Origin of the sequence: Phaeobacter sp. JH20_08 (assembly GCF_048056635.1) — a bacterium.
GTDB lineage: Bacteria > Pseudomonadota > Alphaproteobacteria > Rhodobacterales > Rhodobacteraceae > Phaeobacter > Phaeobacter bryozoorum.
Window position 1 is genome coordinate 1 of sequence record NZ_JAYMVV010000007.1, and the last position, 56,308, is coordinate 56,308.

53 protein-coding genes (1 of these 53 cut by a window edge) are annotated in these 56,308 nt (G+C 62.7%); 28 read left to right on the plus strand and 25 right to left on the minus strand.

Annotated features, from left to right (window positions below; all coding sequences use genetic code 11):
- The first annotated feature begins 57 nt into the window (after positions 1-57).
- A complete protein-coding gene (locus tag VWY75_RS07995) occupies positions 58-342 on the plus strand; it encodes a DUF6966 domain-containing protein (RefSeq protein ID WP_416537437.1) in 285 nt (94 codons plus the stop codon).
- Positions 343-1,068: 726 nt separating this feature from the next.
- Here the strand turns inward: VWY75_RS07995 and VWY75_RS08000 are convergent.
- Positions 1,069-1,380 carry an ETC complex I subunit gene (locus VWY75_RS08000; protein ID WP_340547279.1) on the minus strand — a complete coding sequence of 104 codons (312 nt, stop codon included), beginning with the start codon at positions 1,378-1,380 and terminating at the stop codon, positions 1,069-1,071.
- A 228-nt stretch (positions 1,381-1,608) separates the two neighbouring features.
- Between VWY75_RS08000 and uvrB the strand changes: the two genes are divergently transcribed.
- Positions 1,609-3,807 (plus strand): excinuclease ABC subunit UvrB, encoded by a 2,199-nt coding sequence (gene uvrB / locus VWY75_RS08005; protein WP_340547280.1) that lies wholly within the window; start codon positions 1,609-1,611, stop codon positions 3,805-3,807.
- A gap of 125 nt (positions 3,808-3,932) precedes the next feature.
- Here uvrB and VWY75_RS08010 read toward each other — a convergent pair whose 3' ends face one another.
- Positions 3,933-4,238 carry a hypothetical protein gene (locus VWY75_RS08010; protein WP_340547281.1) on the minus strand — a complete coding sequence of 102 codons (306 nt, stop codon included), beginning with the start codon at positions 4,236-4,238 and terminating at the stop codon, positions 3,933-3,935.
- A 149-nt stretch (positions 4,239-4,387) separates the two neighbouring features.
- Here VWY75_RS08010 and VWY75_RS08015 point away from each other — a divergent pair, with 149 nt between their 5' ends.
- Positions 4,388-4,573, plus strand: a complete 186-nt coding sequence (locus tag VWY75_RS08015; protein WP_340547282.1) for a PLD nuclease N-terminal domain-containing protein — start codon at positions 4,388-4,390, stop codon at positions 4,571-4,573.
- A 154-nt stretch (positions 4,574-4,727) separates the two neighbouring features.
- Here the strand turns inward: VWY75_RS08015 and VWY75_RS08020 are convergent, their stop codons facing one another.
- The 3 genes from VWY75_RS08020 to VWY75_RS08030 all read right to left on the minus strand — a co-directional run bounded on the left by VWY75_RS08020 (position 4,728) and on the right by VWY75_RS08030 (position 5,927).
- A complete protein-coding gene (locus tag VWY75_RS08020) occupies positions 4,728-4,994 on the minus strand; it encodes a zf-TFIIB domain-containing protein (RefSeq protein WP_416537581.1) in 267 nt (88 codons plus the stop codon).
- 107 nt (positions 4,995-5,101) lie between these two features.
- Positions 5,102-5,509 (minus strand): universal stress protein, encoded by a 408-nt coding sequence (locus VWY75_RS08025; RefSeq protein WP_416537438.1) that lies wholly within the window; start codon positions 5,507-5,509, stop codon positions 5,102-5,104.
- A gap of 100 nt (positions 5,510-5,609) precedes the next feature.
- Entirely contained in the window at positions 5,610-5,927 is a 318-nt protein-coding gene (locus tag VWY75_RS08030) for an antibiotic biosynthesis monooxygenase family protein (RefSeq protein ID WP_061049879.1), read from the minus strand.
- A gap of 146 nt (positions 5,928-6,073) precedes the next feature.
- On the opposite strand from VWY75_RS08030, the gene VWY75_RS08035 reads away from it, so the two are divergent.
- Positions 6,074-6,802, plus strand: a complete 729-nt coding sequence (locus tag VWY75_RS08035; RefSeq protein ID WP_340547284.1) for a hypothetical protein — start codon at positions 6,074-6,076, stop codon at positions 6,800-6,802.
- A 16-nt stretch (positions 6,803-6,818) separates the two neighbouring features.
- On the opposite strand, the gene VWY75_RS08040 is transcribed toward VWY75_RS08035, so the two are convergent.
- The 3 genes from VWY75_RS08040 to VWY75_RS08050 form a co-directional block, all read right to left on the minus strand.
- Complete coding sequence (locus tag VWY75_RS08040; protein WP_416537439.1) at positions 6,819-9,104, minus strand: glycosyl hydrolase family 28-related protein; 2,286 nt, start codon at positions 9,102-9,104, stop codon at positions 6,819-6,821.
- A gap of 135 nt (positions 9,105-9,239) precedes the next feature.
- Positions 9,240-9,653: a DUF4864 domain-containing protein gene (locus VWY75_RS08045; protein ID WP_416537440.1), complete on the minus strand. Its 414-nt coding sequence runs from the start codon at positions 9,651-9,653 to the stop codon at positions 9,240-9,242.
- A gap of 147 nt (positions 9,654-9,800) precedes the next feature.
- On the minus strand, positions 9,801-11,444 hold the full coding sequence (locus VWY75_RS08050) for a lysine--tRNA ligase (protein ID WP_416536710.1): 1,644 nt from the start codon (positions 11,442-11,444) through the stop codon (positions 9,801-9,803).
- Positions 11,445-11,877: 433 nt separating this feature from the next.
- On the opposite strand from VWY75_RS08050, the gene VWY75_RS08055 reads away from it, so the two are divergent.
- Positions 11,878-12,300 carry a tellurite resistance TerB family protein gene (locus VWY75_RS08055; protein ID WP_416536709.1) on the plus strand — a complete coding sequence of 141 codons (423 nt, stop codon included), beginning with the start codon at positions 11,878-11,880 and terminating at the stop codon, positions 12,298-12,300.
- A 148-nt stretch (positions 12,301-12,448) separates the two neighbouring features.
- Here the strand turns inward: VWY75_RS08055 and VWY75_RS08060 are convergent, their stop codons facing one another.
- Entirely contained in the window at positions 12,449-12,991 is a 543-nt protein-coding gene (locus VWY75_RS08060) for a winged helix-turn-helix transcriptional regulator (protein ID WP_416537441.1), read from the minus strand.
- Positions 12,992-13,030: 39 nt separating this feature from the next.
- Here VWY75_RS08060 and VWY75_RS08065 point away from each other — a divergent pair, with 39 nt between their 5' ends.
- Complete coding sequence (locus VWY75_RS08065) at positions 13,031-13,405, plus strand: VOC family protein (protein WP_416536707.1); 375 nt, start codon at positions 13,031-13,033, stop codon at positions 13,403-13,405.
- A gap of 87 nt (positions 13,406-13,492) precedes the next feature.
- Here the strand turns inward: VWY75_RS08065 and dacB are convergent, their stop codons facing one another.
- Positions 13,493-14,977 carry a D-alanyl-D-alanine carboxypeptidase/D-alanyl-D-alanine-endopeptidase gene (gene dacB / locus VWY75_RS08070; RefSeq protein WP_416537442.1) on the minus strand — a complete coding sequence of 495 codons (1,485 nt, stop codon included), beginning with the start codon at positions 14,975-14,977 and terminating at the stop codon, positions 13,493-13,495.
- 153 nt (positions 14,978-15,130) lie between these two features.
- On the opposite strand from dacB, the gene VWY75_RS08075 reads away from it, so the two are divergent.
- Complete coding sequence (locus VWY75_RS08075; protein ID WP_416536719.1) at positions 15,131-15,937, plus strand: DMT family transporter; 807 nt, start codon at positions 15,131-15,133, stop codon at positions 15,935-15,937.
- On the opposite strand, the gene VWY75_RS08080 is transcribed toward VWY75_RS08075, so the two are convergent.
- Positions 15,917-16,531, minus strand: a complete 615-nt coding sequence (locus VWY75_RS08080; protein WP_416536705.1) for a nicotinate-nucleotide adenylyltransferase — start codon at positions 16,529-16,531, stop codon at positions 15,917-15,919. The two genes, VWY75_RS08075 and VWY75_RS08080, sit on opposite strands and share 21 nt — an antisense overlap.
- 210 nt (positions 16,532-16,741) lie before the next feature.
- On the opposite strand from VWY75_RS08080, the gene ettA reads away from it, so the two are divergent.
- The 4 genes from ettA to VWY75_RS08100 all read left to right on the plus strand — a co-directional run bounded on the left by ettA (position 16,742) and on the right by VWY75_RS08100 (position 19,745).
- On the plus strand, positions 16,742-18,397 hold the full coding sequence (ettA, locus tag VWY75_RS08085) for an energy-dependent translational throttle protein EttA (protein WP_416537443.1): 1,656 nt from the start codon (positions 16,742-16,744) through the stop codon (positions 18,395-18,397).
- Between the two features lie 263 nt (positions 18,398-18,660).
- Complete coding sequence (locus tag VWY75_RS08090) at positions 18,661-18,912, plus strand: hypothetical protein (protein WP_416537444.1); 252 nt, start codon at positions 18,661-18,663, stop codon at positions 18,910-18,912.
- Between the two features lie 199 nt (positions 18,913-19,111).
- A complete protein-coding gene (locus VWY75_RS08095; RefSeq protein ID WP_416537445.1) occupies positions 19,112-19,312 on the plus strand; it encodes a hypothetical protein in 201 nt (66 codons plus the stop codon).
- A gap of 214 nt (positions 19,313-19,526) precedes the next feature.
- A complete protein-coding gene (locus tag VWY75_RS08100) occupies positions 19,527-19,745 on the plus strand; it encodes a hypothetical protein (RefSeq protein WP_340547295.1) in 219 nt (72 codons plus the stop codon).
- Between the two features lie 76 nt (positions 19,746-19,821).
- Here VWY75_RS08100 and trxC read toward each other — a convergent pair whose 3' ends face one another.
- Both trxC and VWY75_RS08110 read right to left on the minus strand, forming a co-directional pair.
- Positions 19,822-20,247, minus strand: coding sequence for a thioredoxin TrxC (gene trxC / locus VWY75_RS08105; RefSeq protein ID WP_340547296.1), 426 nt, complete (start codon positions 20,245-20,247; stop codon positions 19,822-19,824).
- A 115-nt stretch (positions 20,248-20,362) separates the two neighbouring features.
- Positions 20,363-21,574, minus strand: a complete 1,212-nt coding sequence (locus tag VWY75_RS08110; RefSeq protein WP_416537446.1) for a hypothetical protein — start codon at positions 21,572-21,574, stop codon at positions 20,363-20,365.
- A 442-nt stretch (positions 21,575-22,016) separates the two neighbouring features.
- Between VWY75_RS08110 and VWY75_RS08115 the strand changes: the two genes are divergently transcribed.
- On the plus strand, positions 22,017-22,568 hold the full coding sequence (locus VWY75_RS08115) for a L,D-transpeptidase (protein WP_340547298.1): 552 nt from the start codon (positions 22,017-22,019) through the stop codon (positions 22,566-22,568).
- Positions 22,569-22,863: 295 nt separating this feature from the next.
- The gene (locus VWY75_RS08120) at positions 22,864-23,070 is read left to right on the plus strand and encodes a cold-shock protein (protein ID WP_014875536.1); all 207 of its coding nucleotides are present in this window, start codon (positions 22,864-22,866) and stop codon (positions 23,068-23,070) included.
- A 111-nt stretch (positions 23,071-23,181) separates the two neighbouring features.
- Here the strand turns inward: VWY75_RS08120 and VWY75_RS08125 are convergent, their stop codons facing one another.
- Positions 23,182-23,823 (minus strand): arylesterase, encoded by a 642-nt coding sequence (locus tag VWY75_RS08125; RefSeq protein WP_416537447.1) that lies wholly within the window; start codon positions 23,821-23,823, stop codon positions 23,182-23,184.
- A 51-nt stretch (positions 23,824-23,874) separates the two neighbouring features.
- Here VWY75_RS08125 and VWY75_RS08130 point away from each other — a divergent pair, with 51 nt between their 5' ends.
- Positions 23,875-24,591 (plus strand): ABC transporter ATP-binding protein, encoded by a 717-nt coding sequence (locus VWY75_RS08130; RefSeq protein WP_340547300.1) that lies wholly within the window; start codon positions 23,875-23,877, stop codon positions 24,589-24,591.
- Positions 24,588-27,107, plus strand: coding sequence for an ABC transporter permease (locus tag VWY75_RS08135; protein ID WP_416537448.1), 2,520 nt, complete (start codon positions 24,588-24,590; stop codon positions 27,105-27,107). Before VWY75_RS08130 ends, VWY75_RS08135 begins: the two co-directional genes overlap by 4 nt.
- A 92-nt stretch (positions 27,108-27,199) precedes the next feature.
- Here VWY75_RS08135 and VWY75_RS08140 read toward each other — a convergent pair whose 3' ends face one another.
- Complete coding sequence (locus VWY75_RS08140; protein WP_416537449.1) at positions 27,200-27,664, minus strand: RrF2 family transcriptional regulator; 465 nt, start codon at positions 27,662-27,664, stop codon at positions 27,200-27,202.
- 231 nt (positions 27,665-27,895) lie between these two features.
- On the opposite strand from VWY75_RS08140, the gene VWY75_RS08145 reads away from it, so the two are divergent.
- Positions 27,896-28,483 (plus strand): gamma-glutamylcyclotransferase family protein, encoded by a 588-nt coding sequence (locus tag VWY75_RS08145; RefSeq protein WP_416537451.1) that lies wholly within the window; start codon positions 27,896-27,898, stop codon positions 28,481-28,483.
- Positions 28,480-29,703 (plus strand): DUF2254 domain-containing protein, encoded by a 1,224-nt coding sequence (locus VWY75_RS08150; RefSeq protein WP_416537452.1) that lies wholly within the window; start codon positions 28,480-28,482, stop codon positions 29,701-29,703. The genes VWY75_RS08145 and VWY75_RS08150 overlap by 4 nt, the downstream gene beginning before the upstream one ends.
- 264 nt (positions 29,704-29,967) lie before the next feature.
- On the opposite strand, the gene gltX is transcribed toward VWY75_RS08150, so the two are convergent.
- Positions 29,968-31,293, minus strand: coding sequence for a glutamate--tRNA ligase (gene gltX / locus VWY75_RS08155; protein WP_416537453.1), 1,326 nt, complete (start codon positions 31,291-31,293; stop codon positions 29,968-29,970).
- 194 nt (positions 31,294-31,487) lie between these two features.
- Between gltX and VWY75_RS08160 the strand changes: the two genes are divergently transcribed.
- Positions 31,488-33,005, plus strand: coding sequence for a diguanylate cyclase (locus VWY75_RS08160; RefSeq protein ID WP_340547306.1), 1,518 nt, complete (start codon positions 31,488-31,490; stop codon positions 33,003-33,005).
- 109 nt (positions 33,006-33,114) lie between these two features.
- On the opposite strand, the gene VWY75_RS08165 is transcribed toward VWY75_RS08160, so the two are convergent.
- Positions 33,115-34,773: an NAD+ synthase gene (locus tag VWY75_RS08165; RefSeq protein WP_416536693.1), complete on the minus strand. Its 1,659-nt coding sequence runs from the start codon at positions 34,771-34,773 to the stop codon at positions 33,115-33,117.
- Positions 34,774-34,943: 170 nt separating this feature from the next.
- On the opposite strand from VWY75_RS08165, the gene VWY75_RS08170 reads away from it, so the two are divergent.
- Both VWY75_RS08170 and VWY75_RS08175 read left to right on the plus strand, forming a co-directional pair.
- Positions 34,944-36,431: an MORN repeat-containing protein gene (locus VWY75_RS08170; RefSeq protein ID WP_340547308.1), complete on the plus strand. Its 1,488-nt coding sequence runs from the start codon at positions 34,944-34,946 to the stop codon at positions 36,429-36,431.
- Positions 36,432-36,808: 377 nt separating this feature from the next.
- On the plus strand, positions 36,809-38,380 hold the full coding sequence (locus tag VWY75_RS08175; RefSeq protein ID WP_340547309.1) for a 2-isopropylmalate synthase: 1,572 nt from the start codon (positions 36,809-36,811) through the stop codon (positions 38,378-38,380).
- An 88-nt stretch (positions 38,381-38,468) separates the two neighbouring features.
- Here VWY75_RS08175 and VWY75_RS08180 read toward each other — a convergent pair whose 3' ends face one another.
- Together VWY75_RS08180 and VWY75_RS08185 are read right to left on the minus strand one after the other, a co-directional pair.
- Positions 38,469-39,269, minus strand: a complete 801-nt coding sequence (locus tag VWY75_RS08180; protein ID WP_416537454.1) for a 23S rRNA (adenine(2030)-N(6))-methyltransferase RlmJ — start codon at positions 39,267-39,269, stop codon at positions 38,469-38,471.
- Positions 39,270-39,341: 72 nt separating this feature from the next.
- Complete coding sequence (locus VWY75_RS08185; RefSeq protein ID WP_416537455.1) at positions 39,342-40,412, minus strand: agmatine deiminase family protein; 1,071 nt, start codon at positions 40,410-40,412, stop codon at positions 39,342-39,344.
- 337 nt (positions 40,413-40,749) lie between these two features.
- On the opposite strand from VWY75_RS08185, the gene VWY75_RS08190 reads away from it, so the two are divergent.
- Genes VWY75_RS08190 through rodA form a run of 5 tightly spaced genes read left to right on the plus strand, consistent with a single transcriptional unit; the run spans position 40,750 to position 46,444 of the window.
- Entirely contained in the window at positions 40,750-41,796 is a 1,047-nt protein-coding gene (locus VWY75_RS08190) for a rod shape-determining protein (RefSeq protein ID WP_061049901.1), read from the plus strand.
- A 52-nt stretch (positions 41,797-41,848) separates the two neighbouring features.
- The gene (gene mreC, locus VWY75_RS08195) at positions 41,849-42,784 is read left to right on the plus strand and encodes a rod shape-determining protein MreC (RefSeq protein ID WP_340547312.1); all 936 of its coding nucleotides are present in this window, start codon (positions 41,849-41,851) and stop codon (positions 42,782-42,784) included.
- Positions 42,774-43,310, plus strand: a complete 537-nt coding sequence (locus VWY75_RS08200; protein WP_340547313.1) for a rod shape-determining protein MreD — start codon at positions 42,774-42,776, stop codon at positions 43,308-43,310. Before mreC ends, VWY75_RS08200 begins: the two co-directional genes overlap by 11 nt.
- A complete protein-coding gene (gene mrdA, locus VWY75_RS08205; RefSeq protein WP_416536690.1) occupies positions 43,310-45,259 on the plus strand; it encodes a penicillin-binding protein 2 in 1,950 nt (649 codons plus the stop codon). Before VWY75_RS08200 ends, mrdA begins: the two co-directional genes overlap by 1 nt.
- 45 nt (positions 45,260-45,304) lie before the next feature.
- Positions 45,305-46,444: a rod shape-determining protein RodA gene (gene rodA, locus VWY75_RS08210; protein WP_340547315.1), complete on the plus strand. Its 1,140-nt coding sequence runs from the start codon at positions 45,305-45,307 to the stop codon at positions 46,442-46,444.
- A 7-nt stretch (positions 46,445-46,451) separates the two neighbouring features.
- Here the strand turns inward: rodA and VWY75_RS08215 are convergent, their stop codons facing one another.
- A complete protein-coding gene (locus tag VWY75_RS08215) occupies positions 46,452-47,276 on the minus strand; it encodes a LysR family transcriptional regulator (RefSeq protein WP_416537456.1) in 825 nt (274 codons plus the stop codon).
- A gap of 92 nt (positions 47,277-47,368) precedes the next feature.
- On the opposite strand from VWY75_RS08215, the gene VWY75_RS08220 reads away from it, so the two are divergent.
- From VWY75_RS08220 to VWY75_RS08230, 3 genes are all read left to right on the plus strand, one after another.
- Positions 47,369-47,779: a VOC family protein gene (locus VWY75_RS08220; RefSeq protein ID WP_416537457.1), complete on the plus strand. Its 411-nt coding sequence runs from the start codon at positions 47,369-47,371 to the stop codon at positions 47,777-47,779.
- The gene (locus VWY75_RS08225; RefSeq protein ID WP_416537458.1) at positions 47,776-48,702 is read left to right on the plus strand and encodes a 2-hydroxyacid dehydrogenase; all 927 of its coding nucleotides are present in this window, start codon (positions 47,776-47,778) and stop codon (positions 48,700-48,702) included. The genes VWY75_RS08220 and VWY75_RS08225 overlap by 4 nt, the downstream gene beginning before the upstream one ends.
- Positions 48,703-49,283: 581 nt before the next feature.
- The gene (locus VWY75_RS08230; protein WP_416537459.1) at positions 49,284-50,969 is read left to right on the plus strand and encodes a tryptophan halogenase family protein; all 1,686 of its coding nucleotides are present in this window, start codon (positions 49,284-49,286) and stop codon (positions 50,967-50,969) included.
- Positions 50,970-51,077: 108 nt separating this feature from the next.
- Here the strand turns inward: VWY75_RS08230 and VWY75_RS08235 are convergent, their stop codons facing one another.
- The 5 genes from VWY75_RS08235 to dut form a co-directional block, all read right to left on the minus strand.
- Complete coding sequence (locus tag VWY75_RS08235; RefSeq protein WP_416537460.1) at positions 51,078-53,093, minus strand: M3 family metallopeptidase; 2,016 nt, start codon at positions 53,091-53,093, stop codon at positions 51,078-51,080.
- A gap of 96 nt (positions 53,094-53,189) precedes the next feature.
- Positions 53,190-54,023, minus strand: a complete 834-nt coding sequence (locus tag VWY75_RS08240; protein WP_416537461.1) for an amino acid ABC transporter permease — start codon at positions 54,021-54,023, stop codon at positions 53,190-53,192.
- Positions 54,024-54,088: 65 nt separating this feature from the next.
- Entirely contained in the window at positions 54,089-54,901 is an 813-nt protein-coding gene (locus tag VWY75_RS08245; RefSeq protein ID WP_416536684.1) for a transporter substrate-binding domain-containing protein, read from the minus strand.
- 49 nt (positions 54,902-54,950) lie between these two features.
- The gene (locus VWY75_RS08250) at positions 54,951-56,057 is read right to left on the minus strand and encodes a HesA/MoeB/ThiF family protein (protein ID WP_416537462.1); all 1,107 of its coding nucleotides are present in this window, start codon (positions 56,055-56,057) and stop codon (positions 54,951-54,953) included.
- Positions 56,057-56,308: the 3' portion of a dUTP diphosphatase gene (gene dut, locus VWY75_RS08255; protein ID WP_340547324.1), read on the minus strand. The gene runs 204 nt beyond the window's last position; 252 of the gene's 456 nt are visible here — the last part of the coding sequence; its start codon lies off the right edge, out of view — the gene reads right to left on this strand; its stop codon occupies positions 56,057-56,059. The genes VWY75_RS08250 and dut overlap by 1 nt, the downstream gene beginning before the upstream one ends.

Sequence of the window (56,308 nt, forward strand, 5' to 3'; positions counted from 1 at the left end):
ACTCTCTTCTGCTTGAAAGCCTTGCACGCCTGATTTCTTCGTGTGACATAGAAAGGTATGGGCCCAAAACCGCTTCATCCGGACGTACTTGAATTTATTTCCAGCCTGCGAAAGCTGGAAGCCATTCTTGCAGAGCACGATCAGGAGTTTTGGGCAGAGAAACTGTCACGAGTGCGCCAAGTCGCAGAAAAATCTGATGGTTACAGCGTACAATTATTTGAAGGATTATTTGGTGGCCTGGGAAGCTTAAGCGACTTGATCCTTGATGCTCCGGCTTCCGCCAACATCGAGCTTGCGGAAGAACGAACACGTGCATACGAGCTGGCGCAAGCATTGAAATAAACATCCCGGAACGACTGCTTCGACCGCCCAGCGGACGACGGCCGGTATTTGAGGGCTGCAGACGCGGCGAACGGCGGCTTCTACTAGTGCTCGTGCAGCGTCTGGCCGCTGCTAAACCACGACTTTGCAATGGTCACTATCTGCGCTTCGCGGTCCCCTTGGTGCCGACCTCAGCATCAGCCAAGGCTGCCACGTCTCTCAGCATGGCAACTATGGGGTCTGAAGGGATTTTTGCGCCTGCAACAGGCCGAAGCTGCGCCAAGCACGAATGTGTAAAGCAGCCCTTGGGTACGGCTCCGCCTCATAGAGGCGCTGAGCAATGAGGCTAACTGCAGACCAATCGTGCTTACTGCCGATCAGGAGCAGTCTGTCGCAAGAGAGGGTGCCGATGCTGACAAGGCATGGGTGTTACTGAGCCGCTTTACCAGATGATCTGCCGAAGCTTTGGTGTAAATCCTAAGCTTTGCTTGACGTTCACGACTGTGAATTGATCAGGTTTCGAACCCAAAAAGGCACCCACTGGGTCGACTTGTATCCTCAGAAAATTGCGTCTGCCGGGTCTTGTGGACCATCCGGCCGCAACTTGATCCCGATTTACAACTGCCGCCACAGCCACCCTAGAAGTAGACAGGGCACCCTGTGAGCACCCTACATGCTGATTGGAGCTCGACTTCGCAACATCCTTGCCCCAATTTCGAGACAACTTTGCCCCGATTTACACTGACCCTAGTGCGTCCAGGGGGCGCGGCGGTTGGTGGCGAAGTTTTCGCCGTAGCCGCCCGCCCGGATGTTGGCCTTGCGGGTCTTTGGTTCGGTCACGATGGCGTCGATGCCATTGGCCTCGGCGTATTCCAGCGCCGCTTCCTTGGTGTCGAACCGCAGGCGGACCTGGCTTTGGGTGTCATGTGAGGAGGTCCAGCCCATCAGCGGATCCACTTCCCGCGCGCTGGTGGGCACGAAATCCAGGACCCATTTGCGGGTCTTGGCCATACCGGAGGTCATGGCATTCTTGGCTGGCCGATAAATCCGCGCTCGCATGGGATATCTCCTCTCAGATCTCTGCCCCCTATATGCGCTGAACCCTGATCACGGGCAAGGTGGCAAATGCCGCAGATTGCACGGGTTTGGCAGGAAAAACCGGGATTTCCGCCCTCAGCGACCGGCATTTTGCGCCGCTGCGAAGCCATCGCCGGGCGCGGGGTGGAAAAAGCCCCTTGAATAAGAACAAAAACAGACCAATCTCTGCCCCTAGCAGGAGAGAGCCATATGCCATACGCCCATTCCGACAAATCCATGCCCATGATGGCCGACCGCGCGCCGCAGCAGCGTCCCAAGCTGGAAGGCGGGCGGAAATTTGTCATGCACACCGAGTTCGATCCGGCGGGCGACCAGCCCACCGCCATCAAGGAGCTCTCCGAAGGTGTGCTGGAGGGCGAGCGCAATCAGGTGCTGCTGGGCGCCACCGGCACCGGCAAGACCTTTACCATGGCGAAGGTGATCGAGGAGACCCAGCGCCCGGCCATTATCCTTGCCCCAAACAAGACGCTGGCAGCGCAATTATACGGCGAATTCAAAGGCTTCTTTCCCGAAAACTCGGTCGAATACTTCGTCTCCTTCTACGACTATTACCAGCCGGAGGCCTATGTCGCGCGCTCTGACACCTATATCGAGAAGGAAAGCCAGATCAACGAACAGATCGACCGGATGCGCCACTCAGCGACCCGTGCACTGCTGGAACGGGACGATGTGATCATCATCGCGTCGGTCTCCTGCATCTACGGTATCGGTTCGGTCGAGACCTATTCGGCGATGACGCAGGACCTGAAGGTCGGCGACGAATATGACCAGCGGCAGGTGATGGCCGATCTGGTTGCCCAGCAGTACAAGCGCAACGATCAGGCGTTTCAGCGCGGCTCCTTCCGGGTGCGCGGCGATTCGCTGGAGATTTTCCCGGCCCACCTTGAGGATCGCGCCTGGCGGCTGTCCTTCTTTGGCGAGGAGCTGGAAGGCATCACCGAGTTCGACCCGCTCACCGGGGAAAAGACCGGCAGCTTCGACCAGATCCGGGTCTATGCGAATTCGCATTACGTGACGCCGAAACCAACGCTGAAACAGGCGGTGATCTCGATCAAGGAAGAGCTGAAAATGCGGCTCGACCAGCTGGTTGGTGAGGGCAAGCTGCTGGAGGCGCAGCGGCTGGAACAGCGCACCAATTTTGACATTGAAATGCTGGAGGCCACCGGCCATTGCAACGGGATCGAGAATTATTCGCGCTATCTGACGGGCCGCGCACCGGGCGAGCCGCCGCCGACCCTGTTTGAATTCATTCCCGACAATGCCATTGTTTTTGCGGATGAATCCCATGTCTCCGTGCCGCAGATCGGCGGCATGTACAAAGGCGACCATAGGCGCAAATTCACCCTCGCGGAACATGGTTTCCGCCTGCCATCGTGCATGGACAACCGTCCCCTCAAATTCGAGGAATGGGACGCGATGCGCCCGCAGTCGGTGTTTGTTTCCGCCACGCCCTCGGCCTGGGAAATCGAACAGTCCGGCGGCGTCTTTGCCGAGCAGGTGATCCGCCCCACCGGCCTTCTGGATCCGCAGGTGGAGATCCGCCCGGTCTCGATGCAGGTGGATGATCTGCTGGACGAGGTGCGCCGTGTCACCGCCGATGGGTTCCGCACCCTTGTGACCACGCTGACCAAACGCATGGCCGAGGACCTGACCGAATACCTGCACGAACAGGGCATCAAGGTGCGCTACATGCACTCCGACATCGACACGCTGGAGCGGATCGAAATCCTGCGCGATCTGCGGCTTGGCGCTTTTGACGTGCTCATTGGCATCAACCTGTTGCGCGAAGGGCTGGATATTCCCGAATGCGGATTGGTCGCGATTCTCGATGCCGACAAGGAGGGTTTCCTGCGCTCGGAGACCTCGCTGATCCAGACCATTGGCCGCGCCGCGCGGAACGCCGAGGGCCGCGTCATCATGTATGCCGATCGGATTACCGGCTCGATGGAGCGCGCGCTTGGTGAGACCAACCGCCGCCGTGACAAGCAGATCGCCTATAACCTTGAACATGGCATCACGCCTGCGACGGTGAAAAAGAACGTCGAGGACGTGCTGGCCGGTCTTTATGCGGGCGATGTGGATATGAACCGCGTGACCGCAACCCTCGACAAACCGATGCACGGCGCCAATCTGGAGGCCCATCTGGCCGGGCTGCGCGAACAGATGCGCAAGGCGGCGGAGAACCTGGAGTTCGAGGAGGCAGCCCGGCTGCGCGACGAGGTCAAACGGCTGGAAGCGGTGGATCTGGCGATTTCCGACGATCCGCTGGCGCGGCAGTCCGCCGTCGAAGCCGCATCGGAGGCGGCGGTCAAATCACGGGGCCGGTCCACTGCGGGCAAGGCCGGGACACGGGCCTATCGCGGCAAATCGCAGAAGAAATTTTCATAGGTGCCCACCGTTGCGGCGCGGCCTCGGCCCGGTCCGCAGCACCGGCGACCGGATAGGGGTCCAAAACGAAAATACCCCCCGCAAATGCGGGGGGCAGTGAATGCCGGGTCACAGGCGGACTGGCATTAGTTGGATTCGGCGGCAACTTCGTCAGCAGCGTCTTCCGGCGGGGTCACTTTCAGACCGGGCACCGAGATTTCGGCTTCTTCCATGGTCACATCAACGTCGGGAACCTTTACGGTGGCGGTTTCCTCGGTGATGGAGACGGAACCGACTTCGGCATCAAATTTCGGCAGGTTGCCACCTTCGACGCTGACATCCACGTCAGGCAGGCTTGCCTCTTCGGTCTGGTCGACGTCGACCATGTAGATGCCGACCGCAATGGCGATTACAGCAACAATACCCATAATAATTCCGGTAGCGGTTTTCATAGCGTGGTTCCTTTCAGATTGCGATACATCTCAGTGATGGTTCGAGAAGCAAACAACCCACCTCACAAAAAGGTTCCCAAAAATTTTAGCGGAACCTTTCTGGCGTCTGAAAGGTTGAGCAGACAGAACAAAATTGATGGAGAGAGAAAATGGGTTACAGTCTTCTTGGTCTGCTTATTCTTATCGCTGACCTCTACGCGATCTACCAGGTCCTGACATCCGGCGCATCGACCGCAGCCAAGGTGATCTGGACCCTTGTCATCCTGGTCCTGCCGGTGATCGGCCTGATCGCATGGCTAATCGCAGGCCCACGCGGCAGCAAAGCACATATCTAACAGTGCGTTAGATAATGCCCCGGCAGCCAGATCATGGCGCCGGGGCATATTTTTATCTGCACTAACTGGTGCGGCAGGCTGCCCGCGCATCTCACCAGATAGCTATGAACAAACCGCCCTTATTTGCAAAAGGCGGTTTTCTGCATTTTTCAGATCAGAAATCAAACAGGTCCTCAAGAAAGCCACCCCGTTTTTTCTTGTAGCGTTTTTCCGAATAATTCCGGTCTGAATCGCGTTTTTCAGGGCGATAACTGTCCTGCTGCCGACTCTGCGGCTGCGGCGCTGGCTGGCTGGACCGTTCGATGATTTTATCCAATTCACCGCGATCAAGCCAAACACCCCGGCATTGCGGACAATAGTCGATTTCCACACCGGCCCGGTCGGTCATTACCAGCTGGGCGCCGTCAATTGGACATTGCATCGTTTTCTCCTCGCTAAACCTGATTGCAATCCAAGTGGGGTCGGCTGCCGCGCGGAACAAGCCTGTCGGCGAGGAATTGCTGGCCTCGCGTCAAAAAACCGCAAGTCTCAGCGCACGACATGCACCGCACAGGCCGCGTGGCGCACCACCTGCGTGGCGGTCGATCCCAGCAGCAGGTCCTGCATCCCCGGCCGGTGCGAGGCGATGATGATCAGGTCGGGTGCGTTCTGTTCGGCCCAGTCCAGAATCGAACGACCGGAATGGCCATCAATCAGCAGCCCGGTCGCGTTGGGCAATGTCTGGGCCAGGCCGTCCAGCTCCGCCTGAAGCGCCTTGCGGGTGCCCTCCAGATAATCGATCGGCATATAGGAAATCGCATAGGCCGGCACCTGTTCAACCACATGCAGAAGGGTGATCCGGGCCTCTGGCGTGGCCAGCAGCCCCGCCAGCTTTAGCGGGGCGCTCACATCTCGGTCGGGATCAAACGAAATCGGGACAAGAATATTATGATACATTTGCGGTCTCCTCTGTCTGCGGCACCCCCATCATGAGGCCGCGCCCACCGGCCTGCCTTGATCGAGATCAGCCGCGTACAACACGGAAACGCACCAGAGATCAAAAGGTTGCGGCAACCTCATACATCACCGGTTCAAAACTGCGACAAAGCTCGTTGATCTTGCGATTGCGGTTGCGCATCTCGGTGCTGCGCAGCATGGCCATAAAATCCTCCCGCCGCCGCCACTGCGAATAATTGGCGATCCGCGTCTGGGCGTCATTCACATGCAGCCCGGCAGAGATAAAGCCCGGCTGATGCGAAATGAACTCCGCATAGGCTTCGGTCAGGGCATCCAGCAGATCCTGACAGGTGCCCGGCGTCATCTCAAAGGTGGTGATCACGGTTTGGGTTTCGGTATTGGTCGCTATCGTCGGCATGGCTTCCTCCGTTGTCCATCTCCAGCCTACGCCGGTTTGAGGAAATCCGGCAGAGGTTTTTGCCCGCCCCGGCAGGATCGTCGATCCTTGTCCAATAGACGCATAAAAAGAGTGGTCAAAAATAAAATCAACTTTAAAGTGTTTTTATGCTGCACGGGTTCCTACGCTTACTGGCTGTCCTTGCCCTCTGCCTGATGCCGCTGGCCTCGGTTTCCGCCGGGGCGTGGTTGCAGCAGGAGGGTCAGGGGTTCAGCGCGACCAGCCTGACGCTGCGCCGCGACCTGGCCGCGCTGAAAGGGCTGAGCGAGGGGCAGCGCCTGCCGGCAGAGATCGGATTTTACGGGGAATTTGGCCTGCATCCGCGCTGGACCCTCGGCGCCGATCTGAATGTCAGCCGCGGCAGCTCCGCCCATGCGCTGCTGTTTCTGCGCCACCCCCTGCCCCGTCTGGGACAGGCAAATACCGCGGTGGAGCTGGCGCTGGGGGCCAATCAGAGCAGCGGGGTCTGGGCGCCGATGCAGCGGATCACCCTGTCCTATGGGCGCGGGTTCGACATCGCGCTGAAAGGCAGGCCGCTGTCGGGTTGGATCGCTCTGGATCTGGGTCATGAATGGCGCAGCAAGGGGCGGCAGCAGACCTGGAAACTGGATGCCACGCTGGGGCTGAACCGCCCCGGCAAGCTGGCGCCGCTGCTGCAGGTGGAAACCAGCAGGACAGCGGGCGCGCCGCTGTCCTTTTCCATCACCCCCAGCCTGCGGCTGCCACTGGCAAAGCGGTTCGGAAAGAGCGCGCCGGAGCTGGTGATCGGTCTCCAGCACAAGCGCGCCGAAACACGCGCGCTGGGGATCAAACTGGCGATCTGGCACCGGTTCTGACCCCCAGCGCTGCGGATCACCTGTCCACACGCACCGTTACCTGCACCGTGCCGCGCACCGCCTCCGGCCAGACCAGCTGGACCTGATCGCGACGGCTGCCGACGCGCAGCTTGGCATAGGGCATGGCATGGCGATCGGCGCCGCCGCCGAGCTCTACCGGGCCAATGGCGACGACGCTGTCGATGCCCCGTGCCTGACCGCGAAATGGCAGCGCATCTTGGGTGTCGACGGTCCAGGTCGTGGCCGCGCTGCCCTGCACATGTTCAATCCTGAGCGGGTTGGCCACCGCGGTTGAGACGTTGTGATAGGTGTTGCCCTCGTAGAAGATATCCCTGGTGCGGCTGAAATCGAGGTCGGAGAAGCTGGTATCGACCCGCTCTGCCCGGTCGATGGTGCCGTTGATGGAGCGGAATTTATTCCCCGACACGGTCATCCCGTTCAGAAAATGGCCGCTGCCATAAGGCTTTACCACGATGTAGCTGAACCAGGGGGCGACATCGCCGGACAGGAACACATTGTCGGTGATCGACAGGGCGCTGAAGGAGAAGCCGCTGGTGAAATCGGGGCGGGCATCGCGTTCATTGGTCCATTCGACAAAACAATTGTCGATGTAATTGTCCGACACGGTCGAGGCGCAATTGGTGCTGGTCAGGATCAGACCGGCGGTGCGGCTGCCATCGGCAACGGTATCGCCCTGAAAGAAGTGATTGCCGGTCACCGTCTGGTTCTGGCCACCCAGCAATGCGAAATGGCGGAACTTGGTGGCGCGATTGTTGCGCAGCTTGGCATCATTGGCGTTGACGTTCAGCGCGATGGATTGCCGGGCGCCGACATTCAGCGGCTCTTCATCGGACAGGAACTGGCAATTGTCGATCAGGATACCCTGACAGCCGGATCCGATGGAGGTGATGCCGCGGTTTCGTGGCCGCGAAATAAAGCAGTGGTCCAGGCTGAACACGGTGCCGGCCGGGGCCAGACGAATGCCGCTACAGCGCCCGTCGCACTGAATCTCGACCTCGGTCATGCCGAATTTACTGAGCGCGCTGAAGCCGCTGAAATCCAACATGTATTTGAAGTCGCGAAAGGTGTATTGCTGGGTGCCCACCGCATCATAAAGCGGCGCGGTCAGGGTCAGTTCGCCCGCGCCCACGTTCTTGTCCCGGACGTAGATTTCGCGCCCGACGCCGCTGCCTTCGACAAGCGCGCCAACGGGAATATTGGCGATATTGGCGACATTTGTCAGCTTGCGGGATGCGCTGGTGCTATAGGTTGCCTGAGCGGTGATGGTATCGGTGTCCCAGGCGGCATTGGCGGCAGCCTCCAGCTGGCCGTTGCGGATCACCCGGCGGGTCGCGTAGCTGGTCTTGTTGGGGACCGCCGCCTGCATATCGACGGGTCCGCGCAGGGTGACCTTGCGCCCGCACAGATCCAGCGATTCATGATCGGCATTGTTCAACAGCGCCTGAAACGCCTTCTTGAAGCCCAGTTCCTCATCCCCGAAAGCCGCGGCATAGCTGGGGAAATCGAAATTGCGGGTCAGCAGCAGCATCCGGCTGGTGGGCATGCGGACGGTGCCTTCAAACTGGACCTCATGGTTCATCGACACGGTGCTCCCGAGGTAGAATTCCCCCGCAGGGACCAGCACACGACGGCCGGCGGCCGCGGCATCAGCCGCCTCAAAGGCGGCAGTATTGTCGGTGCTACCATCACCGATTGCGCCATAGTCGGTCACATCCACCAGGCTGATCATATTGCGCAGGAAGACTCCGGTGACATCGCGTACCTCGATATCGTCGACCCGCACCACGCCGCCATTTGGCCCGATCAGATCCAGCCCCACATGGGCAAAGCGCCCCTCAAGCCCCCAGGCCATATCGACGCCATTGCGGCTGCCGGTGCCGATAATGGCCGATACCTCAACCACTTTTCCGTAGGTCGACAGGCTGGTGCCCGCCCCGGTCTCGACCACGCCGCCCAGATGACCGCCGCCCGACTGCCCGGCCCAGGCCGCGATGCGAACGGTTGGCAGGGCACCGCTGACCGCCTTTACCCGCGCGGTGACCTGCAAATAGCAGCCCGGCGTCAGCATGGTGCGGGTCATATTGCGCAGTTTCTGCACCGAAGCGGTCTTTTGCAGTTCAAGACAGCCGCCAAAATCGGCATCCGCCGCGACAAAGGCCGCATTGGCCGCGCCCTGATAGGTGTCCGACCCCGGTGTGCCATTGCCGCTGGACCAGTTGTTGAGCCCCTCGGCAAAGGCCGGGGGCATCAGCTCTACGCCGTCAGTGATCGCTATGTTCATCAGTCACCCTTTCTAATACCGCCGTTTCCGGCTGATCAGGCCGCAGCCCGGTTCACTCAGGGAAAGGGTTGTAAAGGACGGGGTTTAACGCGCCCTCAGAGGGGCGTTCGCAGGGTATGCACCGGGGGGGGAGAATCAGGTCGCGGGCGCATCCTCCGTCAGCAGCTGAACGGCGTTGATCTTCCAGCCGGTCGGGGTCTCAACCATCTGATAATCCAGAAGATGTACCCGCCCCTCTGGATCGGTGATCATCACCCGCTGCCACAGGCCACCGGCCACGGTGCGCAGCCCCAGATAGCGCACCTCATCCGGTTGCCAGACCATCGGGTAGCCCGACTGCACCATCTGTGCAAAACGCTCGGAATTGCCGAACAGCCCCTGAATCATCGGCGACGCATGGGCAAAGGCGGCCTCGGAATCACGCCTGAGAAAGGCGGCGATCTGATCTGCGATCACCCCGGTTATCGCGCTATCGCGCCCCTCGGCGGCACCCGGAACCGGCAGCGACAACAGGGCGACAGAAACACTCATCAACAAAAACTTGCGCATGGCAGATCTCCTCTGATGCCCCTGTCAGCTAGCCCCGGCGCGGGCGCGGTCAATCACCGCTGCCTGTTTTGCCGCGCCGCTGCGCCCTGCGCGAAACAAAAAGGGCGCCCGTTACAGGCGCCCTTCCGTTGACATATGGCTGCGGAGTCAGACCAGCTCACCCGCCAGCGCCTGATCAATCAGCGTGATGGTGTCCTCGACCCCGTAAAGGGCGATGAACCCGCCGAAACGCGGCCCCTGCGTGGCGCCCAGCAGCACCTCGTAGATGGCCGAGAACCAGGCGCGCAGCGGCTCGAACCCGTGGATCTTGCCGATGGCAAAGACAACGGATTGCAGGAATTCCTCATCCGCGAAATCGGCCTCGGGCAGCGGGTCGGTGCTGCCTGCGATCTCGTTCTTCTTGGCAATCGCGGCCAGCGCGGCTTCGGGCGATTTCAGCGCATCCGCCAGATCCTGAAGCGCCGCACGCTCCTGATCGGTGGGCAGGCGATAGGTCTTTGCCGGTTTCACGAAATCGTTGAAATAGGCCACCGCAAAGCCCGCCGCCTGATCCATGGTCGGATTGCTCTCTGGCGTCGCGTCGGGGGCGTATTTGTTGATGAAGCCCCACATGGTTGCCTTGTCCTCGGCGCTGGAGGCCGAAGCGAGGTTCAACAGCATCGAGAATGGCACCACCATATCCGACTGCGGCACATCGCCTGCGTGGATGTGCCAGACCGGGTTGTTCAGCTGTCCCTTCAGATCCTGGGTGTGATAGGCGCGCAGCTGCTGGTGGTATTCGTCCACCGCCTTGGGGATCACATCGAAGTGCATCCGCTTCGCCGTCTTGGGCTTCAGATACATGAAATAGGCCAGGCTCTCGGTCGAGGCATAGGTCAGCCATTCATCAATGGAAATCCCGTTGCCCGAGGTCTTGGAGATCTTCTGACCGTTGGCATCGAGGAACAGCTCATAGGTGAAATGCTCCGGCGCCGGGACGCCCAGCACCCGGCAGATGCCATCATAGATCGGTGTATTGGTGGAGTGATCCTTGCCGTACATCTCGAAATCAACGCCAAGTGCCGCCCAGCGGGCGCCGAAGTCGGGCTTCCACTGAAGTTTCACGTTGCCGCCGGTCACCGGCAGGGTCCATTCCTTGCCGTCCTCGTCATCAAAGGTGATGGTATAGGTCTCGGCGCAGACCTTCTTCATCGGCACATAGAGCACGCGGCCGGTGTCCGGGTGGATCGGCAGGAAGATCGAATAGGTCTGACGGCGCTCTTCGCGCAGGGACTTCAGCATGATCGCCATGATGTCGTCGTATTTGTCGACGGCGCGCTTCAGGATCTCGTCGAACTGACCGGAGCCGTAGAATTCGGTGGCCGAATAGAACTCATACTCAAAGCCGAAGGTATCAAGGAACCGGCGCAGCATGGCGTTGTTATGATGGCCAAAGCTCTCGTATTCGCCAAAGGGATCCGGCACCGAGGTCAGCGGCTTTTGCAGGTGGTCCTGCAGGCTGTCGGCATTTGGCACGTTGCCGGGGATCTTGCGCATCCCGTCGAGATCATCCGAAAAGCAGATCAGCTTCGTCGGAATATCCGAAATCACCTCGAAGGCTTTCTTGATCATCGTGGTGCGGGCCACCTCGCCAAAGGTGCCGATATGCGGCAGGCCGGAGGGGCCATAGCCGGTTTCGAACAGGACATAGCCCTTTTCCGGCGCGCCCTTGGCATAACGTTTGAGAACCCGGCGGGCTTCTTCAAACGGCCAGGCTTTGCTCTTCAGAGCTTCTTCGCGCAGATCAGACATCATGTTCTCCATCGGCAACCGGAGGTGGCTCCGGTCGGACTGCTAGCCCCCCGTCTGCGGCGCTGTCTCGGGCGCCGGTGACTGCGGGCGGCTCACCACTGCCGGGCGCCCCATGCACCCGGTCGGCCTCACCTATGGTGAGCGGCGATACGTGTCAAGAAACCGCAGTGTTTCAGCACCAGAATAGCGCCCCAACAGCGCCCAAACGGCCCCAATGTCGCGCGATTTGCGCGGTCCCGGCGGGCGATCCCGAAGCGGCCTGCATTCTGCTGGCCCCTCGCCCCGCCCCCGCCTGCTGCGCGCCCCTCGCCGCACCGATGAAGAGCGGGAGGCGGCAGCGGATTTCACCCGGTGACGCATTGACCCGTTGATTGGGCCGTGGGGGATGCCTATTCTTGTTCACGAACCCGTGCCAATTTACTGGAATCCCACAATGAACACCCAGACCGCCCACCCCTTTACCCCGCAGGATTGCCTCGTTGCGCTGATGGTGGCGGTCTCGGCCTCGGATGAGAATATCCGCACCGCCGAGCTGGTGAAAATCCAATCCGCCGTCAACATGCTGCCGGTCTTTGCCGATTACGACATCGACCGGATGAACCGCACCTCGCAGACGGTGTTTGACCTTTTTGAGCAGGAGGACGGGCTGGATGCGCTGTTCGGCCTGATCCGCGAGGATCTGCCCGAGCGGCTGTTTGAGACCGCCTATGCACTGGCCTGCGATGTGGCCGCGGCCGATGGCAGCCTTGCCGAGTCGGAGCTGCGGCTGCTGGAAGAAATCCGCTATGAGCTGAACATCGACCGGCTGCACGCCGCCGCCATCGAGCGCGGCGCCCGCGCCCGCCATATGGTCTGAGGCAGGCACCACGGCAGCACCGGGCGCGAACGCCACAGAAGATCCGCTGCCGGGGCCAGAGAAGGGCCGCGAACACTCACGCACTCAAGGGGCCGCGAGGCGGGGGGCTTGCCCGACCTCAGCCACCTGTCACTAAATTGCCTGTTGTCTAGATGCCGGTGAATTCTGGGGCCATGACCTGGCTTATCAGACCACCGGTGTTCACCGCGTGATAGATAGACCGGGGCGGGCGGGCCGCACCATCCACGCTGCGGCACACCCAGCTTTTTGCTTCCATTGATTTCAATGACTGCGACAGGGCCCGATCCGTTATTGTCGGCAGGTTTCGCTTGATGTCGCTGAAATGACTTGGTCTGTGAAGCGTTGTCAGAACCGGCAAGGTCCATGACCGGCGCAGCAGGGGCCGGTCGTCCTCGCACGCGACATCGTGGATCTTGCAGGCGATGGCTGCGGCTGCCGCGCCTGATTGAGTGAGCCGAAATTCGGGGCGTAGCGGATGACCGTAGCCCGGGTTGCGCTCAATCAGGCCAAGGTCAATCAAATGATCCATACTTTGCGCAAAGGCGGTCCGGCTGGCACCGGTCGCAGCCAGCAACGGCGCCTGCCGCCCGGCGATACCGGAACTGAGGCTCGACAGAATGGGCATTGCCCAGGCCCTGGATGTGATGTTGACAAGCGTCATTATGTCCATAAAGTATAGTTAGTATATTTTAGATCATAAGGAAAGCCCATGTCACTCGTTTCAGTAGATCAAACCATCACCATCGCAATGTCGGTCAAGGATCGCCACGCCAGCGCCAAATGGTACGAAACCATGTTGGGCTTTGAGTTGCTCTATCATGCTGACGAGGCAGGCTGGTCCGAGGTTCAAACCAACACGCCCGGAGTCGCAATCGGCCTTGGCGAGCACACGAAGCCCGCGCCGGGAAACTGCGTCCCTGTCTTTGGCTGCGCTGATCTGGAGTCGGCCCGGCAGAAACTGGAACAGGCCAACGTCAAATTTGATGGCGAAACGGATGTGGTCGAAGGCATGGTCAAAACCGCGACCTTCTACGACCCCGACGGCAACGCGCTGATGCTCGCACAGGATTTGACCGGCGGTTAAAGCTGATCGGCCGGAGCCGTGGCAGAGCAGCAAACCAGGTAACGGGCCACGCCTGATACGCCCGCGCGCCATTTGCATCTCCACGGCTCAGCTGCCGTAGACGCGGCCCCAGCGTTCGATCAGGCTCTGTTGCAGCTTTTTGGCGCGGCGATTCCAGCTTTGCGCGCCTTTGGGGCGCTCGCGTTCGGCGCGGGGTATGCGTGCGCGGGCCTGCTGGTCGGCGCTGAATATGGCAAAGGCCAGCACGGTGCCGTCGGTCGCGGTCATGAAGCCGCCCAGACCCGATACGAAATTGAGCGTACCGGTCTTGGCGGTGACCTTGATCGGATGCGCTTTCAGCACGCGCCCCTTACTGTCGCGCATCGGGAAGGATTTGAGCAGCGGTTTCAGCCGCCCGTCCCGATAGGAGGCCACCAGCGCGCTGACCATGTCATCCGGTGTGATCCGCGACGCCTCGCCCAGACCGGAATGATCCACCAGCCGGGTATTGGTCATGCCATAGGTTGCCGCAGCCCAGCTGTTCATCGCCGCCGCCGAATCCTTCAGCGTGCGCGGCCGGCCACCACGCGCCTGCGTTGCCGCCAGGCCGATCATCTCGGCCATCAGGTTGTTGGAATATTTCAGCGTCGCCTTCAGCATCAGATCAAGCGGTGGGCTGTTGTGATGGGCCACCACCTGCCCCGAGGGCGGCGCGTTGGCCGGTTTCGGCGCGCCCAGCTTGATCCCGTTCGCGCGCGCCATGGTGCGGAACACATCGGCGGCATAGGCGCCCGGATGGCGCACCGGCAGCCAGCGCGCGCCGCCTTTGCCCAGAGCCTGGCTGGCGACGGTCCAGTGATCGGTGTCGTTGCGTTCGGAATAGCTGTAAACCGGCAGGCTGCGCTGCGAGATCTTCATCGTGGCAACGGAGACTTCGGGGCGATATTTCTCGGTGCGGGCATCCATGGTCACCGCCCAGCCCTGTCCTGCGCGTTTCCATTCGAAATGCACCCGGTTGTAATTGAGCGCGAGGCCAGAAATGGCCGGGCTGTAGCCGACGTGATCGGGCTGACCCGGGTCGATCGAAGCGATCTGCGGCAGCGCCCCCTCCCAGATCCGGAAGGCACCGCGCACCTCGCGGACGCCGGCCGCCTTCAGCGCCTGCGCCAGCCGCGCGAGATTGTCGGTGTTGAGCATCGGATCGCCGCCGCCCACCAGCACCAGATCGCCGCCGACCACGCCGCCGCTGATCCCGCCGGTGGCCACAATCTGCGTGGTAAAGCGATGGTCCGGCCCCAGCGCATCGAGCGCATAAAGAGCGGTCAGCGCCTTGGCGACGCTGGCCGGCGGCAGGGCCGACGCGGCGCCCTCGGCCTCAAGCCGCAGTCCGCTTTTGACGTCCGCCACGGCGCAGGCAATCTGCCCAGAGAGGCCCGCGCGCGCCAGGAGCCCCTTCAGCCCGCCGCCGGCGCTGATCAGGCTGGCAGGATCCCGTGCCACCGGGCGCAGAGAAACAGCCGGCGCATTGGCCAGGGCTGTCTGCGCCGCCACGGAGGCAAGGCCGGAGGTCAGAAAAAATCGTCGCGAAATCATATCAGCAATAGTCTACTCAAAACCCCTACAATTCTGCAAACATGCGGCAGGTTATTATGCCGCAGCCCGACAGCCCCCCGACCGCAAACTGGCGGCTTTTCTTTGGCCGAGCCGCCTGCTACCGCTGACGCGATGGTACGGGCAGTGATGATCATGTTTGTCGCCATGTCAATGATCCCTGCCGGGGACCTTTGCGGGAAACTGCTCACATCGGGCGGTCTGGCGACACCGGGATTCGTGGCCTGGTCTCGATTTGCAATCGGCACAGCGATGGTGGCGCCGTTTGCCTTGCGCAGTGCCTATCCGCTGCTGGCCGACTGGCGGCTGTGGCTGCGCGCGGCGCTGCTGAGCGGCGGCATCCTGTCGATCCAGATCGCATTGAAGACCGAACCGCTGGCAAATGTGTTTGCCGCCTTTTTTGTCGGGCCGATGGTTAGCTATGTGCTCTCCGTCCTGCTGCTGCGCGAACCTGCGACGCTGGCGCGCAGCCTGCTGATGGCGCTGGGATTCTGCGGCGTGCTGCTGGTGGTGCGGCCCGGGCTGGGAGGCTCGGTCAATCTGATCTGGGCGGTTCTGGCGGGGGTGTTCTACGGCGGATTTCTCACCACCTCGCGCTGGCTGTCGCATCTTGGCACGCCGCTGCAGCTGAGCCTGACCCAGTTGTCGATCAGCGCGCTGCTGACGCTGCCGCTGGGGCTGACCGCCCTGCCCGCGCCTGGACTGGCGACTGCGGCGCTGACTTTTGGCAGTGCGGGGTTTTCGATGCTGGGCAATCTGCTGCTGCTCTTTGCCTATGCGCAGGCACCCGCGTCACGGCTGGCGCCGCTGGTCTATTTCCAGCTGATCGCCGCCGTCTCGCTCGGCTGGCTGGTCTTTGATCAATGGCCTGATGTGCTGACCTGGGCCGGTCTGTGTGTGGTCATCAGCGCCGGTCTGGTCTCAGCGCGGCTGCGTCGCTGACCAATCGCCACGCGCCCGGATAGCGCTTGAGCTGATATTGACCATCGGCACATTCACAAAACACCAGGCCGGGGCCTCGGCATGGGCCAGCAGACGGCTCTGCCCACCTTTCAGCCGATACGGTGCATAAAGCCGCGCGGCAGGCGACAGCCGCGCCGAGATCCGCTCACCCGGTCGCGCCAGCACTCCGACGGGTACGGTGTCCAGAATCTGCCGCCAGTCTTTCCAGCGGTGGAAATCGGCCAGATTATCCGCCCCCATCAACCAGACAAAGCGCACGCCGGGATGGCGCTGCCGCAGCAGGCGCAGCGTCTCGGCCGTGTAGCAGGTGCCGACATCGGCCTCGATCCCGCTGATCTGCACACGCGGATGGTCCATCAGCGCCCGCGCGGCGGCAATCCGGCGGTCAAGCGGCGCTGGCGGGTGCGCCTTCAGCGGATTGCCGGGCGACACCAGCCAGACCAGCTGATCCAGCCCAAAGCGTTTGAGCGCTGCCAGCGAGATGGCACGATGCCCCTGATGCGGCGGATCAAAGGACCCGCCCAGAAGGCCAACAGTGGTACCGGGCGGAATATGGGGCAAGCGGTGCATCATGCCTGCCTTGATGCACATAGTTGAAAGAGAGATCAATCAGCTGTTGCAGGCTCTGGTTGCGAAACTGTGAAAGCCGCCCCGCCAGTCTTTGCGATCATGGCGGCAGGCGTGCACGCCCCGCGCCCCCGCCCCTGCATCCCGCATTGCCCCCGCCTTTCCCATCCGCTATCACACCAGCCAGCAAATTCCCCCCTTACACGGAGCTGTCTCATGGCTGCCTATCAATACGTCTACCACATGCAGGGGGTCTCCAAGACCTACCCCGGTGGCAAGAAATGCTTTGAAAACATCCACCTGTCCTTTCTCCCCGGTGTGAAAATCGGTGTTGTCGGCGTCAACGGCGCCGGTAAATCGACGCTGATGAAGATCATGGCGGGTCTCGATACCGATTTCACCGGTGAGGCCTGGGCCGCCGAGGGCGCCAAGGTTGGCTATCTGCCGCAGGAGCCGAAGCTGGACGAAAGCCTGACCGTGCGTGAAAACGTCATGCTGGGCGTCGCCGGGAAAAAGGCCATTCTTGATCGCTACAATGAGCTGGCGATGAACTACTCGGACGAGACCGCCGAGGAAATGGCCGAGCTGCAGGACAAGATCGACGCCGAGAACCTCTGGGATCTGGACAGCCAGATCGACGTCTCGATGGAGGCGCTGCGCTGCCCGCCGGATGATGCCGAAATCGCCAACCTGTCTGGTGGTGAGCGCCGTCGCGTGGCCCTCTGCAAGCTGCTGCTTGAAGCACCGGAAATGCTGCTGCTTGACGAACCGACCAACCACCTTGATGCGGAAACCATCGCCTGGCTGCAACAGCATCTGATCGACTACAAGGGCACCATCCTCTGCGTCACCCACGACCGTTATTTCCTGGATGACATCACCGGCTGGATCCTCGAGCTGGACCGGGGCCGCGGCATCCCCTACGAGGGCAATTATTCCAGCTGGCTGGAACAGAAGGCCAAACGTCTGGAGCAGGAAGCGCGCGAAGACAAATCCAAGCAGAAGACGCTGGAGCGCGAGTTGGAATGGATGCGTCAGGGCGCCAAGGCGCGTCAGGCCAAATCCAAGGCCCGGATCAACGCCTATAACGATCTGGCCAGCCAGTCCGAGCGCGAGAAACTGACCCGCGCCCAGATCGTCATCCCCAACGGCCCGCGTCTGGGGTCCAAGGTGATCGAGGTCTCGGGCATCTCCAAACATTACGGCGACAAGCAGCTGGTGGAGAACCTGTCCTTTGACCTGCCCCCCGGCGGCATCGTCGGCGTGATCGGCCCCAACGGTGCGGGTAAATCGACCCTGTTCCGGATGCTGACCGGCCAGGAACAGCCCGATGAGGGCAGCGTCAGCTATGGCGATACCGTGAAACTGTCCTATGTCGACCAGTCGCGCGACGATCTGAACGACAATGATACCGTCTGGGAAGCCATCTCCGGCGGCGCCGAGATCATCGAGCTGGGCGACGCGCAGGTCAACTCCCGCGCCTATTGCTCGTCGTTCAACTTCAAGGGCGGCGACCAGCAGAAGAAACTGTCGCTGCTGTCGGGCGGCGAGCGCAACCGGGTCCATATGGCGCGGCTGCTGAAAGAGGGCGGCAACGTGCTGCTGCTTGACGAACCGACCAACGATCTGGACGTCGAAACCCTGCGCGCGCTGGAAGACGCACTGGTCGATTTCGCCGGCTGCGCCGTGGTCATCTCGCACGACCGTTTCTTCCTCGACCGGATCTGTACGCATATTCTGGCGTTTGAGGGTGACGCCCATGTGGAATGGTTCGAGGGCAACTTCGAGGACTACGAAGAGGACAAGAAACGCCGTCTCGGCCCCGACGCGCTGGAGCCCAAGCGGTTGAAGCACAAGAAATTTGTGCGGTGAGTGAGCTTCAGGGGGTGATGCGATACCAGCTCACCCCCTGAAGTCTTCAAATCACTCCTTCCCCAAACGGCTTATTCGGCGTCGCCCTCTTAATAGAGGCGGGCGTCGCCTCTTATCCGGCTTTCCAGGTCGTCGTGTTCCCTTTGTCGGAACCAACCCGTTCCCACAGCCGCCATGACCCCGGCATAATTTGAACAAAATTAACCCTATTCTGAGATTTGCCGAGGCCTGTGCCCGTCGGCGAACCACAGAAGGGTGAGAGCATGGCAGGAATCGGGATCTTGGTAGGCGTCATTGGCGGGCTGAATGCGGCCGTATTGGGCTATACGCTGATCGGCCTGTCCTTCGGCATGAGCCTGCTGCTCTATCCGCTGTTCGGAGTGCCCTCGGCGATGCTGGCCATCCTGCTGCTGTGGACGCAGAAGGCCGCCCGCAATACGCTGGCGGACAAGGCCGGGGACAAGCGGGCGCACGGAGCACATCAGGGGCTGTCGGCGAAACCCGCGCGGGCCTGATTTCCGCCGCAGCCGACCACTCCACGGGCCAAATCCATGCGATATGCGCACCGAAACAGCCCGTCGCGGTCACAATTCCAGAATAAGCTGCAACACATACCAATATACTCGCCATCTGACCGTAAGACATATTGATTGCATCGCCTGTTTCAGGGCAATTTCCCCTCAGTTGAGTGAGGGTGTTATGGCTTGGTTGGCGATGTTGACGAGTACCGGTGTGACCATGATGGTCACGGTGATATACTATGTGGCGTACAACCTGCCCATCTGGGGGCTTCTTCTGCTCTATAGTGGCATCAGCAGCCTGCTTGGCGTCGGCCTCACCGTGGCGCTGGTTCTAAAAAGCGGCGGCTTCCCGCGCAGACGCCCAGAGCAAAATTCGCAGGATACATCAATTTGACACCTTCCACACGCGCAGCGAAGATCGCGCATCCATCTGATATTTCCAATTGAAATCACAGCATTACACATAATTCAGCAGATCCCGTCACCTGCGCCACCCCCGATGTTAACCAAATTTAAAGACAATTTGAGCTATCTTGCTCGAACACAGAGAGTTGCACTCTGCCTGAAAAATTGTAGATTAAATGCGACTCAACCTAAGAGGTATAAACATGGCATGGATCGGGATCATTGTCGGTACTTTTGCAGGGATTTTCTCTGCGGTCGCCGCCTATACCCTCTATGCGCTGCCACTTTGGTATAGCTTGCTGCTCTACCCCACCGTTGGCACAACCGCCGCCATTGTGACCATGCTTGCAATGCTGCATCTGCCGCCGGGTCTGCGTCCGATGATGCCGCCGGACGGGGATGAAACCCACCGCATGGCCTGAGCCGACCGCAGGACCCGAGCCAACCGCAGGGCCAAAGCCCCCTTATCCGCGTTTCGATATCAGCCGAGCCTCCGGCTTATCCCTTCGCCCAGCTCACGATCTGGCCTGCGCGCAGGGCGCCTGCCTGCCGTTTCTGTTCCTTGCCGCGCACAAAGCGGACAAGTGTCGGGATCCCCTTGATCCGGTAGCGTGCGCCGGTGGACTGATGGGTCTGGGTGTTCAGCTTGACCAGCCGCACCTGCCCCTGCAGCGTTTTTGCCGCCTTGGCATAATCCGGGGCCATCATCTTGCAAGGACCACACCAGGGCGCCCAGAAATCTACCACCAGCGGCAGGTCATCCTGCGCGGCGGCCTTTTGCAGGGTCGCCGGGTCGACATCGACCGGCGTCGAGGGGATCAGCGCAGCCCCGCAGGTGCCGCATTTGGGGCCGGCGGCCAGACGGTCCTCGGGCACGCGGTTCAGCTGGGCACAGCTGAGGCAGGTCAGGGTCTTGGCACCCATGGGGCAATCTCTCCTTCGCATCACTGACCGCCGAGGCGGCGTGGCGCCTGTATTCAGGCCAGATATACTGGCCAGAGGCGGCAGGACAAGCCCTGCCCGCGCTGGTGCCCACCCGCTAGAAGGTGAGCTTGGCGCCCAGAATGACGCTATGCGAGCGCACGCTGGCATCGCCTGTGCGCCGGGGCAGGATCAGCGGCACAAAGCCATCGTTGAACAGATATTCCGCCCCCAGCGTGACATTCGGGGCCAGCGCAACCTCCATCCCGAGGATGATCTGCGACATCGACTCCCATTCGGTGCCGGAGGCGCCTTGCCGCCCGTGGCTGGCGGAGAGTGAATAGACCGCCGGACGTCCCAGCACCTCCCCCCGGTAGCGCCCCTGCAGCGTCAGCGCGCTGACCTTGTGATCGGTGGCAGGCCAGCGGTCGGTGGTCTGGGTGAACTCCGCCATGACGTCGAAGCGCTCTGCGCTGAGCGTGGCGTGAATATCCCAGGCGCCGTTCCAGCCCCGGTCGATGCCGCTTCCGGGGGGATGATGGGCAATGGTGCTGTCGTAGATCGTGCCGCGCAGAAAACCGGCCCCCAGTTTCAGCCCCATACCATTGGCCAGCGGAATGCGATGGGAGGCGTTCAGCGCGTAATTGGTGTAGTGATCATCGTTCTTCGGGCTGCTGATCACCCGGTTGCCCCGGTGGTTGCGAATGATCGACAGCGCCAGTTCGGTACGCTCGGTGATATAACCGATCTCGATCAGCGGATCCTTGGTCTGGGCCCAGAAGTAATGGCTGTTATGGGTATGGGTGAAGGGCGCATAGCTGGCAAAATTGCCGAAATTCACCGTCTTGCGCCCAACCGCCAGATAAAAGGGCGAGCGGTCCAGATCACCAACCGCCAGCCAGGCCTTGCGCAGCTGGATGTCGTTCTGGCCGGGATATTCGACCTCGGTATATTCGCCCTGCACAACCGCTGTCAGCAGCGGGGTGGTGGCGGTCGTGATCAGCGAGATATCATTGATCACACCATAGGTATCGGTGGTGCCGCTGGTGTGGGTCGGCGGCAGCCGCGACAGGATCGGAAATTTGCCGGGCGTATTGGTGTTCTCATAGATCACCGTGCCTAAGAAGCGCCCGCCAAAGGTGATCCGATTGACCCCGAGCTGCCCCGATTGCCGCGCGCGCAGGGCAATGGCGACCTTGTTGGTCACATCTTCCTGACGGTCCAGCATCCGTTCTGAATAACGCAGTGAGGTGGCGAGAAACCCCGCATCTTCCTGAGCCTCACTCCGGTCCGCAGCCGCGAGGCCGACAGCCATAATCAGCGCGGTCACTGCCGCGCGCCCCCCAAATGAAACAGTCACAATGGTTACTCCAGTATACCCCCGACAAACCGCCAGACGGGCTGTAAACAGCCACCGGCCGGTTTCGGACGGGATCGCAGACCTGAAACGCAGAAGCCGAGAAATAGCCCCTGTCCGGGCCTGAGACCTCCGGCAGAGCTGCCCCCGCAGCCGTGCCGACATGACGCCCTCAAACGAGAAACCCGCCGGAAATGACGGTGGATCAGAAACGCGATCCGATCACAGGATATCACAGCTTCGTGATATCACGAAGCCTGATTTGCCAATGTCCTATGGCCCATCAGGGCATCGCGCTGTTGCACCAACGTCGCGCCGTCTGCCCGCAACGGCGGCCGTGCGGGCGCCGCTATTGACCGGATTGTTCGCGCACCGCAGACTGATGGCATCTGTTCCAAAACCGAAAGAGCCACGCATGTTGTCACGCCGCGCCTTTCTGGCCAGCTCCGCCGCCGCCTCTCTCTGGCCTCAGATCGGGTCAGCCGAAACGGCCTTTGACCCCACTCCGCAGGAGGTCCGCATCAAGAAGCAATTCGCCCCCGGGCAAATTCTGGTGCTGCCGCGATCCTATTACCTTTATTACGTGACAGAGCCGCGCAGGGCGCGCCGCTATGGCGTTGGCGTCGGGCGGGCCGGTCTTGAATTCACCGGCACCGCCGTCATCCAGGCCAAGAAAGAATGGCCAACCTGGCGCCCGACGGACGAGATGATCGAACGCGATCCGCGCAGCTATGCCCGCTTTGTCGATAATAAATACATCCAGCCCGGTGGCACTGATAACCCGCTGGGCGCGCGCGCGCTCTACCTGTTTCAGAACGGCATCGACACCTATTTCCGCATTCACGGCACCAATCAGCCGCAAACGATCGGCCATTCCGTCTCCAACGGCTGCATCCGCATGACGAACGAGCATATCGTCGACCTCTACGAACGGGTGCCCTTGGGAACCGTGGTGACGGTGCTCTGATCAGGACCAGACCAAGGTGGCAGCGCGTGATTTGTTGGCGCATCGGCGCCAGCTTGCCTGTCCGGGTGCCAAGCCCCGCCGATGGCCATCCACAGCGCCTCTGGCAGCGCCAAACTGACAGGCACCCCCCGCTATAACACTTGCACCGAGAGGACATTGGCGACAAGATCGTTCCCGCAAGGTTACGCAGAACTCATCGCTGTCCTAGGAGGCTCGGTCATGAATACGCAATGACATTGCCGGGCTGTCGCATGTCGCGGACAGGGATTTAGAGTAAGACTGGGAGAAGAAGACGATGGCCACAGGCACCGTCAAATGGTTCAACACCACCAAAGGTTACGGTTTCATTGCACCCGATGCGGGTGGCAGCGATGTGTTCGTACATATTTCCGCCGTTGAGCGGTCGGGGCTGACCGGCCTCGCGGACAACCAGAAAGTGACCTATGAGCTGCAACCGGGCCGTGACGGCCGCGAGTCTGCGGTGAATATCGAGCTGGCCTAACCCGCCTACCCGAAGAAGATCAGCTGTCGGCCCCCTTTCGGGGCCGTCTTTTGTTGTGGCGCCCAGTCATCTGCCGCAGCACCTCTGCGGTCATCCCGTGGCGCCCCCGCGTCAGCGGTCCACCCTGGCCACCAGATCCAGCACCTTCGGGCCGATGGCCGCCACATTCAGCGCCACGCCTTTTGCGTTGGGGTGAATCCCGTCCTCCTGCAGATACGGCCCCGCCGCCTGCGGATCATTGCCGGTTGCCGCGCGGATCCCGGCAAGGCTGTCGTCATGCAGCAGCGCGCCATAGTCGCGCGCCAGCTCGGGGAAGATTGCGTCGAATTCTGCTTTGAAGTCGGCGCCATAGTTGCCCGGCGCCGCGATACCAACCAACAGCACCGGCACCGCATTGGCCTTGGCGACCTCCAGAATACGGGCGAGATTGGCGCGGCTCTCAGCCGGGGCGATCCCGCGCAGCAGGTCATTGCCGCCCAATGCGACGATCAGCGCATCCGGCCCGTCGGCCAGCGTCCAGTCGATCCGCGCCGCGCCACCCGCCGTGGTATCGCCGGAGACACCGGCATTGATCAGGCGCACCTCAGCCCCCTGTTCCCCCAGCCAGCGCTGTAGCTGCGGCACCCAGCCCTGCCCCTGCGGCAGCCCGTAGCCCTGCACCAGACTGTCCCCCAAAGCCGCCACCCGAACCGGATCGGCCTGCGCAACTGCGGCAGTTAATATAAAAATCAATCCGGCCATTATCTTGCGCATTGGTAGAAAGGCTCCATATCGAGAGTGATCCCAAAACAGGCGCGACGTCACATGCAGTCCAGCACGATCCCCCAGTCCGACCCTATCCTGAACCTCCAGCATGCGTCTTTGTCGCTGGTTGGCAATACCGGACCTGTCGAAATCCTGCATGACATCTCGCTTGCGGTCGAAAGCGGCGAGACGCTGGGCCTGATTGGTCCCTCCGGGTCGGGCAAATCCTCGCTGCTGATGGTGATGGGCGGTCTGGAACAGGCAACCGGCGGCACCGTCTCGGCGCTGGGGCAGGACCTGACCGCGATGGATGAGGATGCGCTGGCGCGGTTTCGCCGCGACAATATGGGTGTCGTGTTCCAGAGCTTTCACCTGATCCCCACCATGACGGCGCTCGAAAATGTCGCCACCCCGCTGGAGCTGGCCGGGCACAGGGATGCCTTTGACCGCGCGCAGGCCGAACTGGAGGCCGTGGGGCTCGGCCATCGTGCCGGTCACTTCCCGGCGCAGATGTCAGGTGGTGAACAACAGCGTGTGGCACTGGCACGCGCCCTGGTGACCCGCCCGCGGATCCTGCTGGCGGATGAGCCGACGGGCAATCTGGACGCCACCAACGGCGATGCGATCATGGACCTGCTGTTTGACCTGCGCGACCGCTATGGCGCGACGCTGATCATGGTCACCCATGCGCCGGAACTGGCGGCGCGCTGTGACCGGGTGATCCGGCTGCGCGATGGCCGTCTCGACCTTGCCGCCGCGCGCGAGGCCGCTGAATGAACACCTTGTCGCTGGCGACACGCTTTGCCATACGGGAGCTGCGCGGCGGGCTGCATGGGTTTCGCGTTTTCCTGATCTGTCTGGCGCTGGGGGTGGCGGTGATTGCCGGGATCGGCTCGCTGCGCTCGGCGATTGAAACCGGGCTGAGCGAGGAAGGCGCGGTCTTGCTGGGCGGGGATGCCGAACTGGGCTTTACCTATCGGCGCGCCAGCCCAGAGGAACAGGCCTGGATGGAGGCCAATGCCCTGCGCCGCTCCGAGGTGATCGACTTCCGGTCGATGGCAGCTGTCGGTGAGGAACGCGCCCTGACGCAGGTGAAGGCGGTAGACAGCGCCTATCCACTGGTTGGCACGGTGCGGCTCTCGCCGGATCTGCCGCTGCCACAGGCGCTGGAGGGCGCCGGGGACCTGCCCGGCGGCGTGATGCAGCGGGTGCTTGCGGATCGGCTGGGCCTCTCTGTTGGTGACCGCTTTGCCCTTGGCACCCAAAGCTTTGTCCTGACCGCGCTGCTGGAGAATGAACCGGATGCCGCCAGCGCGGGCTTCACGCTTGGGCCACGCACCATCGTGCGCAGCGCTGACCTGGCCCGATCCGGCCTGTTGCAGCCCGGCACGCTGTTTTCCAGCAAATACCGGCTGACCCTGCCCGAAGGCACCGATCTGGAGCAGCTGAAATCCCGCGCCGAAGCCGAGCTGGACAACAGCGGTATGCGCTGGACCGACGCCCGTAACGGCGCACCGGGCATCGCCACCTTTGTCGAGCGGCTGGCCGGGTTTCTGGTGCTGGTTGGCCTCTCCGGGCTGGCTGTGGGCGGCATCGGCGTCTCAGCCGCCGTGCGCGCCTATCTGGCGGCAAAGACCGCGACCATCGCCACCCTGCGCACGCTGGGCGCGGACCGCCGGACGATCTTTCTGACCTATTTTCTGCAAATCGGGGCGCTGGCGCTGCTTGGTGTTGCGATTGGCCTCGTGATCGGCGGGCTGGCCCCGGTGCTGCTGGGGCCGCTGATTGCGGCGCAGCTGCCGTTTCCTGCGGTCTTTGGCATCTCGGTCCCGGCGTTGAGCGAAGCGGCGCTTTACGGGCTGCTGACGGCCTTTGTCTTTGCGCTCTGGCCGCTGGCCCGCGCCGAGCGGATCCGCGCTGCGGCGCTGTTTCGTGACGCGCTGGACAGCCGCAGCCGCTGGCCTGCCCCCCGCTATATCGTCGCCACGGCTGTCTCGGTGGCGGTGCTGATTGGTTCTGCCGCGCTGTTCAGCGGCGCGATTGAGCTGACGCTCTGGACTGCTGCGGGGCTGATCGGCGCGCTGGCGGTGCTGCTGCTGGCCGCGCTGGTGCTGGGCTGGATCGCCCGCCGCGCCGCGCCGCTGACCCGTGGATATCCGGCGCTTCGATGGGCGCTCTCGGCGATTGGCACCTCTCGCGATGGCGCCGTGCCGACCGTGCTGGCCCTGGGGCTGGGGCTGACCGTTCTGGCCGCGATTGGTCAGGTCGACGGCAATATGCGCCGCGCCATCGAAGGCAACCTGCCCGATGTGGCGCCCTCCTATTTCTTCGTTGATATCCAGCGCGATCAGATGCCGGATTTCCTCGCCCGCGTGGAGCAGGACCCGGCGGTTGAGCGCGTGCAGAGCGCACCGATGCTGCGCGGCATCCTCACCACCATCAACGGCCAGCCCGCAACCGAGGTGGCAGGCGATCACTGGGTCGTCCGGGGCGATCGCGGCATCACCTATGCCGCCAAACAGCCAGACACCACCCAGATCGTCGCGGGCGCGTGGTGGCCCGAAGAGTACACCGGCGCGCCGCAGGTCAGCTTTGCCCGCGAAGAGGCCGAGGAGCTGGGTCTCAACCTTGGCGACACGCTGACGCTCAACGTGCTGGGCCGCGACATTACCGCCACCATCACCAGCCTGCGCGAGGTCGATTTTTCCACGGCGGGCATGGGCTTTGTCATGGTGCTGAACGAAAGCGCGCTTGCAGGGGCCCCGCACAGCTATATCGCCACGGTCTATGCCGAACAGGAGGCCGAAGCCCAGATCCTGCGCGATCTCGCCAAGGCGATGCCGAACATCACCGCGATCCGGGTCCGCGATGCGCTGGACCGGGTGTCGGACCTGTTGCGGCAGCTCGCATCTGCCACCGCCTATGGTGCCGCGGCAACGCTGCTGACCGGTTTCATGGTGCTGATTGGCACCGCCGCCGCCGGCGAACCTGCCCGCCGCTACGAGGCGGCTGTGCTCAAGACGCTGGGCGCGCCGCGACGGCAGATCCTGATCAGCTTTGCGCTCAGATCGGTGTTTCTGGGCGCCGGGGCCGGCCTGGTCGCGCTGACGGCCGGAATGACCGGGGCCTGGGCCATCAACACCTATGTGTTCGAAAGCGATTATCAGGTGATCTGGAGCAATGCGCTGGCGATCATCAGCGGCGGCATCCTGACCACGCTGCTGGCTGGGCTGGCCTTTGCCTGGCGGCCCCTTCAGGTGCGCCCGGCCCGGATCCTGCGGGCCCGCGACTAGGCCACACCGCGGCCTCTGGCGCCGCGCTTGCGGGGCCGCCCGCCACAACACCAGCCACGACGTCAGCCACGGCGGGCGGGCGCCAGAGCATCTCAGCTGGCGTAGCGCGCGCAGCCGGTCGAAACCGGCGATTGGAACAGGGCAAACAGCGCATCATTGTCGCAGACCAGCGCCTCCAGGGTGATCCCGTCCAGCGACCGGTAGAAGGCCTGCGCCGCATCGGCGAGGGCAATCCGCAGCCGACAGGCCGAAACCAGCGGGCAGGTATTGTCGGCATCGGCAAAACACTCGACCATCGGCACCGTGCCCTCGACCGCGCGAAAGACATCGCCAATGCCGATTTCCGCCGCGGGCCTGCCCAGCGACATGCCCCCGTTACGCCCACGCTGCGTATGCAGATAGCCCAGCTGCGCCAACTGGTTGATCACCTGCGCCAAATGGTTCTCCGAGATATTGCAGCGCGCGGCAATTTCGGATTTGGTAACCAGGCGGTCCGCATGGGCTGCACAATACATCAACAGCCGCACTGCAATATTTGTCCGTTTCGTGATCCGCATGATCGCCCCTCCGAGGTGCCTTGTCGCAAGATCATGACATGGCCGCACAAAGGCCACTTTGACATGTATCAAAGCCGCACGCGCTTTCGCCTGCCCCTGCCCCTGACCCTGCCGGGTCCCGCTGCGCCGCCCGCAGGCAGCGCCGACGCAGGGCAAACGGTGGGCAACAGACCCCACCTGCCTGTGGCGGTCAGCGCCGCTGAGACAGACATCGCCAGTCAGGAGATCTGAATGCCCGCCCCCGTTTCCCCAGCCCCCTATTTCTTTGGCTACGGCAGCCTGGTGAACACGCGCACCCATGGCTACGGTCAGGCCCGCCCCGCGCGACTCAACGGCTGGCGCCGGGCCTGGGTGCATACCGATCTGCGCCCGGTTGCCTTTCTCAGCGCCGTGCCCTGTGACAGAACCACCATCGACGGGCTGATCGCCGAGGTGCCGGGCGCCGACTGGGCGGCGCTTGATGACCGCGAATTTGCCTATGAGCGGCTGCCTGCCAGCGGCGCGGTCCAGCATGATCTGAACCCGGAGACCGATATCGCGGTCTATGCGGTGCCCGGCCACAGCCAGCGCGCGGCCAGCCTGCGCCATCCGATCCTGCTCAGCTATCTCGACGTGGTTATTCAGGGCTATCTGGACGTCTTCGGCGCCGATGGTGTCGCCGCCTTCGTGCGCACAACCGATGGCTGGGACGCGCCGATCCTGAACGACCGCAGCGCCCCGCGATATCCCAGAGCGCAGAGGCTGACTGCTGAAGAGCTGGATCTGGTCGATCAGCATCTGCTGGCGCTTGGCGCGACCGTTATCGGGGCAGATCAGTGATTTCCCGCACCCTGCTCTATGTCCGGCGGATCACCCGGCAACTGTGGTTCCGGGTTGTGCTGCTCTCGGCCTGTTCGCTGCTGGCGCTGGCCATCGCTCCCTGGCTCACGCCCTTCATACCCGAAGACCTGGGCGAACGCTTTGGCCGCGAGGCGGCGCTGCCGGTGCTGACCATCCTTGCCTCCGGGATGCTGGCGGTCACCACATTCTCGCTCAATGTCATGGTCTCGGCCTATCGTACGGCCGCTGCCACGGCGACGCCACGGGTCTATCGCCTGCTGCTGGAGAATACGATCACCCAGAGCGTATTGGCCACCTTTGTCGGCGGGTTTGTCTTCAGCCTGAGCGCGGTGATCCTGTTCCGCGCCGGGTTCTACAGCGAGGATGCCGCCATCGTGATCTTTGCCATCACCGTCGGAGTGGTGGCGCTGATCGTCGTGGCGATTTTGCGCTGGATTGACCATCTGTCGGGACTTGGCAGCATGGATCACACGCTGCGCCTGATCGAAGAGCGCAGCCGCACCAGCCTGCGCCAGCGGGCCGAAGCGCCCTGCCTGGGCGCCGCCTGCGCCGAGGATGACACCAGATTTCAGCAGCAGGGCCGGGCCATCCCGGCGCAGGCCTCGGGCTTTGTGCGGTTTGTCGATGTCGCAGGGTTGCAGACGCTGGCCGAAGAGGCCGAGACCAGGATCGCCATCCACCGCACCCCCGGCGAATTCGTGCTGCGCGGGCGGCCGGTGGCCTATGCCGAGACCGGCGAGGAGACGCTCTGCGAGGCGGCCAGCCGCTGCATCGAAATCGGTGATGTGCGCAGTTTCGATCAGGATCCCTCCTTTGGCCTGACGCTGCTGGCGGAAACCGCACAGCGCGCCCTGTCGCCCGGCGTCAATGATCCCGGCACCGCGCTGGAGGTCATGGGGCGGCTGGAACGGCTGCTGTGGGAGAATACCCCGGATGAGGCCGAGCCTGACGCGCGCGACGTGTCCTTTGACCGGGTGATGATGCCTGCGGTCTCGGCCCGGCACCTGCTGTCCTGCGCCTTTCCGCCCATCGCCCGCGCCGGCGGCGACGACCCTGCGGTGATCGACTGGATGGACAAAGCGCTCTCCGCGCTGGCGCATCATCCCAACCCGGCCATGGCCGAGGCCGCCGCCGACCTGCGCGATGGCAAGCGGAAGGGAGATGACCAAGAGGGACACCAAGAGGGAGAGCCGAAGTGACACCCGGAGGCGGGTCCGAAGGGCGGCGGCCAAGGCGGCTCCCGCCCGCACAACAGGGCAGATCTGCCCTGCCCTGAGCGCAGTTGGGCATGGCAGACCGCCTACAGGCGGTCTGCGGCGCCGCGCCGGCGCGCGGCGCCCGGCCCAACCGCAGAGGTGGCTTCTGTGATGCCACCGATGTGGGCGGGAGCACCCCGGACAGCACAGGACAGCACAAAGGCGGCCCCCTATGGTGCCGCCTTTGCATCAGACAGTCGTTAAAGCTCAGCCGCGGGCGCGGACCGTTTCCATCAGCGCCAGCAGGGCGGACATGTCGGGGCCGCGCTCCATGCCGGTCACGGCTTTGCGCAGCGGCATGAACAGGCCCTTGCCCTTGCGGCCCGTCGCCTCTTTCACAGCAGCGGTCCATGTGCCCCAGCTCTCGCTGTCGTAGGGGCCTTCGGGCAGCAGCGCCATCGCCTCGGCGATGAAGTCCTTGTCCTCATCAGCCACCAGCGGCTCGGCGCCGTCGCGGCAGAGGTCCCACCAGCCCGCCAGATCCTTCAGCGTGGTGATGTTCTCCTTGGCCATATCCCAGAATGCGGCCTGTTTCTCTGCCGGAACCCCCAGCGCGTCCACATGGGACTGCACGGCCTCCAGCGGCAGGGACTGCAAATACCGGGCGGTCACCGGGTAGAGATCCTGCACATCGAACTTGGTCGGCGCAGCGCCAAAACGGTTGATGTCGAAACCCTCGATCAGCTCTGCCAGTTCCGCGCGCAGCTCAACCGGGTCGGAGGAGCCAAGGCGCGCCATCAGGCTCAGCAGCGCCATCGGCTGCACGCCCGCTTCACGCAGATCGCGCAGGGCCAGCGTGCCGAGGCGTTTGGACAGCGCCTCACCCTGCGGGCCGGTCAAGAGCGAGTGATGCGCAAAGGAGGGGACAGTGCCGCCGAGCGCCTCGATGATCTGGATCTGGGTGGCGGTGTTGGTGACATGGTCAGAGCCGCGCACAACATGGGTCACGCCCATTTCCGTGTCGTCCACTACCGAGGCCAGCGTATAGAGGAACTGGCCGTCGCCACGGATCAAGACCGGGTCCGAGACCGACGCGGCATCGATGGAGATATCGCCCAGGATACCATCGGTCCACTCGATCCGCTCCTGATCCAGCTTGAAGCGCCAGACACCATCGCCGCGCTCGGCGCGCAGCTTGGCCTTGTCGTCCTCCGACAGGTTCAGCGCAGCGCGATCATAGACCGGCGGCTTGCCCATGTTCAGCTGCTTCTTGCGCTTCAGGTCCAGTTCAACCGGCGTTTCAAACGCCTCGTAGAACCGGCCGATCTCGCGCAGCTTGTCGGCAGCGGCGACATAGCGGTCGAGACGTTCGGACTGGCGTTCAACACGGTCCCAGGTCAGGCCCAGCCATTCCAGATCCTGCTTGATGGCATCGACGTACTCTTCCTTCGACCGCTCCGGGTCGGTGTCGTCGATGCGCAGGATGAAGCTGCCGCCGGCCTTGCGGGCGATCAGATAGTTCATCAGCGCGGTGCGCAGATTGCCAACGTGGATATAGCCGGTCGGCGACGGGGCAAATCGGGTGGTTGTCATCACAAGTCTCCTGTTGCCCTGCCCCATGTCACATAGGCGACGTTTTGTCCAGTTGCGGCGCAGTCGCCGACGGTTGATCCCAAGTCGTCTCAAACTGTCCGCGTTTTTCAGGGGGCGGCTTAGATTTCGTTCAGACTTCCTGTGTCAGCCTGTCGCAGCACTGACGATTATTGGTACGAAGAATGGGGTCTCCCGTGAACAAAGTGATCCCGAGCGACATGTTGCAGGCGGAGAGTTTGCCTGAACCCTCCCACGCGCGGCTCATGGATGTGTTGAACAAGCTGGATCAGGGCGTGATGGTCTGGACCGAGGACGGGCATTGCCAGGTCTTCAACGAACGGCTGCTCACCCTGCTGGAGCTGCAGAATGGCGACATCTTTCCGGGCTATTCGCGTGAGGCGTTTTTTGCCACCGCCGTCAGGCTGGGCCATGTGACCGAAGACAGCGCCAGACAGGCCGAACAGGATTTCAGCTCTGACAAGGAGCGGTTTTCGGCGACCCGCAGGATGCCGTCGGGACGGCGCCTTCAGATCGACACCCGCAGGCTGTCCACCGGCGGCTTTGTCTCCTGCTACACCGATGTGACCCAGATCGAGCGCAGTGCGCGGGACCTGACATTGGCGCGCCAGGCCGCCGAGGAGGCGGAGCTGACCGCGCTGAAGACGCTTGCGGCGGAACAGTCCTGGCGCGAAGAGGCCAAGCTGCTGTCGCAGCTCGACGTCTGGCTGCATTCCTGCAAATCCCAGGAGGAGCTGTTCCGCATTGTCAGCGCCTTCATGGCGAAGCTGTTTCCGCAATCCCAGGGCGAGCTTTACATCTACTCCAACTCGCGGGACGTTCTGGATGGCAAATGCCACTGGGGCGGGGCGGAGGTCCATGACCACATCTTTGCCGATGCCTGCTGGGCGCTGCGGCGCGGGCGGCAGTATCTCTATTCTGCGGATAAGATCGCCTTTCCCTGCGCACATGTCGAGGAGCAGCCTGCCACCGATGAGCATGGCGATTACGTCTGTTTTCCGGTGGTCGCCCATGGCAATACCGTCGGTCTGCTGCATGTGAAATTTGCACCGGAAACCGACCCTAAGCGCAAGGTGGCGCTGCATCGCCTTGCCCTGCGCTGCGGCGAACATATCTCGCTGGCGGTGGCCAATGTCCGCCTGCGCGACGAATTGCACGACCAGTCCACCCGAGATCCGCTGACCGGTGTCTACAATCGGCGCTATTTCCTCGGCGAGCTGCGCAATGCGGTGGCGCTGGCCGACCGGCGCGCCAGCCAGCTGGGAGTGCTCAGCTTTGATGCGGACCGGTTCAAGACCTTCAACGACACCCATGGCCACGATGCGGGCGACATGGTGCTGCGCGCCATTGGCGACACGCTGAAGGATCTGTTCCGCAATGGCGAGATCTGCTGCCGGATGGGCGGCGAGGAATTTGCCGTCTTCCTGCCGGATACCGACAAGGAACAGACGATGGAGGTCGGCGAAGCGCTGCGTGTCGCGATTGAGGAAATCACACTGCGCTATGGCTCCGGCACGCTGCCGCGTGTCACCATCTCCATCGGCGTTGCCAGCTTCCCCGAGGATGGCCTGCTGCCGCAGGATCTGATGCACGCCGCGGACCGCGCGCTTTACGCGGCAAAGGATGCAGGCCGCAACTGCGTCGTGGATTGCCAGGAAGCCGATCCCGCCAACGGCCCCTTCTCCGGCAGCTGACCCCGACCGAACGTATGCGATGCTCCCGCCTTGGCCGCACCTTTGGCCGCAGGGACCAGCCCGATATCGCTGACACCAACGGGTGGATCACCAGCGCCTTACTGGTCGGTCAACTGGGGTCGCGCCAGCGGTTCACGATCGGATACCGACGATCAAGCCAGAACGCGCGCGGTGTGAGCCGCGCACCGGGGGCTGACTGAAAGCGTTTGTATTCGCTGATATAAATCAGGTGTTCCACGCGTTTTGCCGTCTCCCGCGAGAACCCGGCCGCAACGCAATCAGCAATCGAACCGTCCCTATCCACCAGGATCTCCAGCAGCGCGTCCAGTTCAGGGTAATCCGGCAGGCTGTCGCTGTCCTTCTGATCGTCGCGCAGCTCGGCGCTCGGTGGCTTGTCGATGACCGAGGGGCGGATGACCTCCCCTTCCGGCCCCATCATCCAGTCGCGGTGATTGGCATTGCGCCAGCGGCAGGTCTCGAACACGCGGGTCTTGTAGAGATCCTTGATCGGGTTGTAGCCCCCCGCCATATCGCCGTAGATCGTGGCATAGCCCACGGCGACCTCGGATTTATTGCCGGTGGTCAGCAGCATCTCGCCAAATTTGTTGGACATCGCCATCAGGAGAAGCCCGCGCAGGCGCGACTGGATGTTCTCCTCGGTCAGCCCCTCCTCCATCCCGGCAAACAGCGGCGCCAGCGTGTTGGTGATCGCGGCGCGCCCCTCGGCAATCGGGACGTAGTCGTAGCGCACGCCCAGCGCCTTTGCCACCGCTTCGGCATCGTCAAGCGAGGCTTGCGAGGTATATTCGGACGGCAGCATCACGCAGCGCACATTCTCAGCCCCCAGCGCATCGACCGCGATCGTGGCGACAATGGCGGAATCGACGCCACCGGAGAGCCCCAGCAGCACTTTCTTGAAGCCGGTCTTGCGCATGTAATCCCGCAGCGAAAGCGTCATGACGTGGTAATCCTGCTCCCACTCATCCGGCAGCACCGCCTTGGGGCCATCCACGGCGCGCCAGCCCTCGGCGGTCCGCTCCAGATCCAGATGGCAGATATCTTCGCGCAGGACCGGCATCTGCAAGGCCAGCGCCCCGCCCGGATTCAGCACAAACGAACCACCATCAAAAACCTGATCATCCTGGCCGCCCACCATATTGAGGTAGATCACCGGCAGATCGGTCTCGATCGAGCGGGCCACAATATGGTTGAGCCGCACATCCATCTTGTTGCGATAATAGGGCGATCCATTGGGGATCAGCAGGAACTCCGCGCCGGTTTCGGCCAGGGTTTCGGCCACATCCTCATACCAGCTATCCTCGCAGATCGGGCTGCCGATCCGGGTATCGCCAACCGCATAAGGACCGCCCAGCGGGCCCGCATCAAAGATCCGCACCTCGTCAAAGACGGTGGCATTTGGCAGGTGATGTTTCAGCACCTGCGTGGTGATCTTGCCGCCCTTCAGGATCAGATAGGCGTTGTACAACCTGTCGCCCTCGACCCACGGGCTGCCGATCGCCAGCGCCGGACCATCGGCACAATCGGCGGCCAACCGCTCAACCTCGGCAATGGCAGCACGGTGGAAAACCGGCTTCATCACCAGATCCTGCGTGTTGTAACCGGTAATGAACATCTCTGGCAGGGCGACCAGATCAGCACCTGCCTCGCGGCCTGCGGCCCAGGCCTCGCGGGCCTTATCTGCATTGCCAGCCAGATCCCCGACGGTGGGGTTCAACTGGGCCAGTGTCACGCGAAAACGATCAGCCATCCTGCTTGCGTCCTTCGATAATCCTGCCTTCTGCCATTAAACAGATCACGCTGCGAGGGAAAGACCGCAGTGGCAAAAGACATTGCGACGGCGGCGGCTGTGGCATAGTTTCCTGTCAAACCGATCAACAGGCCCGCACCCCGGCTCCCCTTATGGCAAGCAGATATTCCATGACCCGTTTCACCACCGCCGCTCTTCTGACCTCCGCTCTGGCGCTTGGCGCTGCCGGGGTCGGACGCCCGGCCCTGGCCCAGGATGGCAAGGTGCTGACCACGCAGGATGAAATCGGCGGCATCTATGAGGGCACCTTTCGCGGCGGCCTGCAACATGGCACCGGCACCTACCGGCTGCCCAACGGCTATGAATATACCGGCGACTGGGTCGATGGCGAAGTCCGCGGTCGTGGCGTTGCGCGTTTCCCCAACGGATCCATCTACGAGGGCGAATTCGTCAAAGGCAAACCCGAAGGCGCAGGCAAGATCACCTTTGCCGATGGCGGCACCTATGATGGCGAGTGGTCGAACGGCGTAATCAATGGCCAGGGGGTTGCGGTCTATGCCAATGGCGCGCGCTATGAGGGCGGCTTTCGCGATGCCAAGCACCATGGCAAAGGCATCATGCGCAATCCCGGCGGCTATGAATATGACGGCGACTGGGTCGATGGCCGCAAGGAAGGCACCGGCAAGATCACCTACCCGGACGGCGCCACCTATGAGGGCGACATCCGCGACGGCCAGCTGGAGGGCAAAGGCAAGCTGATCATGCCCGATGGTCTGGTTTACGAGGGCGATTGGTCCGCAAACCAGATGGATGGCACCGGCGTGTTGACCCAGCCCAATGGCGATATCTACGAAGGCCCGCTGGTGGCCGGCCGCCGTCAGGGCGAAGGCAAGCAGATCCATGCCAATGGCGATGTCTATATCGGCAATTTCGAGGATGACCTGCGCCACGGCGAAGGCACCTTCACCAAGACCGACGGCTATGTCTACACCGGCGAATGGCTGGCCGGTCAGATCGAGGGCAAGGGCCGCGTCACCTATCCCGACGGTTCGGTCTACGAGGGCCAGTTCCGCGATGATCTCGCCGATGGCGTGGGCAAGATCACCTATCCCGACGGCTCCACCTACGAAGGCGACTGGGTGGCCGGCGTGATCGAGGGCAGCGGCACCACAACCTATCCCAACGGGCTGGTCTACACAGGCGAGTTCCAGAACGCCAAGAACCACGGCCAGGGCGTGATGACCTACCCTGACGGCTACCGCTACGACGGCGGCTGGAAAGAGGGGCAGCGCCATGGCGAAGCGGTTGTCACCTACCCCGACGGTTCGGTTTATACCGGCAGCTTTGCCAACAGCCAGCGCCACGGCACCGGCAAGATCGTGATGACAGATGGCTTCAGCTATGAGGGCGACTGGACTGAAGGCAAGATCAGCGGCCAGGGCGTCGCGACCTATGCCAATGGCGATGTCTACGAGGGCAGCTTTCTCAATTCCAAACGTCAGGGACCGGGTGTGATGCGTTATGCCAGCGGTCAGCAAGCCGAAGGCACCTGGGAGAACGGCGCGCTCAAAACCACCGGTGCGGCGGCACAGGACAGCGATGATGCCACAACAGCCGACCCGGCCACCGCCACCGACGATGCAAACGCCAGCAACTGATTACCGCTGACCCGCAGCACGGCCGACCGGATAGGCTGGCGCGCCCCACCGCCAAAAGGCGTAGCTGGACCCGCCGCACAGCGCGCGCCCAGCCATAAGGCGTAGCATGTCTGATCCGGGCCAACGGGTTACAGTCGCAGGCTTTGCTCCTGCCCGGTCAATTTCTGTCTTTCCATTCGTCTTTGGCTCTGTATAACTCTGCGTCATGATGATGCGTGCAGATATCCCTTGCTTTGCCACCGCCCCGCGCGGTGCAGATCTGCGCGCCCTACTGATCCTAATCCGCCTCTGAGCGTGCCATCCGGCGCGCCCGCTCAGAGGGGAAGGCATGCGCGCCACATGGATTGGATTTTAGGACAGACAAGAAAGATACCGACATGACGACTGCAGCTGACAAAGATCGCGTTTTGATCTTCGACACCACTTTGCGCGATGGCGAGCAGAGCCCCGGCGCAACCATGACCCATGATGAAAAGCTCGAGATTGCCGAGCTGCTGGATGACATGGGCGTCGATATCATCGAAGCGGGCTTCCCCATCGCCTCCGAAGGCGACTTCAAAGCGGTGAGCGAGATTGCCGAACGTTCCAAGAATGCCGTGATCTGTGGTCTGGCGCGCGCCAACTTCAAGGATATCGACCGCTGCGCCGAAGCCGTGCGCAAATCCGCACAGCCGCGCATCCACACCTTTATCGGCACCTCGCCGCTGCACCGCGCCATTCCCAACCTCACCATGGATGAGATGGCCGAGAAGATCCACGAGACGGTCACCCACGCCCGCAATCTGGTGGACAATGTGCAGTGGTCGCCGATGGATGCCACTCGCACCGAATGGGATTACCTCTGCCGGGTGATCGAAATCGCCATCAAGGCGGGCGCCACCACCATCAACATCCCCGATACCGTCGGCTATACCGCCCCGGTCGAGAGCGCCGATTTGATCAAGCGCCTGATCGAAACCGTGCCCGGTGCAGATGACGTGATCTTTGCCACCCATTGCCACAACGACCTCGGCATGGCGACCGCCAACGCGCTGGCCGCTGTGGCAGGTGGCGCGCGCCAGATCGAATGTACCATCAACGGTCTGGGCGAACGCGCGGGCAACACCGCCCTGGAAGAGGTGGTGATGGCGCTCAAGGTGCGCGGTGACATCATGCCCTTTACCACCGGCATCGACACCAAGAAGATCATGCACATCTCGCGCCGGGTCTCCACCGTGTCGGGATTTGTCGTGCAGCCGAACAAGGCCATCGTCGGCAAGAACGCCTTTGCCCATGAAAGCGGCATCCATCAGGATGGCATGCTGAAGAACAAGGAAACCTTTGAAATCATGCGGCCCGAGGATGTGGGCATTGCCGGCACCTCGCTGCCGCTTGGCAAACATTCCGGCCGTGCGGCGCTGCGCGACAAGCTCAGCCAGCTCGGGTTTGAGGTGGGCGACAACCAGCTGAAGGATCTCTTTGTCCGGTTCAAGGAACTCGCCGACCGCAAGAAAGAGGTGTTTGACGACGACATCATCGCGCTGATGCGCACCAGCGGCGATGAGGATGACCACCTCAAGCTGGTGTCGATGAAAGTCGTCTGTGGCACCGGCGGTCCCGCCGAGGCCACCATCGAAATGGAAGTCGACGGCAAGGATGTGACCGAGACCGCAGAAGGCGACGGCCCTGTCGATGCCGCCTTCAAGGCGATCCGCAAGATCCACCCGAACTCGGCCCATCTTCAGCTCTATCAGGTCCATGCGGTCACCGAAGGCACCGACGCGCAGGCCACTGTGTCTGTCCGACTGGAAGAAGACGGCGTGATCGCCACGGGCGAGAGCGCGAACACCGACACGGTTGTCGCCTCTGCCGCCGCCTATATCAGCGCCCTCAACCGCCTGATCATCCGCCGCAGCAAAATGGGCGAAGGCGCCGACACCCGCGAGATTTCCTACAAGGACATCACCTGATCAATGCGTTGATCTGAAACAGCAAAGGCCACCCGACGGGTGGCCTTTTTCGTTCTGCCCAGGGCCAACCGCCTCTGTTGGCCGCATCTCAGCCCAGACGGCTGAACAGTTTGGTCAGCCGCGCGGCTTCTTCCTCGGTGCCATAGGGCGCATTCACGATGAACATGCCCGAGCCGACCATCCGGTGCCCCTCCCGCGCCGGGGGAAACCGCACCTCATGACGCAATGCGCCGGCCAGCCCCTGCGCCTCCAGCGCGCTCAGCATCGGCTTATGCGCCCCGTCCGTCAGGATCGGATACCACAGCGCAATGACGCCGACGTTCCACTTGCGGTGCAGCTTGGCGATATGGCCGGGGATCTGGGCGTAGTCGCGCTTTACCTCATAGCTGGGATCAATCAGCAGCAGCCCGCGACGCGGCGTCGGCGGCGCCAGCGACTGCGCCAGCTCAAACCCGTCCTGCTGATGCACATGGACCCGCCGCCCCAGCCCATGCGCCCACAGCGCCTGCCGCAGGGCGGCGTTTTCCTGCGGGTGCAGCTCGGCAAAATTGAGACTGTCGGCCTCGCGCAGCAGATGCGCTGCAATCAGCGGCGACCCCGGATAGGCCATCTCCCCATGAGCGCTGCGGGTTGCGGCAATGGCAGCGGCCAGCGGGTGATCGTCGGCCAGCAGGGCCTGATCCAGCAGGCGGCTGATCCCCGCCGCCGCCTCGCCGGTCTTGACCGCCTCTGCCGCATCCAGCTGATAGAGCCCGCGCCCGGCGTGGGTCTCGATATAGCTGAGCGGCTTGTCCTTCCGCGTGAGATAATCCAGCATCCGCGCCAGCAGCGCGTGTTTCTGAACATCGGCCAGATTTCCGGCGTGATAGATATGTTGATATGACAGCATCCCAGCCCTCTACCGCCAAACCGCCCCGGACAAAAGCCCCTTGCCGCAGCGGAGGGCGTTGGATCTGATGGCTCAGACCGCTGGCATCTGCTGCGTTGCACAGTGAATGCCGCCACCCAATTCGCCCAGCGGGTCCACGTTCAGCGTGACTATTTCCCGTCCCGGATAGTGACGCGCCAGCGCGTTCCGCGCGATCTCATCGGTTGCACCATCCCCGAATTCCGCCGCGACCACCGCGCCATTGCAGACGTAATAATTGGCGTAAGAGGCGACAAAATCGAACCTTTTGATCTGACGGATATGAGGTTCGGGGATAACCTCAACCTCCAGCCCCGCCCCGACCAGCCGGTCATGCGTGTCCAACGCAGCCATATGGAACGGATCGGCGCTATCAGGGGTATCGGGCAGGTTCATAAGAACACGCCCCGGCCCGGTGAAACGTGCGAGGCTATCGATATGATAATCCGTGATATCCTCCCCCCGGACCCCCTCGGCCCAGATCATGCGATCCGCCCCATAAGCCTCCAGCAGCCGTTGTTCTATCTGATCGCGTGACAGCCCGGGATTCCGGTTTTTGTTCACCCAGCTGCTCTCATGTGCCATCAGCAGCCCGTGCCCATCCTGCTCCACGCCGCCTGCCTCGCCATGCAAACCGGTTGGCAACAGCGGCAGCCCCAAACGCTCGGCCACCCGTCCTGCGATCTGGCTGTCCCGCCGGTTGACCTGCTTTTTGCCCCAGCCGTTGAACTGGATATGGCTGATCGCCAAGCCGCCTGCGCCATCGATCACAAAGATAGGCCCTGAATCGCGGCACCACAGATCCTCGGTCGGGATATCCCACAGCTCAACATCCGCAGACAGCTTGGCGCGCGCGCCGCTGTGATCCGCTGCCGCCGCGAGCACTGTGACAGGTTCAAACGCCGCAATCGCATTGGCGATATCTGCAATCGACTGCTGCGCCATGTCGCGGAACACAGGATCGGGATGCACCTTCCTGCTGACCGGCCATTGCATGAAGGTGCGCTGATGCGGCGCTTCCTCCGGTGGGACAAAAAATCCGGACCCGGCAACGGCAGTTTGTCCTGTGATCAGATTTGCCATGCCGAAGGCCCCGCCAGCCAGTAAGAAATTTCGCCGCTTCATCGCCGTTCCCTTCGCCGACCAAACATCCGCAAGGATCAAGCTTAACAACGCTGCGCAAACAAGAGAAGCAACATCGCGCGGCCCTGTACCGCCTCCGATAGTTGCCGGAGGCGTGCGGTTTTGCGGGGCGCGCTTATCAAATCCGCGCCACACCTGCCAACACTGCCAATCGGATCGGTTGTCTGCCTTTCCCATGGGGCACCCGCCGGGTGGCGGCGAAAAGGCGCCTTTTGATCGGAATCCGCCCTTTCGCCACCTCCCGGCGCTGCTTATAAGACATAAAGCCCGCGCTCAGCAGAGTCGCGGGACAGGTGGCAGTTTTACAGGGTCCTAATACATGTCGATCTTTGGAAGTCTTGGCGGGTTGTTCACGTCTGATATGGCAATTGACCTCGGCACGGCGAACACGCTCGTCTATGTCAAGGGTCGCGGTGTCATCCTGTCGGAACCCTCCGTTGTCGCCTATCATGTGAAGGACGGCGTGAAAAAAGTGCTCGCAGTTGGCGAGGATGCCAAGCTGATGCTGGGCCGCACCCCCGGCTCCATCGAGGCGATCCGCCCGATGCGCGAAGGGGTGATTGCCGATTTTGACACCGCCGAAGAGATGATCAAGCATTTCATCCGCAAGGTGCACAAACGCTCCACCTTCTCCAAGCCCAAGATCATCGTCTGCGTCCCGCATGGCGCCACCCCGGTTGAAAAACGCGCGATCCGCCAGTCGGTGCTCTCCGCAGGCGCCCGCCGCGCCGGGCTGATCGCCGAGCCGATCGCCGCCGCCATTGGTGCCGGGATGCCGATCACCGATCCCACCGGCAACATGGTCGTGGACATCGGCGGCGGCACCACCGAGGTTGCGGTTCTGTCGCTGGGCGACATCGTCTATGCGCGCTCGGTCCGCGTTGGTGGCGACCGGATGGATGAGGCGATCATCAACTACCTGCGCCGTCAGCAGAACCTTCTGGTGGGCGAGGCCACGGCCGAACGCATCAAGACCTCCATCGGCACCGCCCGGATGCCCGACGACGGCCGCGGCCAGTCGATGCAGATCCGTGGCCGCGACCTGCTGAACGGCGTGCCGAAGGAAATCGAGATTTCGCAGGCCCAGGTCGCCGAAGCGCTGGCGGAACCCGTGCAGCAGATCTGCGAAGCGGTGATGACCGCGCTGGAAACCACACCGCCGGATCTGGCGGCGGATATCGTGGATCGCGGCGTGATGCTGACCGGCGGCGGCGCGCTGCTGGGCGATCTGGATCTGGCCCTGCGCGAACAGACCGGTCTGGCGGTCTCCATCGCCGATGAAAGCCTGAACTGCGTGGCGCTTGGCACCGGCAAGGCGCTGGAATACGAAAAACAGCTGGCACATGCCATTGATTACGACAGCTGAGCGGTCCGGCCATCGCTAGGATGGCCGACGCCCGGCGCCGGGAAGGAATACCTTGGCCAAAGACCGGTCCCAGCGTGATGACTATACCGCCCCGCTGCGCCGCCTGCTGACCGGGGTTATCTGCCTGTGCCTGCTGGCGATTTTCCTGATCTGGCGGATCGACAGCCCAAGGGTCGAGAGGTTTCGCGCCCAAATCGTCGATGCCGTTGTTCCCAGCATGGACTGGGCCATGGTCCCGGTTGAGGGCGCCATCAACCTGCTGCGCGATTTTCAGAGCTATCAGCGGCTTGCCGAACAGAACCGCGAACTGCGCAGCGAATTGCGCCAGATGAGCGCCTGGAAAGAGGCGGCGCTACAGCTGGAACAGGAAAACGCCCGCCTGCTGGATCTCAACAATGTGCGGCTCGACCCCCGCCTGACCTTTGTCACCGGTGTGGTCATGGCCGACAGCGGCTCGCCCTTTCGCCAGTCGGTGATCCTGAACGTCGGCGCGCGTGACGGGGTGCGCGACGGCTGGGCGGCGATGGATGGCATCGGCCTTGTCGGGCGGATCTCCGGCACCGGGCAGGATACCGCGCGGGTGATCCTCCTCACCGATGCTGCCAGCTCCGTCCCCGCGCTGATCCAGCCCTCCGGGCAAAGCACGCTGGTAGCTGGCGACAACAGCCCGGCGCCGGTGATCGACTTTCTCGAAAACCCCGATCTGGTCCGCCCCGGCGACCGGGTGGTCACCTCGGGCGATGGCAAGGTGTTCCCGGCAGGTCTGCTGATCGGGCAGGTCACGCAGGACCGTTTTGGCCGCCTGCGGGTGCGCCTTTCGGCCGATTACGAGCGGTTGGAATTCCTGCGGGTGCTGCGCCATCACGGATCTGAGGTGATCAAGGATCCCGGCGGGCTGGTGGTTCCGGCACCGGGCATCAATATTCCGCAACCCCGGCCCGAGGGGCTGGGCGATGGGGCGGCGGCGGAGGCCGGAGATGGCCAATAACGCTCCGGCGCGGATCTGGCTCATGCGCGCGGCCTTTCCGGCGCTGGCCCTCGTGATCATGTTCTTTCACCTGCTGCCGCTGGATACGCTGCCCTCTCGCTGGGCGCCGCCGGATCTGATGCTGGCGCTGGTCCTGGCCTGGTCGCTCCGGCGTCCCGACTACGTGCCGACGCTGCTGATTGCCCTCACCTTCCTGCTGGCCGATCTGCTGTTCCAGCGGCCACCGGGCCTGATGGCGCTATTGGTGGTTCTGGCCTCCAGCTTTCTGAAATCACAGGTTCAGCCGCACCGTGAAACCGCCTTTCTCGGCGAATGGTTCACGGTGGCGGTGACCGTCACCGCCGTGACCCTGCTCAACCGGCTGATCCTGGCAATTCTGGGGGTGGTGCAGCCGTCGCTGGGGTTGATTCTGATCCAGATGGTGGCAACATTGCTGATCTATCCGCTGGTCGCGCTGGCCAGCCAAAGCCTGCTGGGGGTGCGCAAACTCTCCCCCGCCGAGGCAGAAGCCCTGGGAAGCCGCTGATGAAACGCAACGTCAAGGATGTCGAGGCCTCACATCGCAAACTCAGCCGTCGCGCCCTGCTCTTGGGCGGGTTGCAGCTGGCCTTTGCCGGGGGTCTGGCGATGCGGATGCGTCACCTTCAGGTCGATCAGGCTGACCAGTTCCGCCTCTTGGCCGAGGAAAACCGCATCAACCTGCGCCTGATCCCCCCGGCACGGGGGCAGATCTACGACCGCAACGGCACAATTCTGGCGCAGAACGCGCAATCCTACCGGATCACCGTGGTGCCCGAGGATGCCGGCGATGTGGGCGACGTCATCGACAAACTGTCGCGACTGCTGACGCTGGACCCCGAAGACATCGAACGCGCCATGGCTGAAATGCGCCGCTCGCCACCGTTCCTGCCTATCACCCTGGCCGATCAGATCAGCTGGGACGACATCTCCAAGGTTGCGGTCAACGCCCCCGCCCTGCCCGGCATCACGCCCGAGGTCGGCCTCACGCGGGTCTATCCGCAGCATGAGGATTTTGCCCATGTGATCGGCTACGTCGGGCCGGTCTCGGATTATGACCTCAGCAAGATGGAAGACCCAGAACCGGTGCTGATGATCCCGCGCTTTCAGATCGGCAAGGTCGGGTTCGAGGCCAAGCGCGAGGATGTGCTGCGCGGCAAGGCCGGCGCCAAACGTGTCGAGGTCAACGCCACCGGTCGCGTCATGCGCGAGCTGGATCGCCGCGAAGGCGAGGCCGGCGCCGACATGCAGCTGACCGTCGATGCCGATCTGCAAAACTACACCCAGGCGCGGCTTGGCCTCGAGAGCGCCAGCGCCGTGGTCATCGACTGCGAAAACGGTGATGTGCGCGCCATTGCCTCTTCGCCCAGCTTTGATCCCAACCTCTTTGTGCGGGGTATCTCGGTAGCCGACTACCGGATGCTGACCGAAGACCCCTATCGCCCGCTGGCCAATAAATCCGTTCAGGGCACCTATCCGCCCGGATCGACCTTCAAGATGATCACCGCCCTTGCCGCGCTGGAAGAAGGCCTGATCGGCACCGAAGATACCGTCTGGTGCCCCGGCCATCTGGAGGTCTCGGGCCGCCGCTTCCACTGCTGGAAACGCGCAGGCCATGGCCATGTCGATCTCAATACATCGCTCAAAAGCTCCTGCGACGTCTATTACTACGATCTCGCCATCAAGGTCGGCATCGACAAGATTTCCGCCATGGCAAAACGCTTTGGCCTTGGCGTGCGCCATGATCTGCCAATGTCCGCCGTGGCCAAGGGGATCGCCCCCAACAAGGAATGGAAATCAAAGACCTACGGTCAGGACTGGCTGGTTGGTGACACCGTGAACTCCTCTATCGGGCAGGGCTATCTTCTGGCTTCGCCCATGCAGCTGGCGGTGATGACCGCACGTCTGGCCACCGGGCGTTCGGTGACGCCTCGCCTGCTGAAATCCATCGACGGGGTGGAACAGCCCAGCGGCGCCGGAGAGCCGATTGGCGTCAACGAGAACAATCTGCGCACGATCCGCCGGGGCATGTATTCGGTCAGCAACGAACGGCGCGGCACCGGCTACGGCTCCCGGATCATCGCCGAGGGCATGCGCATGGCGGGCAAGAGTGGCACCAGTCAGGTCCGCAATATCACCGCCGCAGAGCGCGCCGCCGGGGTGATCCGCAACGAGGACCTGCCCTGGGAACGGCGCGACCATGCGCTGTTTGTCAGCTACGCGCCCCATGACAACCCGAAATTCGCCGTTGCGGTGGTGGTGGAACATGGCGGTGGCGGCTCCAAGGCGGCGGCGCCGATCGCCCGCGACGTGCTGCTACAGGCGCTCTACAATGGCACGCCACCGCTTGAGGCCTACCCCAAGAAGGACCGCAGCCGTATCGAAGCCCAGCAGGACCGTCTGGAACGTGAACGCATCCAGCGCACCAGCCGCAACAGCGACAGTGGTCAGGCCTGAGATGGGCCTGCGTGAACAGGGGCAGACAGCGACAAGAGGACAGCCATGAGCTATCTTGCCAATAACGCGCAATCGGTGCCGACCGGCCTGCGCAAGATCCTCTATCTCAACTGGCCGTTGACCCTGCTTCTGGCCAGCGTCGCCAGCGTCGGTTTTCTGATGCTCTATTCGGTGGCGGGCGGCAGTTTCTCCCCCTGGGTGGAACCGCAGGTCAAACGCTTCCTGCTTGGGCTTTCGGTGATGCTGGTGGTGGCCATGATCCCGATCTGGTTCTGGCGCAATATCTCGGTCCTGGCCTATCTGGTCTCGGTGCTCTTGCTGGTGGCGGTGGAATTCTTCGGCACCGTTGGCATGGGGGCACAGCGCTGGATCGACATTGGCTTTATGCGGCTACAGCCATCGGAGCTGATGAAGATCACGCTGGTGATGCTGCTGGCCGCCTATTACGACTGGCTGCCGCCGGAGCGCTGTTCACGGCCCCAATGGGTGATCCTGCCGGTGATCCTGATCCTGCTGCCCACCTTTCTGGTGCTGCGCCAGCCCGATCTTGGCACCTCCATCCTGCTGATGGCCGCCGGAGGGGGCGTGATGTTCCTTGCCGGTGTGCACTGGGCCTATTTTGCCGCCGTCATCGGCGCCGCAGTGGGTCTTGTTGCGGCCGTGTTCAAAAGCCGGGGTACCGACTGGCAGCTGCTGAAAGACTATCAGTTCCGCCGCATCGACACCTTTCTCGATCCCTCGCAGGATCCGCTCGGTGCCGGCTACCACATCACCCAGTCGAAGATTGCGCTGGGGTCCGGCGGCTGGTCCGGCCGCGGTTTCATGCAGGGTACCCAGTCACGGCTGAACTTTCTGCCCGAGAAACACACCGATTTCATCTTCACCACCCTGGCCGAAGAATTCGGGTTTATCGGCGGGTTCACCCTGCTGTTCATCTACATGCTGGTGATCCTGTTCTGTATTGCCACGGCGCTTGCCACCAGGGACCGGTTTTCCTCTTTGGTCACGCTGGGCGTCGCCATCACATTTTTCCTGTTCTTTGCGGTGAATATGTCGATGGTGATGGGGCTGGCACCCGTGGTCGGCGTGCCGCTGCCGATGGTCTCCTACGGGGGGTCGGCGATGCTGGTGCTGCTGGCCGCCTTTGGTCTGGTGCAAAGCGCCAATATCCACCGCCCGCGATAGGCGTCGGCTAGAGCGCTGCCAGCAAGACCCGCGTCAGCGCGCTGTCCGCATCGCGCTGATGGAGAAGCACGCCCAGCCGCCGTTCCGCGTCATCAAAGGGCGTGAACCGCAGCCCGCCATATCGCCCCACCCCTTCCCAAAGCGGCACAACCGCCTGCGCAGTGCCCTCTGCCACCATCTGGGCAATCAGTTCCAGCGCATCCAGTTCCGCCAGGATCTCCGGCGCATCGACCCTCTGCGTCAGCGCCTGCCAGCAGCGCGCGCCACCCCAGGCGTCCCGGCTGTAGATCAGATAGGGCAGCGGCTCTTCAGCGGCCTTCTCAGCCTGCAACAGCCCGATGGGTTGCCGGGCGATCTCGGTGAACACATAGGATTTCGGCAGCAGAAAGGGCGGTTCGATCAACAGGGCTGCATCGACCTGCCCCTGTTCCATCGCCGCATAAAGCCCCTCAGAGGTGCCGGGCACCAGCTGCAACGCAACCTCCGGCGCGGCGGCTCTCAGATGCCGCAGGATCGCGCCCGCGTAATCTCCCATCGCCGTCGATACCGCGCCCAGCCGCAACCGGCCGGTCAGCGCGGCGCCGCGCAGCTCTCCCCGCAGCTCGGCCTCTGCCCGCAGCATGTCACGCATCCGTGGCAGCAGCCGACGACACTCCGCCGTTGGCTGCATGACCCGGCCCGCCCGGCACAGCAGCGCCACGCCCACATCAGCCTCCAATGCGGCAATCCGCTGCGAGATGGCCGAGGCGGTGATCCCCTCACGCCGCGCCGCCGCCGCAAGGGAGCCTTCTTCAATCGTGGCAATCAGGCTGGTGAGAAATCGTGTATCCATAGATATCCTTATGTCTGAACATAGAAAAACAAGCTACCCTTTGCACGCCTCACCGCCTATCCCCTTAGGTACAGAGTTAAGGGAGCACAGAGATGAGCATTTTTCACCTCGCCTATCACGTGGATGATCTTGACAGGGCGCGCGGCTTTTACGGGGATCTGCTGGGCTGTGAGGAAGGGCGCAGCACCGAGACTTGGGTCGATTTCAACTTCTTCGGCCATCAGATTTCGCTGCACCTCGGGCCAGTTTTTGCCACCGCCAAGACCGGCAGGGTCGGCGATCACATGGTGCCGATGCCCCACCTCGGGGTGATCCTGCCGCAGGGTGACTGGCGCGCGCTGGCTGACCGGCTGGAGGCGGCGGGTGTTGACTTCACCATCGCCCCCACCACCCGGTTTGCGGGCGAGCCGGGAGAGCAAAGCACGATGTTCTTTCATGATCCCGCAGGCAACCCCATCGAAATCAAGGGATTTGCCGATATGGACGGGGTGTTTGCCACATGATCAACGTCCAGTTCGCCGCCCTGCCCGAACGCTGGGCCAGCTATCAGGCACCTTTGCGCGCCGCCTTTGCCGAGGCCGGGCTGGAGGTTGATCTGCGCCTCGATCACGCGCCGGGAGAGGTCGATTACGTGGTCTATGCCCCCAATTCCGACCTTCAGGACTTTACCCCCTATACCCGCTGCAAGGCGGTGCTGAGCCTCTGGGCCGGGGTGGAAAAGATCGTCGGCAACCAGACCCTCAAGATGCCGCTCTGCCGGATGGTGGATCCGGGGCTGACCGCAGGCATGGTGGAATGGGTCACCGGCCATGTGCTGCGCTACCACCTCGGCATCGACCGCACGATCCGCACGCAGGACAGATGGGACCCCGTGGTGCCGCCGCTGGCCGAGGAACGGCCGGTCACCGTGCTGGGCCTTGGCGCATTGGGGCAGGCCTGCGCGCAGATGCTGGCAAAGCTGGGCTTCCCGGTCACCGGCTGGTCGCGATCCGAAAAATCCATCGACGGCATCACCTGCCGCCACGGCGAGGCCGGGCTGCGCGCGGCGCTCAGCGCCGCCGAAATCGTGATCCTGCTGCTGCCCGATACACCGGCCACCGAGAATACGCTGAACCGTGACACGCTCGCCCTGCTGCCCCGTGGCGCACGGATCATCAACCCCGGACGCGGCCCGCTGATTGAGGATGATGCCCTGCTGGCCGCGCTCGACAGTGGCCAGATCGGCCATGCCACGCTGGATGTTTTCCGGGTGGAGCCGCTGCCGCTGGATCATCCCTATTGGGCCCATCCCAATGTGACCGTGACGCCCCATATCGCGGCCGAAACCCGCGCCATCACTGCCGCACGGGTGATTGCCGAAAACATTCGCCTGGGCGAGGCCGGACAGCCCTTGCGCCATCAGGTGGACCGCAATCTGGGCTATTGATCACCCAGGTGGGCGGCAGTTCTTAACATCCAGCAAACCTGCCGCCCGCCCCGCTCAGAATCGTTTCAGACCCTTGCGCTAGTCTCTCGGGCAATCGCGATTGCAGGATCCGGGTCTGGCACCCCGGCTCCGACCAGGAACCGGGCCTCAGTGTGTGAGGCTGTGCAGAGAATTTGAGCACGCGGGCCATCAACCCGCCCCTCTCCGCCCCCGTGGCGGCGCCGTCCACTTTATGCCGCAACCGCCCGGTTGCAGAACAAGTCCCCAGTTCCAAGACTGGCAGATCAACACGGCAGCACCCCCCGGACGACCACAGGTCGCGCCGGTGATGACCCGTGTCTGGACAACAGCCACCCCGACGCACCATGCCGGGCCACGTTTGCACAGCACCGATCATCATCGAAATTTCCAAATAGTGCAGCCCCATGCCGCCCCCGGCCATGTCCCCGCAAAACCACGATCAGCGCGACGTCGGGTCCGCTCAGCCCCGTCCAGACCGGCTGAGCGCCATAATGGCTGGCCAAATGCGAGAAACTTGCGCTACGGTTCTTCAAAAAACATAAAAACAGGGACGGAACTAGATGAACAATCGCTTAAGGAAGATCACCATCGTCGGCGGCGGCACGGCGGGGTGGATGACGGCGCTGATCCTGGAGACGGAATTCTCCCGCACCTCGGCACCAAAGGACTGCCCGCGGATCTGCCTGATCGAAAGCCCAAATATCGCCACGGTCGGCGTCGGAGAGGCAACGGTGCCACGGATGCCAAAGACGCTTCGTCAGGCGGGCATATCCGAACGCAATTTCTTCCGCGAAACCAACGCCTCCTTCAAGCTCGGTGTGAAATTCTGCAACTGGAACAAGGACCCGAAGGGCAATCGCATCGACTATGTGAACCCCTTTGCCCATGGTCAGCTGCTGGAGGGGCTGGAGGCCGCGGAATATTTCCTGCGCTTTGGCAACGGCGACCGGGATTTCACCCAGTCCATCGCGCCACATGATGATCTGGGCCGCCTGTGCAAGGGTGCGCGCCCCTTGGGTCAACCGGAGTTCGAACAGCGGTTCGGCTATGCCTATCATCTGGACGCGGTGAAATTTGCAGGCATGCTCACCAGGGTCTGCACCAAACGCGGTGTTGAGCATATTCAGGACGAGGTGACATCGGTCGAACTGGATGAACAGGGCAATGTCAGCCACCTGATGCTGGAACAGCGCGGCCGCCACGATATCGAAATGGTCATCGACTGCACCGGTTTCCGCGGGCTGATCATCAATCAGGCGCTGGGTGAGCCGTTCATGGATTATTCCGAATACCTGCCCAATGACCGCGCTATGGCCTTGCAGATTGAACATCCCGACCCGGAAAAAATCGAAAGCCTGACCCGCTCCACCGCCCTTGGGGCCGGCTGGACGTGGCGCGTGCCGCTCTACAATCGCGTGGGCACCGGCTATGTGTTCTCCTCGGCCCATCGCACCGATGATCAGGCGGCGGATGAATACCTTAAATGGCTGGGGGACAGTGGCAAAGGGGCGACGCCACGGGTGATCCCGATGCGGATCGGACGCGTGCGCAACGCCTGGGTCAAGAACTGTCTGGCCATCGGTCTGGCCGGCGGGTTTATCGAACCGCTGGAAAGCACCGCGATCCACATGATCGACCACGCCGTGCGCTGGTTTGCCGAACATCTGCCAACGCGCGAGATCGCCCCCTCCCTGCGCAGCCGATACAACCGGCAGATGGACAAGCTCTATGACGAGGTGCTGGAATTCATCTGCCTGCACTACCGGCTCGGCAACCGCACCGATGACCAATACTGGATCGACGCCCGCACGGAGATGAAGATCCCGGATCGCCTTGCCGAGAACCTTGAACTCTGGCACCACCGCCTGCCGATGCCCCATGATATCGAATTTGCCACCCTGTTTGATTACCGGGTCTACCAGACCGTGCTTCTTGGAAAACAGGTCTATGATACCGGCTATGGCCCCGGCATCCGGGATCGCCTGCGCCCATTGAAGAAACCGATCTGGTTCCAGTGGTGGAAGGGCGCGAAGGTGGATCTGGCGAACATCCTGAAGTCGATGCCGGATCACAAAACCCTGCTGCGCGACATCCGCGGCGAACTGGACCAGCCAAGCTTTGGCATGGCGGCGGCGATGAAACCGACAGTGCCGATGCCCGGCGCCGCCCCGGTGCCCTGGGCGATCCAAAACATGCCGAGCTTCAGCGAGATTGAGAGCGGTCAGAAAGACCTGCAACTGTTCTAGGCAGGCCTGCGCCCCCTCACCGCAGATCGCGGGGGCACAACTGCAAACGAGAGAGGGCAGACGCATCGCGCCTGCCCTCTCACATTTCAGAAAAAACCATCGTGCGGATTATTTTGCCGCCAGCCCCCGCCCCTTCAGCAACGCATCCACACCGGGCAGTCGGCCCCGGAACGCCGTGTACAGCTCCGCCGGATCGCGCGAGCCACCGGTCGACAGGATATGCGCCTCCAGCGCCTTGGCGCGTTCGGGGTCAAAAGCACCGCCCGCCTCCTCAAAGGCGGCAAAGGCATCGGCGTCCATCACCTCCGACCACATGTAGCTGTAATAGCCCGAGGAATAGCCGTCGCCCGAGAACACATGGGCGAAATGCGGGGTGGCGTGGCGCATGATGATCGCCGACGGCATCCCGATCTCGGCCAGAACCTCGGCCTGTCTGGCCATCGGATCCTTCGGCGCAGGCCCGTCGTGAAATGCCAGATCCACCAGTGCAGAGGCCACATATTCCACCGTCTGGAACCCCATATCAAAGGTCGAGGCCGCCAGCACCCGGTCGCGCATCTCCACCGGCATCGGTTTGCCGGTTTCCGCATGGGTGGCGAATTTGCCCAGAACCTCCGGCACATCCAGCCAGTGCTCATAGAGCTGCGAGGGCAGTTCGACAAAATCGCGGGCCACCGAGGTGCCGGAGATGCTCTCGTAACTCACATCCGACAACATCTGGTGCAGCGCATGGCCGAACTCGTGGAACAACGTGCGCGCATCATCATAAGACAAGAGCGCCGGATCCCCCTTGGCAAAGTTGCAGACGTTGATCACAACCGGTGTCTGCACCTTGGGGAAATTCGCCTGGCTGCGCATTGCCGAACACCACGCACCGGAGCGTTTGGAGGAGCGGGCGAAATAGTCACCAATGAACACGGCCACATGCGCGCCATTGCGGGTCACCTCCCAGGCGCGGCAATCCTCGTGATAGAGCGGCACATCAAGCGGCGTGAACTCCAGCCCGAACAGCCGCGTCGCGCAGTCAAACGACGCCTCGATCATCCGATCCAGCTGGAAATATGGCTTCAGCTCCGCCTCATCCAGATCATGCTCTGCCTTGCGCCGTTTCTCCGCGTAATAGCGCCAGTCCCAGGGCTCCAGCTCGCCGTTGATGCCATCATCCTGCATCATCTTCGTCAGCACCCAGGCATCCGCTTCCGCCTGCGCCTTGGCCGGTTCCCAGACCTGCATCAGCAGATCGCGCACCGCGGCCGGGGTCTTGGCCATCTCGGTTTCCAGCTTGTAGGCCGCGAAATTCTCATAGCCAAGCAGCTTGGCCCGCTCTTCGCGCAGGGCCAGAATTTCGGCGGCAATCTTGCGGTTGTCGCTGTCGCCGCCATTGGCACCACGCGCGGCCCAGGCCTCGAACGCCGTCTTGCGCAGGTCGCGGCGGGGCGAGAATTGCAAAAACGGAGTGATGAGCGAGCGCGACAGCGTGACCGCCGGCCCCTCCAGCCCCTTGTCCTTGCCCGCCGCGCGGGCAGCATCGACCACAAACTGCGGCAGGCCGGTCAGATCCTCTTCGCCGAGTTCCATATACCAGCTGCGTTCATCCGCCAGCAGGTTCTGGGTAAACTCGGTCCCAAGGGTCGCGAGCCGGGATTTGATCTCCTGCATACGGGTGTCATCCGCGCCTTCCAGCGCCGCACCGCCGCGCACAAATCCGCGATGGGTCAGCATCAGGACGCGCTGCTGTTCCTCGGTCAGATCCAGCGTATCGCGCTGATCCCACACCGATTTGACGCGCGCATAAAGTGCCTTGTTGGCGGTGATGGCGGAAAAATGCGCCGCCAGCTTCGGGGAAAACGCCCGCTGCAACGCTTCGCGCTCGGGGTTACTGTCCGCACCAGCCACGCTGTAGAACACCGACAAAACCTGCTCCAGCTCGCGGCAGGGGGTTTCCAGCGCCTCGATCGCATTGTCAAATGTCGGCGCCTCGTCCGAGGCGGCAATGGCGTCAATCTGCGCCTTATGCGCAGCCAGCGCCTCATCCAGCGCAGGGGCAAAATCACTGTCCTTGATCTGGTCGAAGGGGGCAATTTCAAACGGCGTGTCCCAGTTGGACAGCAGCGGATTGGTCATGGCAAATCTCCTTTGTGAGGAAGCTATGCCCGCCCCTGCCCGCCGTCCAGAGGCACAGTCGAGAGAATTTCACCGATTGCCGCCGGAGCCTGCCCGCTACCGGCGCTCCTCGCGGCGACGCAGGTGTTTCTCAAACCGCCTGAGCAGCAGCGACAGGCCAATTGTTAGCGTGAGGTAAATCAGCGCCACCACATTATAGGTCTCGAAATAGCGGAAATTGCCCACCGCCGTGATCTTGCCCAGCTGGGTGACATCGGCGACCCCCAGTACAGAAACCAGCGAACTGTCCTTTACCAGTGCCACAAAATCATTGCCAAGCGGCGGCAGGATGGTGCGGATCGCCTGCGGAAACACGACAAAGCGAAAGCGGTGCCAGCGGCTGAGACCCAGCGCCTTGGCCGCCTCGATCTGGCCCGCATCCACCGATTGCAGACCGGCGCGGAACACCTCCGAGATAAAGGCGGAATAGGCGATCATCAGCGCGATAATGGCCCGCCACAGCAGTGGGAAATTGCGAGTACGGATCGGATCCAACCCGATCTGCGCGCCGATCCAGTTGCGCAGTTCCACCAGCGCTGGCGCCAGCACAAAGGCGACGTAAAGCAGCAGCACGATGATCGGGATGCCCCGCACCACCTCGATATAGAACCGCGCACCCTGCCGGATCACCAGCCAGCGCGATCCCGCAGCCAGCGCCAGCCCAAGCCCCAGAAGAGAGGCCAGGAAAAAGCTCACCAGCGTGACAAAGATCGTCAGCTGGACGCCACGCATCAGGGTGTTGAGGATATTGAGATAGAGATCATCCGAAACCACCCGCCAGACCAGCGTCGCCCCGATCAGGATCACCGCCGCCAGCCACCATGGGAAATCTTCTTTTTTGCTGTCCGCCCAACGGTTTTGCCTGCCCGGTCTTGGCTCTTGCTCGTTCATCTCTGCCCCATGATGTGGAAATCCCCGGCGCTAGGGCCGGGGATTGGTCATAGTCTGCCGCCGGGTCAGCCGCCCAGCTTATACTCCAGGAACCACTTGGTGTTCAGCGCATCCAGCGTGCCATCCGCCTCCATCGAGGCGATGGCGGCGTTGATCGGCGCCACCAGATCGCTGCCCTTGGGGAAGATGAAGCCGAAATCCTCGGTCCCGAGCGGCTCGCCCACGATCTTCAGCGCCCCGTCCGAGGCCTGCACATAGCCATTGGCGGCGGTGCTGTCCGACAGCGCCAGATCCACATCGCCCGTGCGCAGCGCCTGAATCGCCGCGCCAAAGGTTTCAAACAGCTTGATCCGCGGGTTGGCCTCATCGCCGTCAAGGATATCATAGACGGTCACATAAAACGGCGTGGTGCCGGGCTGGGCCCCGGCCAGAAGATCCGCATTGGCAGCAAAACTGGCGGCATCGTCAAAGCGGCTCTCATCCCCGGCCACGATCATGCGCATCTGCGAGGTCAGATATTTGTCGGAGAAATCGACCTTTTCCTTGCGATCGTCGCGGATGGTGATGCCGGTCATGCCCATGTCATACTGACCATCGCTCACCGCCGGGATCATTGCGTCCCAGCTGGTGGTTTCATAGACGACTGTGATGTTGATCCGCTCGGCGATCTCTGCCATGGCGTCATATTCCCAGCCGATGGCTGTACCGCTGGCAGGGTCGACAAATTGCAGCGGCGGATAGGCATTCTCCACCGAGACCACCACTTCGCGCCCCTCAAGGTCCGGCAGATCCGCCGCTGTGGCAGCGGTAGACAGCAGGGCCAGGCCTGCGGCAGCGGCGATGGTTTTCACCGCGCCCTGGGTCATGTTGAATGTCATTTTGTCCTCCCCTTTGGTTTTGATTGATCAATCGCTGCGTCTGGTTCCGTCAGACCCCCTCCGCGCGCCTGCCGAGGAGCGCCGCGTCAGGCTCCACGTCGGCATCGGCGCCACCGGCACAGATCGGGCAATCGGGCTGGCCGCGCAGGGTGATCTTGCGGCTTTCGGCATAAAGGCCGTCATAGATCAGCATCTCACCACGCAGCACCGCACCAGCACCGGTCAGCGCCTTCACCGCCTCCAGCGCCATCATCGCGCCGATGACACCGGGCAGCGGCCCGACCACCCCGGCCTCGGAACAGCTGGGCGCCAGCCCGGCCGCAGGTGCTTCGGGAAAGATGCACTGATAGCAGGGGCCGCTGACTGAGGGCTGGAACAGCGAGATCTGCCCCTCCCACTGTGACAGCGCGCCTGAAATCAACGGCTTGCCCAGCGCCACCGCCGTGCGATTGGCCAGATAGCGGGTTTCGAAGTTGTCGGTGCCGTCGAGAATCAGATCGTAATCGGCAAAAAGATCCGCCGCGATCTCGGCATCCAGGCGGCGATGATAGGGGCGCACCTCCACATAGGGGTTCTGCGCCACCATCGCGGCCTGCGCCGAAAACACCTTGGGCCGCCCGATATCATCATCGCGGTGAATGACCTGCCGTTGCAGATTGGCGTTCTCCACCAGATCATCGTCGATAACGCCGATTGTGCCGACGCCAGCGGCGGCCAGATATTGCAGCGCAGGCGCGCCCAGACCACCGGCTCCGATCACCAGCACGCGGGCGTTGCGCAGTTTTTTCTGCCCGGGGCCACCCAGCTCGCGCAGGACAATATGGCGGGCGTAGCGTTCCAGCTCTGTCTCGGAGAATTTCTGCGACCGGGGCGGGGTCGCCTCACTGTCGGCCGCCTCCGGCCGCGCCCGATTGCGCAGGACACGCAGCCCCTGACGGTAGCCCAGCACCAGCGCCAAGGCCCCCGCCAGCATCAGCCAGGGGGCGGCGGTTTCCCCGGTGGCCAGCCGCAGCGGCGCGGTCGCAGGCAGGGTCAGATGCAGCGTCAGGATCGCACCATAGAGCAATGCCAGCAGGCTGAACCGCAAACGGCGTCCCAGCCCCAGGAATTGGCCGCCCCACCAGATCAATGCTGCAAGGACAAGGATCGACAGCATCAGCCCTGCCCCGTCGAGCCGAAACCGCCAGACCCGCGCGGCGTCTCATCCAGCGTTTCGACCAGCTGGAACTCCGCGCGCAGCACCGGTGCCACCACCATCTGCGCAATGCGGTCCCCATGGGCGATGTCAAACGCGGCCTCGCCGGCATTCATCACAATCACCCCAAGCGGACCACGATAGTCGCTGTCGATGGTTCCGGGGGTATTGGGCAGGGTGATGCCATGTTTCAGCGCCAGACCCGAGCGCGG

Coding starts and splice junctions, on each gene's coding strand:
- VWY75_RS08055 (WP_416536709.1), top strand. CDS start 11,878: ATGAACACCCAGACCGCCCACCCCTTTACCCCGCAGGATTGCCTCGTT.
- VWY75_RS08095 (WP_416537445.1), top strand. CDS start 19,112: ATGTTGACGAGTACCGGTGTGACCATGATGGTCACGGTGATATACTAT.
- VWY75_RS08250 (WP_416537462.1), bottom strand. CDS start 56,057: ATGCTGTCGATCCTTGTCCTTGCAGCATTGATCTGGTGGGGCGGCCAA.
- VWY75_RS08080 (WP_416536705.1), bottom strand. CDS start 16,531: ATGATGCACCGCTTGCCCCATATTCCGCCCGGTACCACTGTTGGCCTT.
- VWY75_RS08020 (WP_416537581.1), bottom strand. CDS start 4,994: ATGCAATGTCCAATTGACGGCGCCCAGCTGGTAATGACCGACCGGGCC.
- uvrB (WP_340547280.1), top strand. CDS start 1,609: ATGCCATACGCCCATTCCGACAAATCCATGCCCATGATGGCCGACCGC.
- VWY75_RS08225 (WP_416537458.1), top strand. CDS start 47,776: ATGATCAACGTCCAGTTCGCCGCCCTGCCCGAACGCTGGGCCAGCTAT.
- VWY75_RS08135 (WP_416537448.1), top strand. CDS start 24,588: ATGAACACCTTGTCGCTGGCGACACGCTTTGCCATACGGGAGCTGCGC.
- mrdA (WP_416536690.1), top strand. CDS start 43,310: ATGAAACGCAACGTCAAGGATGTCGAGGCCTCACATCGCAAACTCAGC.
- VWY75_RS08245 (WP_416536684.1), bottom strand. CDS start 54,901: ATGACATTCAACATGACCCAGGGCGCGGTGAAAACCATCGCCGCTGCC.
- VWY75_RS08100 (WP_340547295.1), top strand. CDS start 19,527: ATGGCATGGATCGGGATCATTGTCGGTACTTTTGCAGGGATTTTCTCT.
- VWY75_RS08170 (WP_340547308.1), top strand. CDS start 34,944: ATGACCCGTTTCACCACCGCCGCTCTTCTGACCTCCGCTCTGGCGCTT.
- VWY75_RS08145 (WP_416537451.1), top strand. CDS start 27,896: ATGCCCGCCCCCGTTTCCCCAGCCCCCTATTTCTTTGGCTACGGCAGC.
- VWY75_RS08165 (WP_416536693.1), bottom strand. CDS start 34,773: ATGGCTGATCGTTTTCGCGTGACACTGGCCCAGTTGAACCCCACCGTC.
- VWY75_RS08025 (WP_416537438.1), bottom strand. CDS start 5,509: ATGTATCATAATATTCTTGTCCCGATTTCGTTTGATCCCGACCGAGAT.
- VWY75_RS08090 (WP_416537444.1), top strand. CDS start 18,661: ATGGCAGGAATCGGGATCTTGGTAGGCGTCATTGGCGGGCTGAATGCG.
- trxC (WP_340547296.1), bottom strand. CDS start 20,247: ATGGGTGCCAAGACCCTGACCTGCCTCAGCTGTGCCCAGCTGAACCGC.
- gltX (WP_416537453.1), bottom strand. CDS start 31,293: ATGACAACCACCCGATTTGCCCCGTCGCCGACCGGCTATATCCACGTT.
- VWY75_RS08180 (WP_416537454.1), bottom strand. CDS start 39,269: ATGCTGTCATATCAACATATCTATCACGCCGGAAATCTGGCCGATGTT.
- VWY75_RS08040 (WP_416537439.1), bottom strand. CDS start 9,104: ATGAACATAGCGATCACTGACGGCGTAGAGCTGATGCCCCCGGCCTTT.
- VWY75_RS08240 (WP_416537461.1), bottom strand. CDS start 54,023: ATGAACGAGCAAGAGCCAAGACCGGGCAGGCAAAACCGTTGGGCGGAC.
- VWY75_RS08010 (WP_340547281.1), bottom strand. CDS start 4,238: ATGAAAACCGCTACCGGAATTATTATGGGTATTGTTGCTGTAATCGCC.
- VWY75_RS08075 (WP_416536719.1), top strand. CDS start 15,131: ATGTTTGTCGCCATGTCAATGATCCCTGCCGGGGACCTTTGCGGGAAA.
- VWY75_RS08015 (WP_340547282.1), top strand. CDS start 4,388: ATGGGTTACAGTCTTCTTGGTCTGCTTATTCTTATCGCTGACCTCTAC.
- VWY75_RS08000 (WP_340547279.1), bottom strand. CDS start 1,380: ATGCGAGCGCGGATTTATCGGCCAGCCAAGAATGCCATGACCTCCGGT.
- VWY75_RS08115 (WP_340547298.1), top strand. CDS start 22,017: ATGTTGTCACGCCGCGCCTTTCTGGCCAGCTCCGCCGCCGCCTCTCTC.
- VWY75_RS07995 (WP_416537437.1), top strand. CDS start 58: ATGGGCCCAAAACCGCTTCATCCGGACGTACTTGAATTTATTTCCAGC.
- rodA (WP_340547315.1), top strand. CDS start 45,305: ATGAGCTATCTTGCCAATAACGCGCAATCGGTGCCGACCGGCCTGCGC.
- VWY75_RS08045 (WP_416537440.1), bottom strand. CDS start 9,653: ATGCGCAAGTTTTTGTTGATGAGTGTTTCTGTCGCCCTGTTGTCGCTG.
- ettA (WP_416537443.1), top strand. CDS start 16,742: ATGGCTGCCTATCAATACGTCTACCACATGCAGGGGGTCTCCAAGACC.
- VWY75_RS08030 (WP_061049879.1), bottom strand. CDS start 5,927: ATGCCGACGATAGCGACCAATACCGAAACCCAAACCGTGATCACCACC.
- VWY75_RS08190 (WP_061049901.1), top strand. CDS start 40,750: ATGTCGATCTTTGGAAGTCTTGGCGGGTTGTTCACGTCTGATATGGCA.
- VWY75_RS08220 (WP_416537457.1), top strand. CDS start 47,369: ATGAGCATTTTTCACCTCGCCTATCACGTGGATGATCTTGACAGGGCG.
- VWY75_RS08120 (WP_014875536.1), top strand. CDS start 22,864: ATGGCCACAGGCACCGTCAAATGGTTCAACACCACCAAAGGTTACGGT.
- VWY75_RS08125 (WP_416537447.1), bottom strand. CDS start 23,823: ATGCGCAAGATAATGGCCGGATTGATTTTTATATTAACTGCCGCAGTT.
- VWY75_RS08050 (WP_416536710.1), bottom strand. CDS start 11,444: ATGTCTGATCTGCGCGAAGAAGCTCTGAAGAGCAAAGCCTGGCCGTTT.
- VWY75_RS08130 (WP_340547300.1), top strand. CDS start 23,875: ATGCAGTCCAGCACGATCCCCCAGTCCGACCCTATCCTGAACCTCCAG.
- dacB (WP_416537442.1), bottom strand. CDS start 14,977: ATGATTTCGCGACGATTTTTTCTGACCTCCGGCCTTGCCTCCGTGGCG.
- VWY75_RS08185 (WP_416537455.1), bottom strand. CDS start 40,412: ATGAAGCGGCGAAATTTCTTACTGGCTGGCGGGGCCTTCGGCATGGCA.
- VWY75_RS08215 (WP_416537456.1), bottom strand. CDS start 47,276: ATGGATACACGATTTCTCACCAGCCTGATTGCCACGATTGAAGAAGGC.
- VWY75_RS08035 (WP_340547284.1), top strand. CDS start 6,074: ATGCTGCACGGGTTCCTACGCTTACTGGCTGTCCTTGCCCTCTGCCTG.
- VWY75_RS08140 (WP_416537449.1), bottom strand. CDS start 27,664: ATGCGGATCACGAAACGGACAAATATTGCAGTGCGGCTGTTGATGTAT.
- VWY75_RS08060 (WP_416537441.1), bottom strand. CDS start 12,991: ATGGACATAATGACGCTTGTCAACATCACATCCAGGGCCTGGGCAATG.
- VWY75_RS08175 (WP_340547309.1), top strand. CDS start 36,809: ATGACGACTGCAGCTGACAAAGATCGCGTTTTGATCTTCGACACCACT.
- VWY75_RS08065 (WP_416536707.1), top strand. CDS start 13,031: ATGTCACTCGTTTCAGTAGATCAAACCATCACCATCGCAATGTCGGTC.
- VWY75_RS08230 (WP_416537459.1), top strand. CDS start 49,284: ATGAACAATCGCTTAAGGAAGATCACCATCGTCGGCGGCGGCACGGCG.
- VWY75_RS08200 (WP_340547313.1), top strand. CDS start 42,774: ATGGCCAATAACGCTCCGGCGCGGATCTGGCTCATGCGCGCGGCCTTT.
- VWY75_RS08235 (WP_416537460.1), bottom strand. CDS start 53,093: ATGACCAATCCGCTGCTGTCCAACTGGGACACGCCGTTTGAAATTGCC.